This window comes from Lentzea sp. NPDC058436, from assembly GCF_042721515.1.
Lineage (GTDB): Bacteria > Actinomycetota > Actinomycetes > Mycobacteriales > Pseudonocardiaceae > Lentzea.
In genome coordinates this window covers 1-56,861 of record NZ_JBHXLF010000033.1, presented here as the reverse complement: position 1 = coordinate 56,861, position 56,861 = coordinate 1, and the positions used below count along the sequence as shown (strand labels likewise).

The window sequence follows — 56,861 nt, the reverse complement described above, 5'->3', positions numbered from 1 at the left end:
CGACGGGCACGGTGAAGTCGCAGAGCAGCAAGGGCCTGGAGTCGTTGCGGCGCAGGCTGGGTCCGGAGTTCGATCATCTGAGGCTGGAGGTGTGATGGTTCGCGAGGACGACCTGAGGGCGACTTTCTCCGCTCTGCACCAGGAAGAGGCGCCGCCGCGTGCCGTCACGGCGGCCGACCTGATCCACCGCGGCGAGAAGGTGCGGACCCGGCGGCGCACCATCGCGGTCGTCGGCAGCGGGCTGGCGACAGTGGGTGTCGTGGCGGTGGCGCTCGCCGTGCTGCCGGCCGCGGCCCCTGTGGAGCCCGCGACGCCGGTGCCGTCGCCGACCACCACGACGTCGCCGCTGCCGAGCACCACACCGCCCTCGCCTGTCGCCCCGACGCCGCAGACGTCGGCTCCGGCGCACACCACTCCGCAGTCGACCAAGCTCGTGCCACCCGAGACGCCGCCCTCCAGCGAGCCCGTCGCGACGTCCGCGGGCGCCACGAACGCCCCGCTGGCGTCCACGTCACCGCCGGTGTCGCCCTCGACCTCCCGCTGACCGGCACAATCCGGGTCATGAGCGCTCAGATCCGCCTGGTCGAGATCACCGACGCCAACCGCGACGCCGTGGTCGCCCTGCGCGTGCACCCGGCGCAGGAGCGGTTCGTGGCGTCCGTCGAGAAGTCGTTCCGGGACGCTGAGGAGAACCCCGAGGCGCGACCGTGGTTCCGCGCGGTCTACGACGGTGACACCCCGGTCGGGTTCGTCATGCTGTGCTGGGACCTCGTGCCCGGACCGGGTCTGCTCGGGCCGTACTTCCTGTGGCGGCTGCTCGTCGACGCCGGCCACCAGGGGCGCGGGTTCGGCAGGGCGGTTTTGGACGAGGTCGTGGCCCTGCTGCGGGCGGACGGGGCGACCGAGCTGCTCACCAGCTGCGTGCCGGGTGTGGGGTCGCCCGAGCCGTTCTACCGCGGGTACGGGTTCGTGCCGACGGGGGAGACCGACGAGGACGGCGAGATCGTCCTGCGGCTGGAGCTCGGTTCGCGACCGTGAGCGGGGAGGGCCGCTGGCTCGCCAGGATCGCGGCGAGCGCGAGGGCGAAGCCGGTGAGCTGGATGAGGTCCAGCGTCTGACCGAGCACCACGACGCCGAGCAGCGCGGCGACCATCGGTGACAGCAGGCCGAGCATCGACACGGACGCGACCGGCAGCGTCGTGATCGCGCGGAACCACAGGACGTAGGCGAGCAGGCCGCCGACACCGCCGAGCCACAGGTAGCCGAGCAGCGCGGTGACGCCGATGGCGGGCGGCGCGCCCTCGACCAGGAACGTCACGGGGACGAGGAACACCCCGCCCGCCGTGAGCTGCCAGCCCGCGAACGCCGTCGGGCTCGCTCCCGCTGGCCTGCCCCACTTCTTCGTGAGCGTCACGCCGAGCGCCATCGTCGCCGCGCCGCCCAGCCCCGCCAGCACGCCGACGAGGTCGAAGCCCGCCGCCGGTCCGAGCACCACCAGGCCGACGCCCAGCACCCCGACCACGCCCCAGGCGAGCCGCCACGCGGACGGGCTCTCCTTGAGCACCCCGACGGCCAGCAACGCCACCACGAGCGGCTGTGCGGCGCCCAGGGTGGCCGCGACGCCACCCGGCAGGCGTTCGGCGGCGACGAACAAGAACGGGAAGAACAGGCCGATGTTGAGCACGCCCAGCGCGGCCGCCTTCGCCCACCAGGTGCCCTTCGGCAGCGTCCGGGTGAGCGCCAGCGCGATCAGGCCCGCCGGCAGCGCGCGGACCAGTCCCGCGAACAGCGGGTGGCCCACCGGCAGCAGTTCGGTCGTGACCACGTAGGTCGAGCCCCAGACCACCGGGGCGAAGGCCGCGAGCGCGGTGCGGGAGAGGTCGCCGTTTCTCACGTCCTCCAGTGTTCGGCGGCGCGATCGATGAGTCCAACACATGCTTTTCATCCGATCCATCGTGATTCAAGATGGGTGGAGTGGAGCTCCAGCAGATGCGCTACGTGGTCGCGGTCGCCGAGACCGGCAGTTTCACGAAGGCGGCGCGGCAGTGCCTGGTCGTGCAGTCGGCGTTGAGCCACCAGATCGCGCGCCTCGAACGGTCGCTGGGCGCGCGGCTGTTCGACCGCACCAGCCGCAGCGTCCGGCTGACACCCGCCGGAGAGGCGTTCCTGCCGTCCGCGCGGCAGTGCCTCGACTTCGCCGAACGCGCCGCCGCCGAGGTCGCCGCCGCGGTGGGGGAGGTGCGCGGACGGGTCGTGGTCGGCGTGATCCCGACCGTCGCGGCCGTCGACCTGCCTGCGGCGCTGAAGGTGTTCCGCGAACGGTATCCACAGGTCAGGGTCGCGTTGAGGATGCTGTCGAGCCTCGACATGGTGAAGCAGGTGCGCGAAGGCGGGCTCGACCTCGCGTTCCTCGGGCTGCCGCTCGGCGTGAAACCGGAAGGCGTGCGGGGCCGGGAGCTGGCGCACGACGAGCACGTGGCCGTGCTGGCACCGGATCACGCGCTCGCCCGGCGGTCCGAGGTGACGCTGGAGGCGCTGGCGGGGGAGATGTTCGCCGACTTCCCGGCCGGGTCGCCGGGGCGGGTGCAGTCCGACCAGGCCTTCGACAGGGCAGGGCTGCGGCGCGAGGTGGCGTTCGAGGTGAGCACCGCGGAGCTGATGGCCGGGCTGATCGTGGAGGGGCTCGCGGCGGCCGTGCTGCCGTCGCAGTACGCGCCGCGGCTCAGCGGCGTCGTGACCGTGCCGATCGTGGACGGGCCCGCGCGCGTCGAGCACCTGGTGTGGAGCGCGGCCGGGCTGACCCCGGCCGCGGCCGCGTTCCTCGACGTCCTGGGTGTGGAGCCGGACTAGTCCCTGTCCTGCGCTCTCGCCGAACGAACTCGCAGGACAGGGCCTAACCCGCCGTGCCGGTCGACAGCAGGCCGCCGTCCACCCGCACCGTCTCACCCGTGATCCACGAAGCGCCGTCCGAGCAGAGGAACGCCACGAGAGAGGCGACGTCCTCGGGCGTGCCGAGGCGCTTCATCGGGTACTGCTGCGCCGCCTCCTCCTCGCGGCCGACGTACAGGGCCTCCGCGAACTTCGTCTTCACCACGGCCGGCGCGACGGCGTTCACGCGCACCTTCGGGCCGAGCTGCCACGCCAGTTCCTCGGTCAGGCGGATCAACGCCGCCTTGGACGCGCCGTACGCGCCGATCACGCCCGTGGACCGGATGCCGCCGATGGACGCCACGTTCACCACCGCGCCGCCGTGCTCGCCCATCCACGCCTTCCACGCGAGCTGGATGAACCCGAGCGTCGCCACCACGTTGACGTCGAAGATCTTCCGCACGGCGTTCAGGTCCGCGTCCATCAAAAACCCGTACTGCGGGTTGATGCCCGTGTTGTTCACGAGGACGTCGAGGCTGCCGAACTCCTCGACCGTGCGCGCCACGACCTCCTCGCGGGACGCGTCGTCGCCGGCGTTGCCCTGGATCGGGAGCACGCGACCGCCCGTGTCGGCCTCCAACTGCTTCGCCGCCTCGGTGAGCTGGTCGGCCTTGCGGCCCGTGATCGTGACGGACGCGCCGCGGGACAGGAGCTCGCGTGCGATGCCGTAGCCGATGCCGCGCGACGCGCCGGTGACCAGGGCGGCCCTGCCCGAGAAGTCTTCGCTCATGCCGCGCAATCTATGCGTCCGGCCACACCCGGGAAATTCGATGGTCGTGATCCCGTAGAATGGTTCCCGTGATCCTCCTGGAGTAGGCCGACCCGGACGTGCCATCCCTTGTCATGCCCGGCTTTTCGCAGCTACCCGGAGTTTCTCTTGATCACCGCAACCGACATGGAGTTGCGCGCGGGCTCACGCATTCTCGTGAGCGGCGCCAACCTTCGCGTCCAGCCCGGCGACCGCATCGGCCTCGTGGGCCGCAACGGTGCCGGCAAGACCACCTCTCTCCGCGTTCTCGCCGGTGAGGGCGAGCCGTACGCCGGCGCCATCATGCGCAAGGGCGCGCTCGGCTACCTCCCGCAGGACCCGCGCGAGGGCGACCTGTCCGTCATCGCCAAGGACCGCGTGCTGTCCGCGCGCGGCCTCGACCAGCTGCTCCGCGACATGGAGAAGGCCCAGTCGAAGATGGCCGAGCTGGTCGACCCGGACGAGCTCGACGTCGCCGTCACCAAGTACGGCAAGCTGGAGGAGCGCTTCTCCTCGCTGGGTGGCTACGCCGCCGAGTCCGAGGCCGCGCGCATCTGCTCGAACCTCGGCCTGCCGGACCGCGTTCTCGCGCAGCCGCTCAGCACGCTCTCGGGTGGTCAGCGCCGCCGCGTGGAGCTGGCGCGCATCCTGTTCGCCGCCTCGGAGGCCGGTGTCGGCGCGAAGTCGAGCACGATCCTGCTGATCGACGAGCCGACGAACCACCTCGACGCCGACTCGATCACGTGGCTGCGCGGCTTCCTCAAGTCGCACGACGGCGGCCTCGTCGTGATCTCCCACGACGTCGAGCTGCTCGACGACGTCGTGAACAAGGTGTGGTTCCTCGACGCCATTCGCGGCGAGGTCGACATCTACAACCTCGGCTGGAAGAAGTACCTCGAAGCCCGTGCGACGGACGAGAAGCGCCGTCGCCGTGAGCGCGCCAACGCCGAGAAGAAGGCCGGCGCGCTGATGACGCAGGCCGCCAAGATGGGCGCGAAGGCCACGAAGGCCGTTGCGGCGCAGAACATGGCGAAGCGCGCGCAGAAGCTGCTCGATGGGCTCGACGACGTGCGCCAGAGCGACAAGGTCGCGCGGATCAGCTTCCCGGCGCCCGCCTCGTGCGGCAAGACCCCTTTGATGGCAGAGGGTCTGAGCAAGTCCTACGGCTCGCTGGAGATCTTCACCGGCGTGGACCTGGCCATCGACAAGGGTTCCCGCGTCGTCGTGCTCGGTTTCAACGGCGCAGGCAAGACGACGCTGCTGCGGTTGCTGGGCGGCAGCGAGAAGATGGACGCGGGCAAGATCGTGCCCGGTCACGGCCTGAAGATCGGCTACTTCGCGCAGGAGCACGAGACGCTCGACCACAACGCGTCGGTGTGGGAGAACATCCGCCACATGGCGCCGGACGAGCAGGAGCAGCGGCTGCGGTCGTTGCTCGGCACGTTCCTGTTCAGCGGCGAGCAGCTCGACCAGCCCGCGGGCACGTTGTCCGGTGGCGAGAAGACGCGACTGGCGCTGGCCGGACTGGTGTCGTCGGCGGCGAACGTGCTGCTGCTCGACGAGCCGACGAACAACCTCGACCCGGCCTCGCGCGAGCAGGTTCTCGACGCGTTGCGGCGCTACGAGGGCGCTGTCGTCCTCGTGACGCACGACCCCGGAGCGGTCGAGGCGCTGGAGCCCGAGAGGGTCATCCTGCTGCCCGACGGCACCGAGGACCACTGGTCCGAGGACTACCTCGACCTCGTCCAGCTGGCGTGATCTCCACCCCTCAAAGGACTACCGAGCGCGTTCTGTGATCAACTGAGTGTGATCGAATCGACCGTTCGGCGATCTCTTTGCTTGATCACCTGGCGTTCTGCCGGTTCCTGTTCGATCATTGCGACGACAGGGGCCGTGCAACGGCCCACCTGCTCGTACGGAAGGCGGGACAAGGTGGCTGACCTGAAGAAGGGTGCCCGGATCACCGGCGCCACGCGGGACAAGCTGGCCGCTGACCTGAAGAAGAAGTACGAAAAGGGCGCGAGCATCCGGGCTTTGGCCGAGAGCACCGGGCGTTCCTACGGCTTCGTGCACCGGGTTCTGTCGGAATCCGGGGTCACGCTGCGCGGTCGCGGTGGCGCCACCCGGACGAAGAAGAAGTAGCCCGAACCCAGACTGCTACTCTCCGGTAACTAGCTTCTAGTCGCCGGAGGTAACGACCATGCCAGTGCCTTCCATCGACGCTGGCGTGCTCGAGCGCGGTGGCGTTCGGCTCGCGATCTCCGGGCCGCGCGCGACCATCACGCTCGATCGTCCCGACGTGCTCAACGCGCAGACGCCGGCCACGTGGCAGGCGTTGCGGCACATCGGCGAACAGCTGGACCCGGACGTCCGAGTGGTGGTCGTCCGGGGCTCTGGCCGCGCCTTCTCGGCGGGGCTGGACCGGCGCATGTTCACCGGTGAGCCCGTCGACGGCGAGCCCGGCGGTCTCGGTGCGCTCCTGGCACTGCCTCCCGAGGAGGCGGACGCCCGGATCGCGTCGTACCAGGCCGGGTTCACCTGGCTGCGCGACCCGGCACGCGTGACGATCGCCGCGGTGCAAGGGCATGCCATCGGCGCGGGATTCCAGCTGGCACTGGCGTGCGACTTCCGCGTGCTCACCGAGGACGCGCAGTTCTGCATGGCCGAGACCGGGCTGGGACTCGTGCCCGACCTCGGCGGCACGCTGCCGTTGGTGCGTCTCGTGGGGTACTCGCGCGCGGCCGAGATGTGCGTGACCTCCCGCCGGGTCCCGGCGGAGGAGTCGCTGCGGATCGGCCTCGCGAACTCCGTCGTGCCCGCTGCCGGGCTGAACGAGGCCGTCGAGGCGCTGGTGGCCGCCGTTCTGAAGCCGGCGGCCGGTGCCGTCTCGGAGACGCTCGCGCTGATCGCGGCCGCTGCCGAGGCGCCGATGGCGGAGGCCCAGCTCGCGCTGGAGCGCGCCGCCCAGCTGCGCCGGCTGCAGTCGTTCGCGGCCCTGTCCGCTCAAAGCTGAACCCTGCCTGGTTCCTAGCCGCCCGCGACGGAATTGTCAGACCGCTGTGCTGTTCTTATCAGCGTGGACGGATACAGCTCTTGGCGATTCATGATGGGGGTGACCTCGGACGCGCCCGACAAGGTGCGCCGCGGCACCTTCCGGCGCGTGCTGGCGTTCGCCCGGCCCCATCGGGCGAAGCTGCTCGTGTTCCTGCTGCTCACGGTGGTCTCGTCGGTGCTCGCGGTGTCGACGCCGCTGCTCGCCGGCAGGGTGGTCGACGCGATCGTCGGCGGCTCCGTGCCGTCCGTCGTGGTGTGGCTGGCGGTGGCGATCGCCGCGATCGCCGTGCTCGACGCCGGCCTGGGCGTGGTCGAGCGATGGCAGTCGACCCGCATCGGTGAGGGTCTGATCTACGACCTGCGTCGCGCCGTGTTCGGCCACGTGCAGAAGATGCCCGTCGCGTTCTTCACACGCACACGTACCGGAGCGCTCGTCTCGCGCCTGAACAACGACGTGATCGGCGCCCAGCGCGCGTTCACCTCGACGTTGTCCGGCTTCGTCACGAACATCATCCAGCTGGTGCTGTCGCTGGGGGTCATGTTCACCCTGTCGTGGCAGGTCACCGCACTGGCCCTGGTCCTGCTGCCGGTCTTCGTGCTGCCCGCCAAGCGCATGGGCCGCCGCATGGCGGACATGCAGCGCGAGGCCTCGACCCTGAACGCGTCGATGGTCACGCAGTCGACCGAGCGCTTCTCGGCACCGGGCGCGACCCTGGTGAAGCTCTTCGGCCGTCCCGCCCGCGAGGAGCAGGAGTTCTCGGAGAAGGCCGCGAAGGTCCGCGACATCGGCATCCGGACCGCGATGGCCACCCGCTGGTTCATGACGGGCCTGACCCTGGTGTCGGCCCTGGCGCAGGCGCTGGTCTACGGCCTGGGCGGCTACCTGGCGCTGACCGGCCACCTGGCAGCGGGTGCCGTGGTGTCGCTCGCGCTGCTGCTGACCCGCCTCTACGCACCGCTGACGGCTCTCGCCAACGCTCGCGTCGACCTGATGACGGCACTGGTGTCGTTCGAGCGCGTCTTCGAGGTGCTGGACCTCGACCCGATGATCAAGGAGAAGCCGGACGCCGCGCCCGTGCCGTCAGGGCCCGTCTCGGTGGAGTTCTCCGACGTGCGCTTCGCCTACCCGTCCGCGGACAAGGTGTCGCTCGCCTCGCTGGAGTCCGTGGCCACTTTGGACACTCGCGGCGGCGAGGAAGTGCTGCACGGAGTCAGTTTCAAGGCCGAGGCCGGCCAGCTCGTGGCTCTGGTGGGGTCGTCGGGTGCCGGCAAGTCGACGCTCGCCTCGCTCGTGCCCCGGCTCTACGACGTTGACTCAGGAGCCGTGCTTCTGTCCGGTGTGGACGTTCGCGACCTGAGCTTCGATGCACTGCGCGCCTCCGTCGGCGTGGTCACCCAGGACGGGCACCTGTTCCACGACACGATCCGGGCGAACCTGGAGTACGCGGCACCCGGCGCGAGTGACGACGAGCTGTGGGACTCGTTGCGGCGGGCGCGGCTGCTGGATCTGGTGACGTCGCTGCCGGACCAGCTCGACACCGTGGTCGGGGAGCGCGGGTACCGGCTGTCCGGCGGGGAACGGCAGCGGCTCACGATCGCCCGGCTGCTGCTGGCCAAGCCTCGGGTGGTGATCCTGGACGAGGCGACCGCGCACCTGGACTCGGAGTCCGAGGCCGCCGTGCAGGAGGCTCTGACCGAGGCCTTGCAGGGGCGGACCTCGCTGGTGATCGCTCACCGGTTGTCGACGATCCGGGCCGCTGACCAGATTCTGGTGCTGGAGCACGGGGAGATCGTGGAGAGGGGAACGCACACCGAGTTGATGGCTGCTGAGGGCCGGTACGCGGATCTCTACAACACCCAGTTCGCCGAGCCGCCCGTGGTCGGGGTGGTGCGGACACCTCGGTTCAGTTCGCGGGTCGAGGTGCCCCAGACGAATTGAGTCGGCGGGGGTTTGCTGGGGTCGGCCGCCTGGCGAGGTGGCGCCGGCTCCAGCGAAGGGGCGCCTGAATGCTGTGACCTGGGCGCCTCAGCACCCCGCCTTCCCGACACGCCCCGCATCCGGCGCCTATCCCGCCCCTGCGTCGTGCTGCCCTGCCCCGCGCTAGCCGCCCCACCCCGCATCCGGCGCCTGTCCCGCCATCCCGCCCCGCGTCGTGCTGCCCTACCCCGCGCTAGCCGCCCCACCCAGGCTTCGCCCCACTCCTCTCGTCTCGCCGCGACCGCGCGGTGGACCCCACCCAGCCGATCGGTTGGTTCGCGGGTCATCCGGTCGGCCGGGTCATCGGCTGATGTCCCACCGGGTCCGATCCGCGACGGTGGAACCACCAACGCGGAAGGGAACGAGATGAGCAACTCCGGGGGCGGGCGCGTCAGTCGGCGGGCGCTGTTGGCTGGTGCCGGTGCGCTGGCGGGCGGGGCGGTTGTGCAGGGACGGGCCGAGGCCTTAGGGCGTGGGGCCGCAGGGGGTGGGGCGGCGGCTGTGCGGATTCCGCCTGGGGACGTCCGGTACGAGAACCTGGTGCGGGGGAACAACTTCCGGTTCGTCGGGCGGCCCGACGAGATTCGGGTGGCTTCGACGACCGACCAGGTCGTGCGTGCCGTGGATGACGCGGTTCGAGGTGGGCGGCGGGTTGCCGTGCGCAGTGGCGGGCACTGCTTCGAGAACTTCACGGCCGCACCTGAGGTTCGGACGCTGGTCGATCTGTCCGGGTTGGACGAGGTCGGGTTCGACGCGGGCAGGAAGGCCTTCGTGGTGGAGCCCGGGGCGACGCTGGGACAGGTCTACAAGGCTCTTTGTGCCGGGTGGGGGGTCACCGTTCCCGGCGGTGGGTGTCCTGAGGTGGGGGCCGGTGGGCACATCGCCGGGGGTGGCTACGGGCCCCTGTCCCGGCGGTACGGGGCCGTGGTGGATCACCTGTACGGGGTCGAGGTGGTCGTGGTCGGGAAGGACGGCAGGGCTCGGGCCGTGGTCGCCACGCGGGAGGCCGGGGATCCGCACCGCGAGTTGTGGTGGGCGCACACCGGGGGTGGCGGTGGGAACTTCGGGGTGGTGACGAAGTACTGGTTGCGGTCGCCTGGGGACAAGGCGGTGTTGCCGGCGATGCCCCGGAACATGGTGCAGCACGTGGTCTTCTGGGACTGGGGGCAGTTCACCGAGGAGAAGCTCGCCGGGTTGGTGCGCAACTTCGGGGTGTGGCACGAGCGGCACAGTGCGCCGGGGGCTGCGGAGACCGGGCTCTACGGGGTGCTTGAGGTCAAGCACCAGGCCGGTGGGGTGGTGATGTTGTCGGTGCAGGCCGATGCGGACCTGCCGGGCGTCGGCGCGATGGTGGACGCGTTCGTCGCGGCGGTGTCCGAGGGGCTGACGCCCGTGTTCGAGTTGCGCAAGACGGTGCCGTGGTTGCACAAGATGACGTGGCCGGGCACTGGGGAGCCCGGTGATGTGCTGACGCGGCGGTACAAGATCAAGGCCGGGTACCTGCGCCGGGCGTTCACGGTGGAGCAGTGCAAGGCCTTGTGGCGCAACCTCACTGGTCCGAACGGGGCGCAGGGGAGCGTGTTGCTGATCGGGTACGGCGGGCAGGCGAACGCGGTGGCGCCGCACGAGACGGCGATCGCGAACCGGGACGTGGTGATGAAGGCGGTCTACCAGTCGGTGTGGAGTGAGGAGCAGGAGGACGCGGCGAACCTCGCTTGGGTGCGTGAACTTTATCGGGACGTGTATGCCGCAACGGGTGGTGTGCCTGTGCCCAACGAGGTCAACGACGGTTCCTACATCAACTACGCCGACGCCGACCTCGCGGATCCTGCCTGGAACACGTCGGGGGTGTCCGCGCAACGCCTGTACTACAAGGACAACTACCCGCGGCTGCAGCGGATCAAGGCGAAGTACGACCCGCACAACGTGTTCAGGCACGCCCTGTCGATCGAACCTGGTTAGTGGTGTGGATTGCGCCGCCGACGTCGCGTGACACACCACTAGGCTCACGCACGGGGGAGGAACGCTGATGAGCATTCCGGGAGCGCGGTGGCCGTACGTCCTGCTGGCGTTGCTGGCCGCCGCCACATTTCTCGACCGACGACCGGAGCCCGCAGAGCTCGTGCTGTGCGTGTGCACGGCCGCGTGGCTGGCGGTGGGCACCACGACGAAAGCGGTGCGGCCGTGGGTGTCCGCGGTCGGGCTGACCGTGCTCACGGGAGCGTTGGTGGTGCTCAACCCGTTGTTCGGGTTCCTCACCCCGGTGCCGTACTACTACACGTTCCTGGCGATTCCCTTTCCGTGGCAACCGGTCGGGGTGGCGGCGGTCGCGGCGGTGGCGGGTACGGCGCAGTCGTACGCGATCGACAAGTCCACGGTCGGAGGGGTCGCCATCTGGGTCGCGGTGATGGCGGGCAACGCCGTGCCGATGGTCGCGTACGCCTTCGTCGCGCGCCGGGCCGAGCAGCAGGAGGCGGAACGGGAGCAGGCGCTCGCCCAGGCCCGTGAAGCGAACCGGAGGCTCGCGGAGTCGTTGGCGGAGAACGAGGTCCTGCAGGAACAGCTCGTGGTGCGGGCACGGGAGGCCGGTGTGCGCGACGAACGCCAGCGGATGGCTCGCGAGATCCACGACACGCTCGCGCAGGGGCTCACCGGCATCATCAGCCAGCTCCGCGCGGCCGACGAGACGACCTGGCCCCGGCACGTCGCCGCCGCCACCGAGCTCGCCAGGGAGAGTCTCGACGAGACGCGGCGGTCGGTGAAGGCACTGCGTCCCGAACCGTTGCGCACCAAGCGGTTGATCGAGGCGGTGCGGCAGGTCGCGGAGAGGTGGTCGGCGCTGCACGACGTCCAGGTGCGGGTCGTCACCACCGGCGAGGCGCGGCTGATCGCGCCGGAGGCCGAGGTCGCGCTGCTCAGGGCCGCTCAGGAGGCGCTGGCGAACGTCGCGCGGCACGCGCGGGCCAGCCGGGTCGGCGTCACGGTGTCCTATCTGGAGAACGAGGTGGCGCTGGACGTGCGCGACGACGGGTGCGGGTTCGAGACGAGCACGGCGGACGGGTTCGGGCTCGAAGCGATGAGGCAGCGGATCGAGGGACTGGCGGGCACCGTGCAGGTCGAGTCGGAAATCGGTGCGGGCACCGGGGTGTCCGCCCGCGTGCCGGTGGAGGCGAGAGCGTGATCAAGGTCCTGGTCGTCGACGACCACCCGGTGGTCAGGGACGGGCTCACGAGCCTGTTCGCCCAGGACCCCGGTTTCGAGGTGGTCGGGGAGGCGGGTGACGGCGCCGAGGCGGTGCGGCTCGCGAAGGCCCTCAAGCCCGACGTCGTGCTGATGGACCTGCGCATGCCGGGCACGGACGGCCTGGCCGCCACCAGGGAGCTGGCCGGCACCGCGCAGGTGCTCGTGCTGACCACGTACGACAACGACAACGACGTGGTGTCGGCGATCGAGGCGGGCGCCACCGGCTACCTGCTCAAGGACGCTCCGCGCGACGAGCTCGTGCGCGCTGTCAGGGCCACCGCGCGGGGTGAGGCGGTGCTAGCGCCTGCCGCGGCGGCGTTGCTGATGAAACGGGTGCGCACCGAGGCGGCCGCGGTGCTCAGCCCGCGCGAGCTGGAGGTGCTGAGGTTCGTCGCCGGCGGGGCGACGAACCGCGACGTGGCCAAGGGACTGTTCATCACCGAGGCCACCGTCAAGTCACACCTGCTCAACATCTACGCCAAGCTGGAGGTGAGCGACCGGGCGGCCGCCGTCACCGAGGCGTTCCACCGCGGGCTGATCGTGCCGCGCGAGAACCGCTGATCACCGCAGGAACGCGGCCGTCGCGTTCAGCGCGCTGGCCGACGACCCTGCCTTCTCCACGACCACCGCGAACGCCACGTTGCCCTGGTAGCCCACGAACCAGCCGTGCTCGTCGCCGCCACCTGCCTCCGCCGTGCCGGTCTTCCCCGCCAGGCCGGGGATTGCGGCGAGCTGCTTGGCGGTTCCGGAGGTGACGACCTCGCGCATCATGGCCCGCAACGGCGCCAGCACCGCCGCCGGAGGGCCCGCCGCGACGTCGTTCGGTTCGGAGGGCTTGCCGCGCAACAGAGTCGGCGCCGGGGTCTTGCCGGAGACGACGGTGGCGGCGACCAGCGCCATGCCGAACGGGCTGGCCACCACGTTGCCCTGCCCGAAGCTGTTCTCCACCCGCTGGTCCCCGGTGGCGGGCGGCACCTTGCCGGTGTTCGTGTCCGCGCCGGGCACGGTCCAGTCGGCGCCCAGGCCGAAGCGCTTCGCCATGTCCGGCAGGGCGTTCGGGTCGAGCTTGGAGCCCAGGTCGCCGAACGTCGTGTTGCAGGACAGCGCGAACGCCGTGTGGAACGGCACGCTGTCGTGGCCGAAGCCCGCGTTGCTGATCGTGCGGGTGCCGATGGTGGCCTTGGCGGGGCACGCAACGGCGGTGTTCGCCTGCACGAGCCCCGCGTTCATGGCCGCCGCCGCGGTGACGATCTTCATCGTCGAGCCGGGGGCGTACCGGCCGACGAACGGGTTGGTGCCGCTCAACGCCTTGTTCTGCGCCACGGCCAGCACCTCGCTGGTGGACGCCTCGATCGCGACGATCGACGCACCCTGTGGGAGCGCGTCCACCGCCGCCTGGGCCGCAGCCTGACGGGCCGGGTCGATGGTGACGGTGATCTTCTCGCCACCCTCCGCCGCCTTGCCGTCGAGCTTCGTGAACGCGCCGCCCGCGGTGATGCCGACCTCCCAGCCGTCGGTGCCCTTCACGTCGCCGACCACACCGGTGATCGTCTTGTGCAGGCCGTCCGGGATCGTGCCCTGCACCAACGGCTTGCCGTCGCGGCCGAGCAGCGCACCGTCCGCCAGCGCCTTGCGGTAGGTGAGGGAGGCGCCCTCGGTGAGCTGCGGGTGGACGAGCGCGGGGGTCCAGTGGACCTTCCACGAGCCGCCCGCGCGCGTCATCGGCACCTTGATCTCGTACTTCAGCACCGCGGAGCCCGGCATCGTCCACGTGACGGCCGCGGTGAGCTCGGTGGCGGTGGCGTCAGGCGCCGGCGGTTCGGATCTCGCGACGGTGGCCTGGTACGCGGAGGTGCCCATGCCGGTCCTGGTGGCTTCGAGGGCCGCCGACGCCGCTTCCGGCGCGTCGGTGAAGACGGCGGCGCTGGCGGGTCCCGAGAACGCCCTGGTCAGGAACGAGCTCGCGACCTGGGTCGGAGTCTCGGCCGGCTTCGGCGGTTCGTCGGCGACCACCGTGGTCCTGCTGCCCGACCACAGCAGAACGCCCGCCACTGCGACGACGGCCGTCGTGACGAGCGCTCCGCTGACCAAGATCCATCTACGGGTCTTCTGTTCCACTGCAAGTCCCCCCAGACAAGTGCTTCCCCGCTGGGAGACTAACGGTGACCTGCTGAGAAGAACTGAGGATTTCTACTCATCCCAGCTGGGGGATGCGGGTCTGGTAGTGCCTCAGCAGGTCGGCGTTGGCCGCGTCGCCGCCCTCCACGTTCGCGCTGCGCCACAACGGCAGCTGCACGCCGGACTCGGCCGCCTTGTCGTGCAGGCGGACCATCAGCAGGTTCCACAGGAACGTCGTGGCCACCGTGGAGATCGCCGCCGTCACCGGGGCCTCCGCCGGATAGGTCGAGTCGCCGGGCGGCACCAGGTTGTCGAGGACGACCGTGGCGACCTCCGCCAGCGTGACGCCCGCACGGCGCGGAGCCTGCGCGCTCGACGCCACGGACGTCACGGCGACGACGGGGCAGCCCTTGCTCGCGGCCTCCTGGGCCAGCTCGACGGGGTAGTAGTTGACGCCGGAGGTCGAGAACACGAACAGCACGTCGTGCGGCGCGAGGCCGGACTCGCCGAGCACCTCACCCGCGAGGCCGGAGCGGCGTTCGGCGGAGGTGCTGCTGATCGCGCCGTGCATCGGCAGCAGCTCGGGGTGGTAGATCGGGCGCACGCAGGCCAGACCACCCGCGCGGTAGAAGGTCTCGGCGACCGCTGCCAGCGAGTGCCCCGCGCCCGCGGTGAGGAGGATTCCGTCGGCCTGGACGGCGGCCAGCACGAGCTCGGCCACGTCGTCGAGCGCGGACGCGTTGTGCTGCTCGACGCGCGTCAGGTGCGTGCGCACGAGGTTGCCGTAGTCGGATCCGGTCACGGTGTCGGTCGTCATGCCGGTCAGTAGTACCCGATCACGGATGACCCCACCAGTAACCCGGGCACCACAAACCTCGATACGCGCGATGAGGGACTCGTGCGGGCAGGGGGTGGGTTGGATCAGGCGGTACTTCTACTTCTGGGTGGTGCTGGTCGCGGTCTTCACGGCGGCGGCGGCCACGCACATCGCGCTGGCGGTGACCTACTCCGAGCTCTGGCCGGTGTGGGTGGCGCTGGCGCAGCTCGTCGTCGCCGGCGGGTGCGCTCGGGCGGCGGTGCGAACGAGGCCCTGAGGCAGCGGTTCGACGTCATTGGTGGATGCGCTGCTGGCGGCGGTGCGCACCAGGCCTTAGTCCGAGACAGGTCCTAAGCCAGCAGTTCGACGCCCAGCGCCGACGCGGTGTGCAGCACCGAGTTGCGGTGGCGCTGGGCGACGGCGAGGCCCGCGTCGCGCAGCACCGAGGCGTGCGCGCTGGCCGAGGCGGCGGAGATGCCCAGGCGCCTGGCCAGTTCCGTGGTGGTGCAGCCACCGGCGATGACCTCCAGCGCGGCGGCGCGGGTGCGGCCGAGCAACGCCTCCAGCGGCCGTTTGCCCGCGCTCGTCACGTGCAGGTCGCGGGCGATCGGGTAGACCAGCACGGGGGTGCGGCTCTGGTCGCGGAGCATGATCGGCCGTTCCCAGCAGAAGTACGACGGCACGAGCACCAGGCCCTGGCCGCGCAGGTGGACGTCCCGCTGGGGGAAGCGCGACTCGATCGACAGCACGGACGGCGTCCACGTGATCGTCGGGTGCAGCGACGCGAGCATGCCTTCGCAGCCGTTGTCCAGGAACGACCGCGCCCGCACCGCGCGGTCGGCGTCGACGACGGCCCGCACGTCGGACCAGATCGGAGCGAGCGCGCTGCTGTAGTAGGCGCGCAACGCGTCGCCCAAGGAGTCCAACGTGGCCACGTCGCCGCACGCCAGGAGGTGTGTGCGCGGGTCTAGGCGTTGCCGGCAGTCCAGTTGGCCCAGGTCCGCGCGCAACGACTCGACCGGCGTCGACAGCACGGCGTCGATGCCCGCGTCCACCGCGCACGAACCCGCGGTGGGCGTCAGGAAGTCGGGCGAGTAACCGACCGGCGGGGCGAGTTGCATGAGCCAGCGGGCGTCGTCGGGCAACGTCGTCCGCGCCGTCGCACGCCACGTGCCGAACACGGGCGTCGCCGACCGCTGCCGCAGCACGTGCAGGCTCAGCAGGATCTCCCACATCGGGTCGGGACCCGCGGCGACACGCACCCTCGCCAGGTCCTCCGCCGTGAAGTGGACACGCAGCACAGCAAGCAGGCTGGCACAGCGGACCGGGGCCTGTACCGGATTCGAGACAGGTCAGCCGAAAGGTGCATATCACCCACTCTGAGTAGGTGCGTGCGCGGCTTTCAGGGCTCCTGCCTGCGTTTTTAGGTCCTGACCGAATGTGGTGGCGACCGTTCGAGCGCTCCCGCCAAGCTTCTGCCGAGCGCCGGACAGGGGACCGGCGCCACCACTGAGGGGATCAGATCGATGAAGCTCGCGAAGATCACCGGGGCGATCGCGGCCGCCGGTGTCGCCATGACCATCCTGACCGCGCCGGTCGCGCTCGCCTCGCCCGGCGAGACCGTCATCCCGGCCGCCGCCGAGCTCGGCATCCAGGGTGAAGGCGTTCTGCCGCACGAGTTCCAGGTGCAGAAGACCGGCTACTGGTGCTCCGCCGCGGCCGCCCGCATCGCGTTGACGGCGCGGGGCAAGAAGGTCGAGCAGTCCACGCTCGCGTCGTACATGAAGGTCACGACCAACGGCCTGCCCAACATCAAGAACCTCGAGAACGCGCTCGACCACTACACCGGTTCGACCTACTACCAGGTCAAGCAGTGGTCGTCCGACTCGCAGCTGCTCACGAAGCTCAAGGCCGACGTCGTCTACAACGCCAACCGCGGCCACGCCGTCGTCATCAACGTGGTCAAGCTCAACGGCCGCAGCTACTCCGGCGGCCACTACGCCACGATCGTCGGCTACCGGGCGGGCGGCAACGAGTTCGCCGTCGCCGACCCGGCCTACGCGGGTGGCAAGCTCGCGTGGCTGAGCGCGTCCAACGTGTCGTCGGGCATCAAGCTCCGCCGCTACGTGGCCTGATCGCGCTCAGGTCCTCCGGCCGATCGACGTCCGCACCGTCCGCCACGTCAGCGCAGTCGACGTGGCGGACGGTGTTCGCCTTGAGGTAGTCCCGCGCGCCGTGGTCGCCCGCCGCCGACGACATCACGCCAGCGAAGTGGTCCGACCCGATCAGCACGGGATGCCCGATCTCACCGTGGTAGGTGGCTCTGGCCAGCGCTTTCGGTTCGGCGAGGGCCATGAGACGGTGCAGTGCGGCGACCGTGACACCAGGCGTGTCGACGGGGAGGACGAGCACCGCGTCCGCGCTGCCGACCGCGCGCAGTCCGGTCTGCAACGACGACCCCATGCCGGTCTCCCAGCGCGGGTTGTCGACGACCGTCACGCCGTCGAGAACGGCTCGGGAGCGCACTTCCGCGGCCTGCGCGCCGAGCACCACGACGACCGGGGCGCAGCCGGCCGTTCTGAGCAGTTCGGCGGCCGAGTCCACGAAGAGCTTGCCGTCCAACGGGACGAGGGCCTTGGGGGAGCCGAACCGGCGGCCGGCCCCCGCGGCGAGCAGAAGACCGGCCACGCGCATGTGGCCGAATCTAGTGGCTCATCGGGGAAACGGCCCGTGCGGCGGGGAGTCAGCCGATCCGGTAGCCGACTCCCGGTGTGGTCGAGATGATCGGCGGCTCGCCCAGCTTGCGCCGCAGCCGGCCCACCGTCACCGCGACCGTGTTGGTGAACGGGTCGGCGTTCTCGTCCCAGACCCGTTCGAGCAGCGACTCGGCGCTGAGGAAGCCGGGGTGCGCCCGCAGCAGGGCCTCCAGCACGGCGAACTCCTTCACCGAGAGCGCGAGCTGCCGGCCGTCGCGGACGACGGTCCGCCGCACCGGGTCCAGCTCGATTCCCGCCAGGCGCACCACCCTGGGCCTGGCGTCCGGCCTGCGGCGGGCCAGCGCCCGCACGCGCAGGACCAGTTCGGGGAAGTGGAAGGGCTTGGCGAGGTAGTCGTCGGCGCCGAGGGTCAGTCCGCTGACCCGGTCGCCGGGCGCGCTCGCCGCGGTGACCATCAGCACCATCGGCCGGTCCGCCCGTTCGGTGATCATCTGGCACAGCACGTCACCGTGCAGTCCCGGCAGGTCGCGGTCCAGGACCACGACGTCGTACCCGGTGAGGTCGGCCTCGGCAGCGGCGAGCCCGTCGTGCGCGAGGTCGACGGGCATCCCCTGGTCGCGCAGCCCTTCCGCGACGACCTCGGCGAGCGCGCGGTCGTCCTCCACGACGAGGACTCTCATGCCGGCACCGGTGTTTTCACGGCCGCGAGCACGATCGACACGCGCAGGCCACCCTCCGGCCGGGCCAGCAGTCCGAGGCGGCCGCCGTGCGCGGTGGCGACGGCGGCCACGATGGACAGACCCAGGCCGGAGGAGCCGACGCGCTCACCGCCGAGCCGTTCGAAGGGCTGGGCCAGCCGGTCGACCTCCCGCTGGTCGAAGACGGGGCCGCCGGTCTCGACGACGAGCGTCACCTCCTCGCCCGCGGCCGCGCTGATCCCGATCCAGCCGCCGGTCTCGTTGTGCCGCACGGCGTTGTCGACCAGGTTGCCGACGAGTCGCGCCAGCAGCGCCGGACTGCCGTGCGTGTCCGTTCCCGCCGGCACGTCGACCTCCACGGTCAGTTCCTTCGCCGCCATCTCGGCGGACAGCTCGCGCACCGCGACGTCGACGAGGTCGCGCAGGTCGACCGGGGCGGCGTCCGCGATTCCGCCGTGCTGCGCCCTGGCCAGCACGAGGAACCCGTCGAGCAGGTGGTCGACCCGGTCGAGCTGGACGCGCAGGCGGTCCGCGAGCGCCACCGTCGAGGCGGCCTGGCCGGGTTTCGCGGCCGCCACGTCCGCCGACGCGCGCATGGTCGCGAGCGGGGTGCGCAACTCGTGGGAGGCGTTGGCGACGAAACGGCGCTGCGCGACGAACGACACCTCAAGCCGTTCGAGCAACTCGTCGATGGTGTCGGCGAGGCCCTTCACCTCGTCGGCGGGGCCGGTGACGGCGAGCCGCCGGTCCAGGCTCTCGGCGGAGATGCGCCGCGTGGCGCTCGTGATGGTCCGCAACGGCCGCAGCACCCGCCGGGCGAGCAGCCGGCCGACCAGCAGCGAGACGACCGCCATCACGACCAGTGCCACCAACGACCCCGCGAGCAGCTGACGTTGCTGCTGCGCGTGCACCTGCTCCAGCTGGGCCTGGAGCTGGAGGACGAGCTGCTGCTCCGAGCCGAGGCCGGGCGGCGGCGCGACATCGCTCACCCGCCCGCCGGACAGCAGGAAGGTCAGGCCCAGCAGTCCGGCGCCGGACAGGAGGAACACGACGGCGTACAGGACCGTGAACCTCGCCCCGATGGTTCCGCTGCTCATGGCGCCAGCATGCCCGCGACGACCTAACACCGGCATGACAACGTCGCTTCGGCCCGTGTCATCAGCCGATCGGTAGACCCTCACCATGCCGATCACCGAAGTGCTCCGCCGGGAGTGGACGACGTTCCGCACCCCGGTCCGCCTGCTGTCCCTGGCCGCCGCGGCCCTCGCCGTCGTCGTGCCGGGTCTGCTGACCTCCGGCGGCCAGCCGTCCTGCGACGAACAGTGCCCGTCCGCGATCACCGCCCGTGACGGGTCCGTCGTCAGCGACACGTTCTGGTTCCGGCACCAGGACCTCGGCCGCGACGGCAGCATCACGGTCAGGTTGACGTCGATGACCGGGACGATCACCTACCCGCCACCGGACCACGACGAGATCGTGCCGGGGCTCGTGCCGTGGGCGAAGACCGGGATCATCGTGAAGGACGGCGCCCGGCAGGGCTCGCCGTACGCGGCGCTCGCGCTGACCGGCAGCCACGGCGTGCGCTTCCAGCACGACTACCGGCACGACGTCGCCGGGAGCGCGGGCGGCGTCTCGGAGCAGTCCCCGCGCTGGCTGCGGCTTACCCGGTCGGGCGACACCGTCACCGGTTCCGAGTCGTCGGACGGCAGGCAGTGGCACGTCGTCGGGACGGCGGAGCTCACCGGACTGCCGGACACCGTCCAGGTAGGACTCTTCGCCACCTCGCCGGGAGACCTCACGCTCCGCCGGACAGCTCTCGGCGGCACGATCGAGGAGGTCCGCTTCACCCAGGCCGTCGGCGTCTTCGACAACGTCACCGTGAACGGGGGCGGCGGGCCGTGGCGGAGCGGTTCGGTCGGCGAGATGAACCACACCGACTGGGAGAAGTTCCACAACGCGTCCGGCGCTGTGGAGAAGAACGGCGTCGTGACCGTCAGCGGCATCGGTGACATCGGGCCGATCGGGGAGGGCGGTGCCGCGCGTGCCGCGGAGAAGACGTTGTCCGGTCTGGTGATCGCGCTCGTGGTCGTGCTCGTCGTCGTGGCGGGCCACGGCGCCCGCACGGCCTCCCGGCGGACGATCGGTGCCGGGGCGGCCGTCGTCGGGTCGGCCACCTTCGTCACCGGACTGCTCGCCGCCGGGGTCGCCGTCGCGGCCGCGTCCTCGCCGGTACCGGTCTTCGTGCGGGTGGTCGCCGGTGTCGCCGCGGCGCTCGCGCTCTGTTCGGTCCTGGCGTACGGGCTGGGCGCGTGGCTGCGCCGAGGCTGGCCTGCGATCACCGCCGGACTGGCGCTGGTCGCCGTGCCCTACGCCGTCACCTCGGTCCCGCTGCTGCCCGACGCGGTCGCGGAGTGGCTGCTGCGGCTCACCCCGGCCGCCGGGTTCGCCGTCAAGCAGACACTGGTGGAGTTCCCCCAGGTGACGGCGCACTACGCGCCGTCGGCAGGGTTCTACCCGCTGCCGTGGTGGGCGGGCCTCGCGGTGCTCGCCGCGTACACGGCCGCGGCGCTGTGGCTGGCTAGTTCAGGTTCTCGAGGATCAGCGACGACGCCGCTTCCGGGATCTCCTCGGGAATCCAGTGGCTGACGTCCTCGACCATCTCGAACCGGTACGGCCCGGTGCACCACTTCTCGGTCTCGAACGCGGCCACCGACCCGAACGCGACGTCCTCGGTGCTCCACACGTACATGGTCTTGACGCTCACCTTGTCGGCGGCGCCGTGCGGCTTGCCTGCGCGGTACCAGTTCAGGGCGGCGGTCAGCGCGCCCGGTTCGCTGAGGCGCTGGACGTACTCCTCGACGTGCGAGGGCCGGACCCGCCACTCGAACATCTGCTTGAGCGCGTGGGCGTTGTTGTCGAGCATGCGCTTCTCGGTACTGCGCTCACGCCAGTCGAGCATGTACCGCGACCGCATCGACTGCTCCTCGTCGGTCTGCAGCGCCGTCTTCAACGCGCCGGGGTGCGGCGTGGAGAAGACGGTCAGCGTGCGCAGGCGCTCGGGGTGCTCGATCGCCGTCCACCACGCGACGGCGCCGCCCCAGTCGTGCCCGACCAGGTCGAACGTGGCCCAGCCCAGTGCGTCCGCCATCGCGATCACGTCGCCGACGAGGTGCGTGACGGTGTACTCGGACGCCTGTTCCGGCCGCACGCCGGGGGAGTAGCCGCGCTGGTCGGGGGCGACGGCGCGGAAGCCGTTCACGCCGAGCACCGCGACCTGGTGCTCCCATTCGATGGCGGCCTCGGGGAAGCCGTGCAGCAGCAACACCGGGCGGCCGTCCTCGGGGCCGGACGCGATGGCGTCGAAGGAACCTGCCTCGGTCTCGATGCTGATGTGGTCGATCACGGGTGCGAACCCTACTGCGTGAGCTCGGCGGACACGTCCCACAGGCGGCGTGCCACCGCGGTGTCCTTCGCCCTCGCCGAACGGCCGACCAGCTTCGGCGCGCCCCGTCCCTCCATGAAGCCGCCGGGACCGGCGTAGCTGTCGCCGGGCACGTCCCGCACCGCCGCGAACAGCGTCGGCAGGGCGCCGGCGTCGTCGCTCTGCGAGAACGGGGTCACCGCCTTCTCCACGAGACGGGCGAGCGGCCTGCCCTCGGGCCGCATCAGGTTCGTGGCCGCGAGCCCTGGGTGCGCCGCCGTGGCGATCACCGGGGAGCCGGCCCGGGTGAGCCTGCGCTGGAGTTCGGACGTGAACAGCAGGTTGGCGAGCTTGGACTGCGCGTAGGCGGCCATCGGCCGGTACCGCCTGCGCTCCCAGTTGAGGTCGTCGAAGTCGATCTTCCCGGCGCGGTGGCCGGTGGACGAGACGGTGACGACCCGTTCGCGGATCTGGGGCAGGAGCAGGTTCGTCAGCGCGAAGTGGCCCAGGTGGTTGGTGCCGAACTGCAGCTCGAAGCCGTCGGCCGTGCGGGTCAGCGGCGGGACCATCACCCCCGCGTTGTTGATCAGCACGTCGACCGGGCCGGTGAGCTCCTGGGCGAACGCGCGGACCGAGGCGAGGTCGGCGAGGTCGAGTCTGCGGACCTCGACCTCGCCGGTCATGGTCGCGGCGGCCTCCGCGCCCTTGTCCAGGTTGCGCACGGCGAGCACGACGCGGGCGCCCTTGCGGGCGAGCACGCGGGCGGCGGCACGGCCGATCCCGCTGTTCGCGCCGGTGACGACGACGGTGCGGCCGGTCAGGGAGGGGACGTCCGAGGCGCTGAATGTTGTCATGAGCTACAAAGTAGACACCGACAACAATGTAGTCAACGAAAACAACGCCGGTATCATCTGGCCCGTGTCAGACGAACGGCCTTATCACCACGGAAACCTCCGCACCGCGCTGCTCGACGCCGCCGAGCGCGGCCTGCGCGAACGCGGCGCGGACCAGCTCGCCCTGCGCGACCTGGCCAGGGAGATCGGCGTCAGCCACGCCGCACCGCGCCGGCACTTCCCGAACCGCCAGGCGTTGCTCGACGCGCTGGCCGAGGACGGGTTCACCCGGCTCGACACCGTCCTGCGCGCCGCCCTCACGAGCGACGACACGGCGGAGCGGCTGCGGGCCGTCATGACCGCCTACGTCCGGTTCGCCACCGGCAACGCCGCGCTGGTCGAGCTGATGTACACGAGCAAGCACCGGCCGGGGGCCACCAGGATCGTCGAGGCCGCCGAGGGACCGTTCGGGCTGATGCAGGAGCTGGTCCAGCGTGGACGGTCGGAGGGGCTGCTGCAGGCGGACGACCCGGAACGCCTCGGGCTCGTCCTGTTCGCGACGCTGCAGGGCATCGCCCTCGTCATCAACAGCGCCCTCGCGGGGCCGGAGCAGCTCGACGGGCTCGTCGACACGGCGATGGGACAGTTCGTCCGGAAGGTGTGAGCTGGCTCTCAACGGGCGAGCCGAAGGGCGTGGCCTCACGAACATCAAATGTGCACCCGCATGTAGACGTGGCGAAACCGCAGGACGGTACGAATGCCGTCGTGCTCGTGCTGCACGGCGGCCGCGAACACGGCCAGGAACCCGTCAAGCGCCTCAACCTCGCGTATCTGAGGATGGTGCCGCTGGCCCGCGCGCTGCGCGCGCCCGGCGTCGAGGTCTGGAACCTCCGCTACCGGGTGCGCGGCTGGAACGCGCCGAGCCTCGACCCCGTCAAGGACGCGCGGTGGGCGCTCGACAGGATCGCCGAGCTCCATCCCGGCAAACCGGTCGTGCTCGTCGGCCACTCCATGGGCGGGCGGACCGCGTTACGCGTCGCCGGTCACCCCAGTGTGATCGCGGTGTGCGCGCTCGCGCCGTGGCTCGTGCCCGGAGAGCCCTACGAGCAGCTCAGGGGCAAGGCCCTGCTGATCGCGCACGGCGACCAGGAGCGGATGACCGATCCCGCGAAGTCGCTGGCGTTCGCGCGGCAGGCCAAGACCGTGACCGACCGGGTCGCGCGGTTCAGCGTCGTCGGTGACGGGCACGCGATGCTGCGGAGGGCGAAGGACTGGACCCGGATCGTGGTGTCTTTCGTCCACGGTGAGCTCGGGCTCGAACCGGTGGCGCCCGACATCGCGAATGCCATGCAGGAGGTCTCGCCGCGAGGCCTCGACGTGCCGTTGGGAGGCTCGCGTGGCTGAGGTCGCCGTCGTCGGAGCAGGAGTTGCCGGACTCACGGCAGCGTACGTGTTGCAGCGCAAGCACGACGTCACGCTGTTCGAGGCCGACGACCGGCTCGGCGGGCACGCCCACACGCACGACCTCGGCGGCGTGCACGTCGACAGCGGGTTCATCGTCCACAACGAACGGACGTACCCGAACCTGATCAGGCTCTTCCGCGAGCTCGGCGTGTCCACTCAGGACTCCGAGATGTCGATGAGCGTCCGGTGCGACGGCTGCGGCCTGGAGTACGCCGGCGCGAAGAAGCTGCCCGGGCTGTTCGCCCGCCGCCAGAACGCCCTCAACGGCAACTACCTGCGCATGCTCAGCGAGGTCACCCGGTTCTACCGGCACGCCCAGCGCGTCCTCGCCCACGAGGAGGCGCACGACGTCACGCTCGGCGCGTTCCTGGTGATCGGCGGGTACAGCAGGTACTTCGTCGACCACTTCATCATCCCGCTGGTCAGCGCCGTCTGGTCGTCCGGCGCGGCGCTGAGCATGAAGTACCCGGCCTGGTACCTGTTCGAGTTCCTCGCGAACCACGGGATGCTCACGATCGGCGGCACCCCGCAGTGGAAGACCGTCGTCGGCGGCTCGCGCACGTACGTCGACCGCGCCGTGAAGGGTCTCAAGGCCGTCCACGTCGGCACGCCGGTCCGCGCCGTCACGCGCACCGGCGGCGGCGTCGAGATCCGCGACGAGAACAACGTGCTGCACACCGCGGACCACGTCGTGATCGCCACGCACCCGGACCAGGCGCTGGGTCTGCTCGCCGACCCGACGCACGCCGAGAAGGACGTGCTCGGCGCGTTCCAGTACTCGCGCAACGAGACCTGGCTGCACACCGACGCGTCGATCCTGCCCCGCGCGGCCGGCGCGCGGGCGTCGTGGAACCTCTACAAGCGCGCCTGCCGGGAAGCCGACGGCCAGGTGCTCGTCAGCTACCACATGAACCGCCTGATGCGGCTCGACGAGCCGCGCGACTTCGTCGTCACGCTCAACCCGCACGACGTGAGCCCGGACAGCGTGCTCGCGAAGATGGTCTACGAGCACCCGATCTACACGCCGGACTCCGTTGCGGCGCAACGACGTCTGCCCGAGATCAACACCGGCACGACCGCCTACGCCGGCGCGTACCACGGCTGGGGCTTCCACGAGGACGGCTGCGCGTCCGGGGTGAGGGCGGCCAGGCACTTCGGGGTGGACTGGTGATCTACGACGTCCTCATCACCCACTCGCGCCGCGAACTGATCGACAGGGCGTTCAGCCACCGCGCCTACATGTGGCTGGTCGACCTCGACGGGCTGCCGCGCCTCCCGCTGTGGGCGCGGCCGTTCGCGAGGTTCGAGGCCCGCGACCACCTCGGGTCGCCGGACAAGTCGATCAGGGAGAACCTGGACGAGTGGCTGGCCGGGCGCGGTATCGACCTCGGCGGCGGGCAGGTCCTCATGCTCGCCAACGCCCGCGTGCTCGGCTACGTCTTCAACCCGCTGTCCGTGTACTGGTGCCACGACGCTTCCGGAGAGCTCGTGTGCGTCGTCGCGGAGGTGCACAACACCTATGGCGGCCGTCATTGCTATCTGCTGCGCACCGACGACAAGGGGCGCGCGTCGGTCGACAAGGAGTTCTACGTCTCCCCGTTCCTGGAGGTGGACGGCCACTACGTGATGAAGCTGCCGAAGCCGGGAGACCAGCTGTCGGTGACGATCGCGTTGCGGCAGAACGGGAAGACCACTTTCAGCGCCACGATGAAGGGCACGCGCAGCTCGGGGCTGCGCATGCTGTTCAGGCGGCCGCTGATGCCGCAGCGCGTGTCCGCGCTGATCCGCCGTCATGGAATCGCGCTCTACCTGAGGCGCATCCCGATCATCCCCAGGAGTGATGGATGAGCACGTTGTCGTTGCCACGTCCGGGTCAGGGCATTTGGCCGGGACTCTTCAACGCGCCCCGCTCGCCGATGCGCGCCCGCATCGCCGAGTCGTTGTTCCGCAACGCCGTGCGCACGCTGCCGGTGACCGTGCGGCTGCCCGACGGCAGGGAGTGGGGCGCGGGCGGCCCGGTCATGCGCCTCGTCCGTCCCGCGGAGTTCTTCCACCGGCTCGGCGCCGACGCCAAGATCGGCTTCGGCGAGGCCTACATGGTCGGCGACTGGGACGCGGAGGACCTCGCGGGCGTGCTCGCGGCGTTCGCGGCCCGGCTCTCGACCCTGATCCCGCCCGGCCTGCAGCGCATGCGGCGGTGGGCGGAGCGGCGGCAGACCGAGATCAACGACGTCGCCGGGTCGCGCCAGAACATCCACCGGCACTACGACCTGTCGAACGAGCTGTTCGGCGTGTTCCTCGACGAGACGATGACGTACTCGTCGGCGTTGTTCGACGGCCCGGACACCGACCTGTGCACGGCCCAGCTGCGCAAGATCGACGGCGTGCTCGACTACGCGGGCGTGCGCTCGGGCTCACGCGTGCTGGAGATCGGCACCGGCTGGGGCGCGCTCGCCATCCGGGCGGCCCAGCGCGGCGCCACCGTCACGTCGCTGACCATCTCCGCGGAACAGCGGAAGCTGGCGCTGGACCGGGTGAGGGACGCGGGTCTCCACGATCGGGTGACGGTCGAGCTGCGTGACTACCGTGAGGAACGCGGCCAGTACGACGCCGTCGTCAGCGTCGAGATGATCGAGGCGGTCGGTGCCGAGTACTGGCCCGAGTACTTCGCGATGCTCGACCGCGTGCTCGCGCCCGGCGGCCGCGTCGGACTGCAGGCGATCACCATGCCGCACGACCGCATGATCGCGAGCAAGGCCAGCTACACCTGGATCCACAAGTACATCTTCCCCGGCGGGCTCATCCCGTCGGTCCGGTCGATCGAGGAGTCGGTCCGCGACCACACGCGGCTGGAGATCGTCGACTCGCGGTCGTTCGGGCTCGACTACGCCGAGACGCTCCACCGCTGGCGCGACACGTTCCTCACCCGTTGGGACGAGGTGCGGGAGCTGGGCTTCGACGACACGTTCCGCCGGATGTGGGAGTTCTACCTGGCCTACTCGGAGGCCGGTTTCCGCGTCGGCTACCTGGGAGTGCAGCAGTTCGCCATGGCCGAAAGACTGGGCCGTTAGGACCACGTTCTACCCCAAAAGGGTGCTGGTGGTCCCACCCGACTGGACTTCGTGGTCCTCTTGGAAGCAGCCGGTATCAAACGGCACGCTGCGGTCTCTTCTTCAGTGGAACCCCAGTGTCGCTTGAGTGGAGGAGGTCGCCGGGATGGTCATGCCCACAGCCGTGCGGACCGGTGGTGGTGTCGCGGTCCTCGTTCCCTCAGAGGACACGGGGGCCTGGAACTCGCCAACGGTGCCCATGCGCCGTCGGGTGCACCAGGCACCGGTCTCCAACCAGTGGCTCGCCGAAGCCGAGTTCGCCGACCTCGTCGACGCCGCCCTGGCCGGAGACAGACGGGCGGTCGAGCACCTGCTCGGCCGCATCCAGCCGCTGATCGTGCGCTACTGCCGCGCCCGGGTCGGCGGCCGCGAACGCACGCTCGTCTCGGCGGAGGACATCGCGCAGGAGGTCTGCGTGGCGGTGCTCGGCGCGCTGTCGAAGTACCGCTACGAACCGGGCTCGTTCCTGGCGTTCGTCTACGGCATCGCCGCGCACAAGGTCGCCGACGCCCGCCGCCGCGCCGTCCGCAACCGCGCCGAGGTCGTCCCGGAGCTGCCCGACTGCCCCTCGCTGGAGGCAGGTCCGGAACAGCACGCCGTCAACGGCGAGATGATGGCCCAGGTCACGCGCCTGCTGCACAAGCTGCCAGCCCGCCAGCGCGAGATCCTCGTGCTGCGGGTGGCCGTGGGCCTGTCCGCCGAGGAGGTCGCGCTGGCCGTCTCGTCGACGCCGGGGGCCGTGCGGGTGGCGCAGCACCGCGCGCTCACCCGGATGCGCGAGATGATCGCCGAGGAGGGCTGACCCGCTCGATGATCGCCGCGAGGTCTTGCGGGCAGGACAGGAACGGGGAGTGTCCTGCATCAAGGCGTTCGGTCGCGGTCGCTCTCGCCGCCATCGCCTCCTGGGCCGGTGGCGGGATGGCGTTGTCCTTCTCGCTGATCACGTAGGTGCTCGGTGTTCGTCGCGTCGAGGTGACCTGCTCGGTGAAGGCTCTTCTGCTCTGCGGACGCAGCATGCCCGTGGGCGGTTCGTCGACGTCGTTGAAGAAGACGGTCTCCGGGTTCAGCGCGTGGATGACGTCTTCTTCTGTGCGCCACCACGGCGGGGGAGTGCCGCCGACCATCTTGATCAGCGAGTCGCCTGCCTCCGGCAGGAACGCGGCGACGTAGACGATGTGCTCGACCTCGGGGGTCGCCGCCTGCGTGGCGGGGATGCCGCCGTAGGAGTGGGCGACGATCATGGTGGGACCGTTGATCGCGCTGCGGATCGTGTCGGCGTCGTCGTGCATGCCGTGTTCCGCGGCGTTGTGCGGTGCCGCGCTGGGCAGGTCGACGGTGCCGACCCGCCAGCCGTTCGCTTCGAGGTGGGTGCGCAGCGGGGTCCAGCACCAGGAGCCGTGCCAGGCGCCGTGCACCAGCAGTAGGGCGGGGCGTTCGGACATGTCCTCAGTGGACGCTTCCCGCGCCGTCGCTGGGAAGCGATGGCTTCCGGTGGGTGGAAACACTCAGGTTGGTGAAGGCCGCGACCAGCGCCGTGACGAGGATCAACGCGCCGAAGACCAGCAATGCCGCGGCGCCGCCGACCGCTCCCGCCAGGAACCCGCCGAGCGCGGGCGCCAGCGGCGTCAGCACGCGGGCGGCCAGCGTCGATACCGCGTCCAGGCGGCCCATCATGTCCTCGGGGACCAGCTGCGAGTGCAGCGCCGAGACCGAGACGTTGATCAGCGGCGTCACCGTGGCGGTGAGCGCCAGCGGCACGAACGGCCAGAACACGCCGAACGGCAGCGCCATCGCCAGGGTGCAGACCCCGAAGACGGTCAGCACGGCGAGCATCAGCCTGCCGGGCGCGAGAGTGATCTTCGGGGACACCAGCGAGCCGATGACCCCGCCGACCCCGATGCCCGCGACGACCAGGCCGGTGTCGAGACCGCTGCCGCCGCGCTCGGCGACCAGGGCGAACACCGGCAGCATCGAGGCACCCCCGAGCAGGTTCAGCACGAGGAAGATGATCGTCAGGTTGCGCAGGCCGGTCTGCCGCCAGAGCCAGCGACCCGCGTCCTTCACGTCGTGACGCATGGGTTGGCGCGGGCCCTGCGCCGCCCGTGCCGGGATCTTCGCGAACCACGCGCAGACCGCGGCCACGGCGAACGTGACCACGTCGACCACGAACGGGACCGCCCGGCCGGCGGCCATGAGCAGCGCGCCCAGCGGTGGCCCGGCGACCCGTGCCGCGTGGCCGCGCGCCTCCTCCTGGGCGTAAGCGGTCCTGAGCTGGTCCTCGGGCACGACGGCCTGGATCGCGGCGGTGCGGGCCGGGCTCGCGAACGCCGTGCAGACGCCGTCGACGACCGCGAGGACGACGAAGACGGCCACGTGCACGTGACCGGTGACGGTCGTTTCCTTGTCGCAGCGGGTGAATCGATCCGGACTGACCAGCCCCCAGGGGGCTCGCGCGCCCCACTCCGATCGTCCCACCTCGCACCGACAGCCTGGCGTGACGAAGATCGACGTCGGCCCGCTTGTCCACAGGCGCCGAGTTGTCCACAGATCGCCGGAGTGCGCGGCTCAACCTCGGCCGCGCTCGATACGCTGGAAGTGGGGGGATCCCCGCGCCGCCGAACCACAGCAGCTGGAACTGGACATTTTTCCTGAGCGCAACCCCCATGCGCGTCGTTTCTAACGCATGGTTGTCGGGGTCGGGTGGCAAGGTCTACGCATGGCTGATCCCACGGCTGCCCCCGACTACGACGTGCTGCTGACCGGCACCGTCTTCCTCGACATCATCTTCACCGGCCTGCCCCGCCCACCGGAGCCGGGCACCGAGGTGTGGTCGGAAGGCCTCGGGTCGTGCCCCGGCGGGATCGCCAACCTCGCGGTGGCGCTGCGCAGGCTCGAACTGAGGACCGCGCTCGCGGCGGCGTTCGGGGAGGACGCGTACGGCGACTTCTGCTGGGACGTGCTCGCGGACCAGGAGGGCGTCGACCTCTCCTACTGCCGTCGCTTCTACGGGTGGCACTCGCCGGTGACGGTGAGCATGGCGATGGAGCGCGACCGCAGCATGGTCACGCACGGGCACAAGGCCCCCGTCGTCGCCGATGACCTCTTCTCACCGCCGCCGTCCGCACGGGCGTGCTTCGTGCACATCCAGGCCGAGGACGAGCAGTGGGTGCGCACGGCCAAGCAGAACGGCGCGAAGCTCTTCGCCGACATCGGCTGGGACCGCACCGGGGCGTGGTCGCCGGAGCTCCTGCGCCGCCTCGACGGATATGACGTGTTCCTCCCCAACCACGTGGAGGCGCAGGGCTACACGCGCACCGACACCCCGGAGGCCGCCGCGCGCAAGCTCGCCGAGCACGTGCCCGTGGTGGTCGTCACACGAGGGGGCGGGGGAGCGGTCGCGGTCGACAGCGCCACCGGCGAGTGCGTGGACGTGCCGGGACTCAACGTCGCGCAGCTCGACGCGACAGGTGCCGGTGACGTGTTTGGGGCGGGGTTCGTGATGGGCACTCTGGCCGGGTGGCCGCTCGAACACCGGGTGCGGTTCGCGAACCTGTGCGCCGCCTTGTCCGTCCAGCACTTCGGCGGCTCGCTGTCGGCACCGGGCTGGGGAGACATCGCGGTCTGGTGGCGGACGGTGAGCCGGCGCCCGGACGAAGAGCTGTCGCGCTACGGGTTCCTGGACGACCTGCTCCCGAACCACGCGGGCGTCGAGGTGCGCAGGGCTAGTCCGACGATCGGGCTGCGACTACTCCGGTAGGTTGAAAACAGTCGATCAGCGGACGCAACCTCACGGGCCTCCCGCGCGACTTAATACGTAGAGACTTTCTGGGGTTTGTTCGGAAGGAGTTGCGGGTTGTTCGCCGCACGCGCGTCAGGCTTGGTCAAGTTGATGGGGTTGTGCCTGACGGCGGGCGTGCTCCTCGCCGCGATGGTGTTCCCGTTCGTCGGAGGTCTCGGGCTCGCGTCCAACCGCGCGGCCGACACCGTCGACCAGACGTCGGGCGACCTCGCGAAGGGTGAGCTGCCGCTCGTCACCACCATCCAGGACAGGAACGGCGAGCCGATCGCCTACCTGTACGACCAGTACCGCATCCCGTTGGAGTCCAAGGACATCGCGGACACCATGAAGGGCGCGATCCTCGCGATCGAGGACAAGCGCTTCTTCGAGCACCAGGGCGTCGACTGGCAGGGCATCGCCCGTGCCGCCGCCAAGGCCGGTGTGGACGGTGGTGCCACGCAGGGCGCCTCGACGCTCACCCAGCAGTACGTGAAGAACTACATGGCGTTCGTGCTCGGCGCCGACAACGAGCAGGAGGCCTGGGAGAAGGCCACCGAGGCGACGATCGGCCGCAAGATGCGCGAGGCGCGCGTGGCGTTGCAGCTCGAACAGCAGATGAGCAAGGACGAGATCCTCACCGGCTACCTCAACATCGTGCCGCTGGGCAACCAGACCTACGGCGTCGGCGCGGCCGCGAAGGCCTACTTCGGCACCACCGCCGACAAGCTGACCGTGTCGCAGGCCGCGTTGCTCGCCGCGATCGCGAACCGCCCGTCGTCGCTGAACCCCGGCGCCTCCCCGGAGAAGGCGCTGGAGCGCCGCAACATCGTCATCGACAAGATGCGCGAGAACGGCGCGTTCGGGTCCGACGAGACCGAGGCCAAGAAGAAGGCCGAGGAGTACAAGGCCGAGCCGCTGGGCATCGTCGAGGACCTGCAGCTGCTGCCCAAGGGCTGCGTCGGCGCCGGTGACGGCCCGATCTACGGCTTCTTCTGCTCCTACCTGCTCGACTACCTGCGCCAGGCCGGCATCACGAACAAGGAACTGCAGCGCGGCGGCCTCACCATCAAGACCACGCTCGACCAGAAGGCCACGAAGGCGGCCAAGGAGTCGGCCGAGCAGCAGGTGCCTAAGACGCAGAACGGCATCGCGAACGTCATGTCCGTCGTCGAGCCGGGCACCGACAAGCACCGCGTGCGCGCCCTCGTCGCCTCCCGCGACTTCGGCAACAAGGCCGAGCTCGGCCAGGTCGCCCGCCCCGTGCCCGCCGAGGTGCTGCCGTTCGGCCCCGGCTCGGTGAACAAGGTCTTCACCGCCGCCGCGGCCCTGGAGCGCAACCTCACCGGCATCGACAAGTCCATCGACGTGCCCGACGTCTACTACTCGAAGGTCTACCCCAACGGCGGCGCGCCGTGGAAGGTCCAGAACTCGGGCAAGTACGGCGACAAGATGTCGCTCACCCAGGCCCTCGCGACCTCGCCGAACACCGGCTTCGTGATCCTGCAGGAGAAGGCGGGCCTCAACAACGTCGTGGACATGGCCTACCGCCTCGGCATGCGCGAGACGCTGCAGGGCGTCAACCGCGGCGGCGAGCCCATCAACTCCGACAAGTCGAACGGCCCGACCCAGGGCGACTGGACGAAGCAGAACAACGCGGGCTCCTACACCCTCGGCCCCGGCGCCACGAGCGTCCTGGAGCTGGCGAACGTCGCCGCCACCATCGTCTCGAAGGGCACCTGGTGCCCGCCGACCCCGGTGGAGCAGGTCCTCGACCGCTACGGCAAGCCGGTGCCGCTGAAGGAAGCGCCCTGCGAGGAAGCGGTCAACCCGGACCTGGCAGCCTCCCTGGCCCAGGGCATGTCGCACGACACGACGGGCTCCGGCACCGCCGCGACCGCCGCCTCCGCCTCGGGCTGGAACCGCCCGACCATCGGCAAGACGGGAACCACCGAAGAGCACAAGTCGGTCGCGTTCCTGGCCGCGACCCCGCAGTTCGCGGGCGCCGTCATGACCTACGCCGACGGCAACAACCCGCAGGTGATCTGCGCCAGCCCGATCAGGCTCTGCCCTGGCAGCTCGCAGGGCGTCTTCGGTGGCCAGGTGGCGGCACCGACGTGGTTCAACGCCATGAAGGTGATCCACGAGGGTCTGCCGGTGGCACCGCTGCCGCCCGCTGCCGCCCGGTACAAGTAGTCACGCAGCTCGGCCCAGGGGCCGTCGGACGCCAGGAGCGTCCGGCGGCCCTTTGTCGTGGGTGGGGGAGGTGGCGGCGGATGTGGGGCGCGGGGTGAGGGGTGCGGGATGGCGAGGCAAGCGGGGAGATGGGTGGGGAGGCGAAGCAGGGGGAGGCGGCGCAGAGCTGGCGAGGCGGGGCGGAGGGAAGCGAGCGGGAGGGGCGGAGCGGGCGGGGCGGAGCGGGCGAGGGAGCGGGTGAGGCGCAGCGGGGAAGGGGAGCGGGGAAGGAGGAGCAGGGAAGGGGGCGCGGAGCTGGCGAGGCGGGGCAGGGGGAAGCGAGCGGGCTGGGCGGAGCCGGGCGAGGGAGCGGGTGAGGCGCAGCGGAAAGGGGAGCGGGGAGGTGGTGCGGGCGAGATGAGGCGGAGCGGGGGAGGGGGGAGTCGGCGCCGGGGAGGCGTCGCGGGGAGGCGCTGGGGGCGACGGGGCGGGCGAGGCGCGCTGCATGGGAGTGGCGCCGGACATGGCGCGCCACGGGACGTGTTGCGGCACCGCCGCTAACGCAATGGCGAAGCCGAGGCGTCCCTACCTCGTCGGGCTCTGATCAGCGGTAATGGCTCAACCCCGACGGCGATTGGGGCTTGACTTTGGGTGCGAGGCCTTAAACTTGACCACTCGGCCGGGCTTCACAGACCGGCCTTTTCCAGGCCGAGGAAGGCCTCGCAAGGGCCCCGAAGTCAAGCCCCAATCGCGATCGTCGCGAAGCGGCGATGACGCAACCCGGCTCGACAAGGCCCACGCAACCACCCGCCCAAGGGTGACGCGCACGCAAGAGCGCCCGCTGGAACCGCCACCAGCCCACACAAGCCGACCCGCCCCAAACGACTCCGACCACCCCAAGTAGTCGCGCCCACCCACCCATCCCCGCCCTCCCCGCCAGCAAACCTTTCACGATAAAGCGACTGACCAGTGCAAACAGCAACGCGGGGATTGGTTCAAAACGCGTTGACCATGCCCTAAACCACTCGACTACCCAAAGTGACCAGCAGTGGGCCTAATCACCTGAACACCCACTTGGCTTGCCCGCGCCGGTCACGCGAGGTTACGTTCACCGCCGCATGTCACGGTTCGATAACCGCAAGGACACGGAAACGCCCCCGAAGCGGTCCAGTCCGACACCGGGCCCCCGAAGCCCGCAGCCAGGCCCCCCGAAGCCAGGCGAAGCGCGGTCGTCGAACTCCCCCGAGTGCATGGAGGCAGGTTTGGCACGGCATCGTGCGGAGGGCTCGTCGCAGACGAAGTCCCTCCTGCGAGGAGCGAAGGGTCCGCTGGTCGACGTCATCACCAGAGTGGACCTGGACCGCAAGAAGGCCGTAGCGGTTGTCGTCGCCGCAGGCGCACTGGCCGGCGCCGGGTTCGCTCAGGCGGCCACCACGGTCGGGCCCGTCGAGCGGATGATCATGCCGGTCGCGGCCACCAAGAACCTCGCCGCGGCGGCCATGACCGCGCAGCCGCAGTCGCAGGGGCCGCAGACGATCCACTCCGTGGAGACCGGGTCCGAGGCTCGCAAGCTGCTTCAGGCGGAGCAGATCCAGGCGCAGTTCCACGTCGCGCAGGCGCTCAAGTCCGCCGAGGGTGCCTACGTGAAGCGCCAGGAGGCCGCCAAGGTCGAGGCGGCGCGGATCGCGGCCGAGGAGGAGGCGAAGCGCCCCAAGGTCGTGCGGCCCGCTCAGGGCTCGTTCACGTCCGGGTTCGGCGCTCGGTGGGGCACCAGTCACAACGGTGTCGACATCGCCAACGCCATCGGCACGCCGATCGTCGCCGCCATGGAGGGCACGGTCATCGAGGCCGGGCCCGCGTCCGGGTTCGGGCTGTGGGTTCGCGTCCAGCACGAGGACGGCACGATCACCGTCTACGGGCACATGAACACCATCGACGTTCCGCAGGGTGCGAAGGTCAAGGCCGGGCAGCAGATCGCGACGATCGGCAACCGCGGCCAGTCGACCGGGCCGCACCTGCACTTCGAGGTGTGGGTCGGTGGCGGCCAGAAGATCAACCCGGTGGGCTGGTTGGCCGAGCGCGGCGTGACCCTCTGACCTGTTTTTCGGTCACACGATCACGAAAAGTCTCGATAATCTCCGGCTACGCCGCCGTGCACGAGGCGCGGCGGCGTCGAGACCGGAGTCGAGCCTGTGATCTACCGCAGCCCCCTGCCGGCGGTGGCGGTTCCCGAACGCACGGTGCCCGAACACGTTCTGGAACGCGCACGGCACAACGACAAAGTCGCCCTCGTGGACGCCGTCACGGGCGAGTCGCTCACCTACGACGAGTTGGCCCGACTGGTCGAGACCACGGCCAAAGGCTTGGTGCGCAACGGGATCAGGCCCGGTGACACCGTCGCGATCGCGAGCCTGAACCGGCCGGCGTTCGCCGTCGGCCTGCACGCGGTCATGGCCGCGGGCGCGACGGCCGCGTTGATCAACCCGATGCTCACGCCGCCGGAAGTCGCGCGGCTCAAGGAGCTCGCGAACGTCACGGCGACGCTCGACCTCGACGACCTTCCCGCAGGCGAAGGCGATTCGCTCCCACCGGGAAACCCGCGCGGCACCGCGGTCGTCCTCTTCTCCAGCGGCACAACGGGTCTGACCAAGGCGGTGAAGCTCAGCCATCGCGCGCTCGTCGCGAACCTGGAGCAGCACCGGCCCGGCTGGCGCGTCGACGAGACCGACGTGCTCGCGGCGAACCTGCCGTTCTTCCACGTGTACGGCTTCACGATCATCCTCAACTCCGGCCTGCTCGGCGGCGCCACCCTCGTGACCATGCCGAGGAGCGACGCCGGCACCTACCTGAACCGCCTCGCGCGGCACGAGGTCACGCGCGCGTTCCTGGTGCCGCCACTTGCCGCCGCCATCGCCGATCATCCTGGGCCGGTGCCGGAGCTCCGCCTCAAGCTCGTCCTCTGCGGCGCCGCCCCGCTCGACGACGCCGTGCGGCAGGACGCCGAACGCAAGCTCGGCGCTCCTGTCCGGCAGGGCTACGGCCTCACGGAAGCCGGTGGCACGCACCAGACATTCGACGACGACTTGGAATCCGACCCCACGAGCGTCGGTGTGCTGTGTCCCGGAACGGAGGCGCGCGTCGTCGAGCCGGGCACCACAACGGACGCGACGGAGGGCGAGCTGCTGCTGCGCGGTCCTCAGTTGATGGACGGCTACCTGGGTGACGACGAGGCCACCCGAGAAGCCTTCGTGGACGGCTGGTTGCGCACAGGTGACCTCGTGCGGGTCCACAACGGCCGGTTCCACGTCGTGGACCGGATCAAAGAGATGATCAAGTACAAGGGTTATCAGGTCGCGCCCGCCGAACTGGAGGCGGTGCTGCGCCGTCATCCCGCCGTTCGGGACGCCGCGGTGATCGGTGCGGCCGATCGAGCTAACGGGGAGATCCCGAAAGCGTTCGTGGTGACGCAAGGCGATGTGACGGCGGAGGAACTGATGGCCTTCGTGGCGGCGGAGGTGGCGCCGTACAAGAAGGTGCGCCAGGTTGTCTTCGTGCATGAGATTCCGAAGTCCGTGTCCGGCAAGGTCCTCCGTCGCCTGCTGAAGGACGCCTCGAAGTGAGCTTGTTGATCACCGGCAGCCGGTGGGCGTTCGGCGTAATCCTTGGCGTGCAAGGACATCGGCGGGCCTCGGTGTGGGCGAGGTCTCAGTGCGCCGAGCCGTGTTCACCCCGGTGGAGCAGTCCGCCGATCTTTTGGGCCGAATCGTGCGCGGAGAGTTCGATCACCTCTCCGGCGGCTTGAACACGCCTGCGCGCAGCTGAGAAATTTTCCTCGTTTAGTGCGTACATAAGGCCCTTCCTCCCTGACAGCTCAACGGGGATCGTCGCGAGTGGCCCCCAATCCACAGGAGGCGTCATGCCTGTCGGAACATCCCCTGCTGCCCTCGATCTGGGCGCACACCTCGAACCGGCTCAGCTCGAACTCGCCCGCGACCGGATGACCGTCGCACTGCCGGCGGACGTGCTCGACCGCGTGAAGCGCTGCCGGGAGTTCGTGCTGGAGGTCAGCGCGTCCGGTCGCGCCATCTACGGTGTCACAACGGGTTTCGGCCCGCTCGTCGAGTTCGAGGGCCGTGCCGACGGCGCGAGCCAGAGCGACAACACGATCCTCCACCACATCGTCGGGCACGGTGAGCTGCTGCCGCCCGCCGTCGCGAGAGCGGCCGTGCTCGCCCGGCTGTTCTCGTTGGCGCAGGGGCGATCCGGAGTGTCCGAGCAGGTCGTGGCGTCGCTGACTGCCATGCTGGACACCGATTTCGCCCCAGCAGTACCACGTTTGGGGTCAGTCGGCGCGAGTGGTGATCTACAACCGCTCGCGTACGTGGCGCATGCTTTGCGCGGTAACGGGAACGCGTTCTTCCAAGGGCGACTCATGACCGCCGGGGAAGCGCTCACACGATCCGGCCTAACGCGACTCGTCCTGGACGGACGAGACGCCCTCGCGTTGGTCAACGGCATTTCGGTGACCGCCGCAGCACTCGGACTCGCTGTGGCGCAGTCGGTTCGCGCGCGGAGGACGGCGGAGTTGTTGTCCGCCTTGCTGACCGACGTCCTCGGCTGCGGCACCGAGTTCACGTCGGTTGGACTACTGGCCGCGTTCGGGCATCCGGACGTCGCTGAAACGGGTGCGTCCATCAGGTCATGGCTCGAAGGCAGCGCGCCGTCCGGCGAGCGCCCGCTGCAGGAGCCCTACAGCATCCGTTGCACACCACAGCTGATCGGCGCGGCCGGCACGAGCGTGCGGCACGCGGACGAGGTGGTGCGGCGCGACCTCAACGGCGTGAGTGACAACCCGCTGTTCTTCCCGGAGACCGGGGAGATCGTGCACGGCGGCAACTTCTTCGGTCAGCCCAGCGCCTTCGCGGCCGACCAGCTCAACGTCGCGCTGGTGCAGCTGGGCAACCTGGCCGAACGCCAGCTCGATCTTTTGGTGGATCCCCACCGCACCAACGGTTTGCCGCCGATGCTGAGCCCGCTGCCCGGTCAGCACCACGCGCTGCAGGGCGTGCAGATCGGCGCGACCGCGACCGTCGCCGCGATGCGCAGGGCCGCCGCGCCCGCGTCCGTGCAGAGCCTGCCGACCAACCTGCACAACCAGGACGTCGTCCCGTTCGGCACGCAGGCCGCGTTCACCGCGCTCGACCAGGCGAAGCTGCTGCGGTACCTGCACGCGGGCCTCGCGGTCGCGCTGCGCCAGGCCGTGCACGTCGGCGCGCGCCGCCCGCGGGCACCCCGGCTGGCGGCCGTGTTCGACCGGATCGCGGAGCACGTCGCGCCGATCGTGGAGGACCGGCCGCTGGACACGACCCTGGGCAGGGTCGCCGACCTCCTCGACACGGTCGCGTCCGAAGTGGAGGGTCCGCGATGAGCGCTCCCGCCTTCGTGTCCGACTGGGGTCACGCCTGGGTCGACCTGCCCGTCCTGCGGCTGCCGATGCCGGAGACGGACCTGATCCCGTGCGCGGACCGCTGCTTTCAGGCCACGATCGTCATCCGCACCCCGGACGACGCGGTCGAACGTGCCGTGCACCGGTGGTTTCTCGGCCACCACGGGGCATTTCTGGTCTGGAGGTTCCTTTCGGATTCACTCGATCGGCTGATACGCGAGCCTGATTCGCAGCTAGTCCGCCTCACTGCGCTTGGATACGACGCGTACTCGGTGATGCTCGCCTATTCGGGCAGTTGTTCCCGCGAGGTGTACGAGGACGTCATCCGGCCGATGATGGTGACGTTCGACCCGGCGTTCAGCGGCCGGTGGGCACGTGACTACGAACCACTGCCCGCCCTGTTGCGCCGGGCGCGCACCGCGCTGGGGCCCGTGGCGGCCGAACCGATCTCCGTCGCGAGCAAGGCGAACCTGATGGCACACATGGAAGTCATGCGCAGACTCGTGCCCGACGGCCCGTCGCTGCTGCGCGAGGCCGGTCGTGTGCGGGAGGAGACCACCGACGCCGAACGCGACAGGTTCGACGAGTTCTTCCTCGTGAGCCGGGAGAACGTGTGCGTGAGCCGCTATCACGCGCACCGCACCGCCGTCTTGTCCGCGATCGGTCACGACCTCGCGAAACACCCGCTCAGCCCCGCGTGCGGAGAGACACTCAGGACGTTCACCACCCACCTATGAGAGAAGGCCGCGCGTGAACGACTTCAAGACCGTGGTCATGACCCCGCAGATCTACCGCTACGTGCGCGAACAGGCGGGCCAGCCGAGCGCCGTGCAGGAGAAGCTCATCGCCCGCACGGCGGAGCTCGGCGACTCGGCGGAGATGCAGATCCCGCACGAGCAGGCGGTGCTGCTGTCCCTGCTGGTCAAGCTCACCGGCGCGCAGACCGTGGTCGAGGTCGGCACGTACACCGGGTACTCCACGCTGGCGTTCGCGCAGGCGCTCCCCGCGTCCGGCAAGGTCATCACCTGCGACCTCTCGGCCGACTGGACCTCGATCGCCGAGGAGGCGTGGCAGGCGGCGGGCGTGCGCGACAAGATCGACCTGCGGATCGGCGCGGCGGCGCAGACGCTGGCCGAGATGCCGGAGGAACCGGTGATCGACCTGGTGTTCATCGACGCGGACAAGGTCGGGTACGTCCACTACTGGGACCTGCTGGTGCCGCGCGTCCGGCAGGGAGGCCTGCTGCTCGCCGACAACACGCTCTACTACGGCGAGGCGGCCGACGAGCAGCCGGAGGGCAACGCCGCCGCGATCGACGCCTTCAACAGGTTCGTGCGTTCCGACTCGCGCGTGGAGTCGGTGCTGGTGCCGATCGCGGACGGTCTGACGATGGCTCGGAAGAAGTGAGGTTGTGAGCATACCGACCGGTCGGTAGGGTGATGCCTACTTGCTGACCGGGAGGCGTTCATGGCTCGTTGGGGTATCACGCTGCCGTTGATCGGTGTGCCGGTGCTGGAGCACCGCGCGCTGGTGTCCGAGCTCGCCGGGCTCGGCTACACGGACGTGTGGTCGGCCGAGACGACCGGCACCGACGCGTTCACGCCGCTGGCACTGGCCGCGCAGTGGTCCTCCGAGCTGCGCTTCGGCCCGGCGATCGCGCCGGTCTACACGCGCGGACCGGCCACGCTGGCGATGACCGCCGCGACGCTCGCCGAGGTGACCGGCGGGCGGTTCGTGCTGGGCATCGGCTCGTCGTCGCCCGCGATCGTGCAGCGCTGGAACGCCATCCCGTTCGAGGAGCCGTTCAAGCGCACCCGCGACACGCTGCGCTTCCTGAAGGCCGCGCTCGCGGGGGAGAAGGTCAGCGCCGACTACGACACGTTCTCGGTGAAGGGTTTCAAGCTGGAGCGCCCGCCGGCCGCGAAGGTGCCGATCATGCTCGCGGCGCTGCGGCCGAACATGCTGCGCCTGGCCGGACGTGAGGCCGACGGCGCCATCACCAACTGGCTCGCCGCGTCCGACGTGGCGCAGGTGCGCGCCGAACTGGGCGAGGCCGAGCTCGCGGCACGCATCTTCGTGTGCCCGACCGAGGACGCCGACGCCGCACGCGCGCTCGGACGCATGCTGATCAGCACCTACCTGACCGTGCCCGCGTACGCGGCGTTCCACGACTGGCTGGGCCGCGGCGACGTGCTGCGCCCGATGCACGAGGCGTGGGCGGCGGGCGACCGCAAGGCCGCGTCGAAGGCGATCCCGGACGAGGTCGTGGACGCGCTCGTGGTGCACGGGTCGATCGACCAGTGCCGTGCGCGCGTCGCCGAGTACCAGGCCAACGGCGTCGACACGCCGATCATCGCGCTTCTCCCGACCGGCGGTGACCAGGTCGAACAGGTGCGCGCGCTGGCACCTGGGGCCTAGCGGTGCCCAGCGCGACCGAGCAGAAGATCATCGACGCGGCCGTGCGCCTGTTCGCGTCGCAGGGCTACGACGCGACGTCGGTGCAGGAGATCGTCAACGCCGCCGGGATCACCAAGGGCGCGCTGTACCACTACTTCCGCTCGAAGGACGACCTGCTCTTCGAGATCTACCGGCTGCTGATCACGGCCCAGTCCGCCGACATGGACCGGATCATCGGCCTCGGCCTGCCCGCGGGTGAGACCGTGCGCGAGATCCTGGCGTCGCTCGTCTCGTCGACTGCAGAACGGGTCGACGAGACGGCCGTGTTCGTCCGCGAGCTGCACCGGCTCGGCGAGGAGCGGATGACCGACTTCCGCGTCGAGCGCAGGCGGTACCACGAGACGTTCCTCGCGGTGATCGAGAAGGGGCAGGCGGACGGTGAGTTCAGCTCGCAGGTCCCCGCGGACACGGTCGTGCGGATCGCGCTGGGCGTGGTGAACCAGCTGCCGATGTGGTTCCGGCCGGACGGGCCGAAAACGCCTGGTCAGCTCGCGGGGGAGATCGCGGACTTCGTGCTGGCCGGACTGCGGTAACGCCCGGCGGCGTGAGATCGACTTCCTGGACGGGGGGAACCGTGGACAAGAAGCCGATCGAGTTCGGCATCGCGCCGCCGCTGCACGAACCACCGAAGTCGTCGAGGTGGCCGTGGGTGGTGGCGCTGGTCGCCGTGCCGCTGGTCCTGGGCGCGCTCGCCTTCGGCAACCACGTCCAGAACCTGCTGGAACGGACCTACGGCCCCATCGAGCCGCAGGTGATGTCGTCCGAACCGCCGGTGCCGTCCACCCCGGTCGTCGTGTTCGAGGTGACGGGCACCGGGAAGGCGTTCTCCGTGACGGCGACCGCCGGCACGTCCGTCCACACCGAGCAGGACGTGACGCTGCCGTGGACCCGGACCGTCGAGGTGCCGGCCGGCGCCCCGGCGAAGCCCGTGGTGCTCGTGGTCGTGGCGGGCCCGGACGGCGCCGAGGTGCACGGCAAGTACACGATCGACGGCACCACCGTGCGCGAGGGCAAGGCCTCCGGGCCCTACGGCGTGCTGACGATCACCGACTCCTGAGCGCCGCCAGCGCCTTGTCCGCGTGCGCGTTCATGCTGAACTCGCTCTTGATCACCTCGATGATCTCGCGGCCGGTGCCGATGACGAACGTGTGCCGCTTGACCGGCGTGATCCCGAACCGGCGCTTCACCCCGAACTGCTCCGCGACCTCACCGGCCACGTCGGAGAGCAACGGGTAGTCGAAGCCGTTCAGTTCGGCGAACTGCTTCTGCTTCGCCACGTCGTCCATGGAGATCCCGACGCGCTGGGCCCCGGCCTCCTCGAACTCCTTCGCCAGGTCGCGGAAGTGGCAGCTCTGCGCCGTGCACCCGGACGTCATCGCGGCGGGGTAGAAGAAGAGCACGACCGGGCCGTTCTCGAGCAGCGCGGACAGCTTGCGCTCGATGCCGTCCTGGTCGGGCAGGGAGAAGTCGGGGGCGAGGTCGCCGGGCTTCATGGATCTCCAATACGCTCGGGCCGTGACCAGCATGTCCGACGTGGCCAAGGCCGCAGGGGTGTCCGCTGCGACCGTATCGCGTGCCCTGCGTGGCGAACCGGGCGTGTCCGAGGCGACCAGGCAGCACGTGAGCGACGTCGCGCGGCGGATGAAGTACGCGATCGCGCGCGACGCCTCCTCTTTGGCCGGTGGCCGCCGGTACGCCATCGCGGTGCTGACGTCCGCGGTCAGCCCGGTGCTGGCGGGCGCGGAGGGCGCGCTGCGGCAGGCCGGGTACGACGTGCTGCTCTACGTCCTGGGCGACGCGGACGCGCGCGCGAAGTTCTTCGACGAGCTGCCGCTGGGACGTCGTGTGGACGGTGTGCTGCTGCTGTCGCTGACGATGTCAGGTGCCGAGCAGGCCGCCTTGGAGTCGCTGGAAGTCCCGCACGTGACGGTCGACGACACCGACCTCCGCCACGCGCTGCAGACCGCGGTGTCGCACGTGGTGTCCCTGGGCCACCGCGACGTCGCCCTCGTGCTGTCCGACGGCGAGGACGAGTCGTACGACGAGATCCTGATCGCAGCCGGGCTGCAGGTCCGTCCGGAGTGGACGGTGTGGTGCTCGCCGACGGTCGACGGCGGCGAGCAGGTGGTCGACGTGCTGCTCGACGGCGAACGCCTGCCGACCGCGGTGATCAGCTCGAACGGCGCCGCGGCGGTGGGGATCTTCCTGCGCGTGCAACGGGACGGGCGCGCGGTGCCGGACGAGGTGTCGATCGTGTCGCTGGACGGGCAGGAGCTGACGCGCGTGGTCGGGCTGACCGCCGTCGAGGGTGCGGCGAAGGAGCAGGGGGAGCGGGCGGTCGCGGACCTGTTCACGCTGATCAGGGGTGGGGAGATCGAGCCGGCGGAGCACCCGCTGCGGCTGGTCGTGCGCAACTCCAGCGGACCGGTCGCGTCGGCGGATTGAGGGGCTTCTCGCTGAGGTCGGGCACTGTGATCGCCGGAAACGGCACACCCCGTCCGAAGTACTGTGGCGCCATGCCCGTCGAAGAGCGCCTGCCCGACCTTCCCGGCCTGCCGTCCACGCCCGGTTACGCCCACGCCGTGACGGTCACCGGCAGGCTCGCCTTCATCTCCGGTCAGGTCGCGGTGGACGCCAGGGGCTGTGTGGTCGGCGTGGACGACCTCGCGGCGCAGACGCGGCAGGCGCTGAGCAATCTTCATCACATCATTCGAGGATTGGGCGCCGACTGGTCGGATGTCGTGAAGTTCACCTGGTTCGTGCTGGACGCGTCGGAGGTTCAGACCATCCGCGACGTCAGGGACGAGATTCTCCGCCCGGCGCTCGGGAAGGTGCACAACCCGGCCAGCACGCTGGTTCAGGTCGCGGCGTTGTTCGGGCCCGATTTCCTCGTCGAGGTCGAGGCCGTCGTCGCAATTCCCGATGACCCATCGGATGTCTAAGTGAATGCATCTGTGCGTGGGTGTCCCTTCCGGCCTGCACCCTTCGGGTGACCAGGGACCATTTGCTCTGGTAATGCGGCCTCTGCTGTGACATAGCTTGTACTTGTGGAGCAGTTGGCGCGGCTGGCGGACGCTTGGGGCGTCGCCACTCGGTACGAGAATGCGGACCAGCAAGAGGCAGTCGTCGACACCGAGGTCGTAGTCAAGGTGCTCGCCCAGTTCGGAGTCGATGCGTCCACTGAGGACTCGATCGCCCGCGAGCTCGCCGAGGTCGAACGGCGCCGGGCGGAGCGGACGTTGCCGCCGACGATCGTCATCCGCGAGTACGAGACGTACGACCTGCGTGGCCCCGCGACCGTCGAGCTGGAGGACGGCACCTCGTTCGCCGTCGAACGGCACCTGCCCGACTCGGTCCCGCTCGGCTGGCACCGCGTCGTCACCGCGGAGCAGACCGTCACGCTCGCCGTCGCGCCCAGGACGCTGCCGGACGTCCCGCACACCTGGGGCTGGATGCTGCAGCTCTACGCCGCGCGCTCGAAGGACTCGTGGGGGATGGGCGACTTCGCCGACCTCGCCACCATCGCCCGCCGCAGCAGCCTCGAACTCGACGCGGGCGTCGTGCTGGTCAACCCGGTGCAGGCGCCCAGCCTGACCCACCCCGTCGAACGCTCGCCCTACTCGCCGACCAGCCGCCGGTTCGCGAACCCGCTGTACCTGCGCGTCACCGACACCGCCGAGTTCCTGCAGGCCTGCCCGCGCACCCGGCAGCTCATCCGCGACCTGCGGCCGCCGAACCAGGACCTGATCGACTACGACGCGATCTGGGAGGCGAAGAAGCAGGCGCTGGAGCTGCTCTTCCCCGGCGGCGAGGTCGAGATGGACGCCGAGCTGGAGAAGTTCGCGACGTACTGCGCGCTCGCCGAGGTCCACGGGCCCGACTGGCGCGAGTGGCCGGAAGACCGTCAAGAAGCGTCACCCGAACGGGTCGCGTTCCACGCCTGGGTCCAGCACCTCTGCACCCGCCAGCTCCAGGACGTCCGGCTCGCCGCGCACGAGGCCGGCATGGCCGTCGGCGTCATCCACGACCTCCCGGTGGGCGTCGCCCCCGGCGGCGCGGACACGTTCGCCGACCCCGACGCGTTCGCCATCGACGTCACCGTCGGCGCGCCGCCCGACGCGTTCAGCGCGGACGGCCAGGGCTGGGGCCTGCCGCCGTGGAGGCCCGACAAGCTCGCCGAGACCGGCTACCGGCCGTTCCGGCAGGTGCTGCGCAGCGTCCTGCAGCACGCGGACGGCATCCGCATCGACCACGTCGCCGGGCTCTGGCGGCTCTGGTGGATCCCGCCGGGCGAGCCGCCGTCGCGCGGCACGTACGTCTACTACGACGCCGACGCGATGCTCGGCGTGCTCGCGCTGGAGGCGTACCGGGCCGGCGCGGTCGTGGTCGGCGAGGACCTCGGCACGGTCGAGCCCGTCGTCACGAAGACGTTGCAGGAGAACGGCATGCTCACCAGCGCCGTGCTCTACTTCCAGCGCGACTACTACGCGGAGGGCCACCCGCTGATCCCGCCGTCGCAGTGGAACCCCAACCAGATGGCCAGCATCTCGACGCACGACCTGCCCACCGCGGCGACGTTCTTCGCGGGCGAGGACGGCCCCGACTTCGACGAGCTCATGCGGCAGGAGGGCGTCAAGGCGGCGGACAGGGTCGAGGGCGCCCACGAACTGCTCGCGCAGGCACCCTGCGCGTTGGTCCTCACTTCACCTCAGGACGCTCTGCGGGAAACCCGGCAGCCGAACGTGCCGGGCACCATCGACGAGCACCCGAACTGGAGAATTCCCCTACCGGTCGCGCTGGACGAATTTTTCCCACGCGTCCGCGAGATCACCCGGCCGCTCCGCAACCGCGGAAAGTGAAACTTTTGCGTAACAGCAGGTCATAGACCTGTGGAGTAGTGTGAGTCCGTCACCCGACGGCGGAAGACGAACGTTCTTGGAGGTGGCGTTACAAATGAGTTCAGCCTTGAGCACGCGGACATCGACCGGTGTGCTGGAACTGGCGGTCGAGCAGGTCCTCGCCTCGGTGCGACCGACCGCGCTCGGCGACCCGGTGGCCGGGGCGCAGCGCGCGGAGGAGTCACTGCGTGACGCGCTGCGGGACGCGGGTCCCGTGGAGGACAACCCCGCCCTGCAGCACGCGCTGGCGTGCGCGGAGGCCGCTTGTGAGCACCTGAAGTACGTGGAGATCCAGGAGGCGCGCACGTTGCTCATGGCCGCACGTGGGCAGTTGGTGCTGGCGCACGAAGGAGTTTGAGCACATCCGGCCGAGAACTGCCGGACGCGGGTGATTTGCACACGAACGCGAACCCACGAGTGTGATGCCGGACCAGGGTTAGGTGGATAGGGTCAGCGGGTAGTCCGCCGCATGTGACGAGGAGCAACAGCATCGTGCGACCCTGGCCTGGTAGGCCCTACCCGCTTGGCGCCGGATACGACGGTGTGGGCACCAACTTCGCTCTGTTCTCCGAGGTCGCGGAGTACGTCGAGCTCTGCCTCTTCGACGAGGACGGCACGGAGACACGCGTGAGGCTGCCGGAGGTGGACGGCTTCGTCCACCACGGCTACCTGCTGGGCATCGGCCCCGGTCAGCGCTACGGCTACCGCGTGCACGGCCCGCACGACCCGGCCCGAGGCCTGCGGTGCAACCCCAACAAGCTGCTCATCGACCCGTACGCCAAGGCCATCTCCAACGGCCTGGCGTGGGACGAGTCGTTGTACGGGTACAAGTTCGGGTCGCCGGAAGAGCGCAACGACGACGATTCCGCGCCGCACGTGTCGAAGTCCGTGGTGGTGAACCCGTTCTTCGACTGGACGAACGACAGGCTGCCCAGGACGCCGTACAACGAGAGCGTCATCTACGAGGCGCACGTCCGCGGCCTCACGATCGACCACCCGGAGATCCCGCCGCGGCTGCGCGGCACCTACGCGGGCCTCGCGCACCCGGTGATGATCGACCACCTCATCAAGCTGGGTGTCACCGCTGTGGAACTGATGCCGGTGCACCAGTTCATCAGCGATCACACGCTGATGGAGCGGCGCCTCAGCAACTACTGGGGTTACAACACGATCGGGTTCTTCGCGCCGCACGACGCCTACGCCGCGTTGCCGCTCAACCAGGTGCAGGAGTTCAAGGGCATGGTCCGCGCCCTGCACCAGGCGGGCATCGAGGTCATCCTCGACGTCGTCTACAACCACACGGCGGAGGGCAACCACCTCGGCCCGACGTTGTCGATGCGCGGCATCGACAACGAGGCGTACTACCGGCTGGAAGAGGACGACCCGCAGTTCTACACCGACTACACGGGCACCGGTAACTCGCTGAACGTGCGGTCGCCCCACACGCTGCAGCTCATCATGGACTCGCTGCGGTACTGGGTCACCGAGATGCACGTCGACGGGTTCCGGTTCGACCTCGCGGCCACGCTCGCGCGCGAGTTCTACGACGTCGACCGGCTGGCGACGTTCTTCGAGGTCGTGCAGCAGGACCCGGTGGTGTCGCAGGTCAAGCTGATCGCGGAGCCGTGGGACGTCGGTCCCGGTGGCTACCAGGTCGGCAACTTCCCTCCACTGTGGACCGAGTGGAACGGCAAGTACCGCGACACCGTCCGCGACTTCTGGCGCGGTGAGCAGGCGACGCTCGGCGAGTTCGCGTCGCGCATCACCGGCAGCAGCGACCTCTACCAGGACGACGGCCGCCGCCCCTACGCGTCGATCAACTTCGTCACCGCCCACGACGGCTTCACGCTCAACGACCTGGTGTCGTACAACGAGAAGCACAACGAGGCCAACGGCGAGGACAACAACGACGGCGAGAGCCACAACCGGTCCTGGAACTGCGGTGCCGAGGGTCCGACGGACGACGAGGAGATCCTCGCGCTCCGCCGGCGGCAGCGGCGCAACCTGATGGCGACGATGTTGCTGTCGCAGGGCGTGCCGATGATCGTGAACGGCGACGAGTTCGGCCGCACGCAGAACGGCAACAACAACGCGTACTGCCAGGACAACGAGGTCTCCTGGGTCGACTGGTCGCTGCTGGAGGCCAACTCCGAGCTGATGGAGTTCACCTCGGCGGTCGCCGGCTTCCGCAAGGCGCACCCGGTGTTCCGGCGCCGGCGCTTCTTCGCGGGCCGCCCCATCCGCAAGGGCGAGGAGCTGCGCGACATCGCGTGGTTCACGCCGTCGGGTGAGGAGATGACCGAGCAGAACTGGGAGGACGACTTCGGCAAGTGCGTCATCATCTTCCTCAACGGCGAGGGCATTCCCGACCTCGACTCGCGGGGCATGCGGGTGGTCGACGACTCGTTCCTGATGGCGTTCAACGCGCACTACGAGGACATCCAGGTCACGCTGCCCGACTCCGAGTACGGTCCTGAGTGGAGGGTCGTCGTGGACACCGCGACCGGTGAGGTCGGCGGCAACGAGAAGCCGATCGCCGCGTCCGGGCAGCTGAACCTGGTCGCGCGCTCGCTCGTCGTGCTGCAGCGGGTGGGCTGATGGGGGCGCCGTCCTCGACGTACCGCGTCCAGCTCACCCCGTCCTTCACCTTCACCGACGCCGCGGCCGTCGCGGACTACCTGGCACGCCTGGGGATCGGCGCGCTGTACGCGTCGCCGATGCTCGACGCGCGCGAGGGGTCCACGCACGGCTACGACGTCGTGGACCCGACCCGTGCGCGGCCCGAGCTGGGTGGCGAGGCGGGCAGGGAAGAGCTGCAGAAGCGCCTGCGGGAGCTGGACCTCGGCCTGGTCGTCGACATCGTGCCGAACCACATGGTCGTGCCGAACCCGTGGTGGGAGGACGTCCTCGAACACGGGCAGGCCTCGAAGTACGCGCGGTACTTCGACATCGACTGGTCGTCGGGCAAGGTGCTGCTGCCCGTCCTCGGCGAGGACGCCGAGGACGAGGTGCACGAGCACTACCTCAAGGCGAACTGGCGGCGCGGCAACACCGAGCTGAACTACCGCAGGTTCTTCGACATCACCGAGCTCGCGGCGATCCGGGTCGAGGACCCGGAGGTGTTCGAGGCGACGCACCGCGCGGTGTTGTCTTGGGGCGTCACGGGGTTGCGCGTCGACCACCCGGACGGGCTCGCCGACCCCGGCGGGTACTTCCGGCGGCTGCGCGAGCACTTCGACGGCTGGCTGGTCGTGGAGAAGATCCTCGGACCGGACGAGGAGCTGCCGCAGAGCTGGCCGGTCGACGGCACGACGGGCTACGACGCGTTGCGCGAGATCTGCGGTGTCTTCATCGCCCCCACCGACAGGTTCGAGGGCGACTTCCACGAGGTCGAGCACACGTCACGGCAGCAGGTCGCGGACTCGATCCTGGTGGCCGAGGTGCGCAGGATCGCGCGGCTCGTCCAGGGCGTCGAGTTCGAGGACGCCTGCGCGGCCGTCGCCGAGGTGATGGTCAACTTCCCGGTGTACCGGTCGTACCTCCCGGAGGGCCTTGGCCACTGGGAGACCGCCGTCAGGCTGTCGAGGTCGTCCGCCATGCGGGCGCTGGACGAGCAGGTCCGCGCCGACCCGCACGGCGAGCTGGCCACCAGGATCCAGCAGACGTCCGGCATGGTCGTCGCCAAGGGCACCGAGGACACGGCCTTCTACCGGTACACGAACTTCGTGGCGCTCAACGAGGTCGGCGGCTCGCCGGACCGGTTCGGGCTGCCCGTCGGAGAGTTCCACCAGCGGGCGGTCCGGCGCGAGTCCGCCGAGCCGAACGCGATGACGGCGCTGTCGACGCACGACACGAAGCGCTCGGAGGACGTGCGGGCGCGGCTCGCGGTGCTGGCGGAGATCCCGGACGAGTACCTGGCGTTCGAGTCCGCGATGACGGGCAAGCACGGCATCTCCGAGCCGACGCTGAACCGCCTGGCGTGGCAGTCGGTCGTCGGCGCGTGGCCGCTGACCGAGGAACGCCTGGGCGCCTACCTGGAGAAGGCCTCGCGCGAGGCCAAGATCAGGACGTCGTGGGTCGACCGGGACGAGGAATTCGACGCCGAGGTGGCCGCGTGGCCCTCGAAGGCGTTGAACGAGCCCGAGGTCGCCGCCTTCGCCGAACGGATCAAGGCGCCCGGCTGGGTGAACTCGCTGGGGCAGAAGCTGGTCCAGCTCACCGCACCGGGCGTGCCGGACGTGTACCAGGGCACAGAGCTGTGGGACTTCTCGCTCGTCGACCCCGACAACCGCCGCCCGGTCGACTACCGGGTGCGCCGGGACCTGTTGGAGCGCCTCGAATCCGGCTGGCAGCCGGAGGTCGACGACTCGGGCGCGGCGAAGCTCCTCGTGGTGCACAAGGCGTTGCAGGTGCGCAAGCGCGGCCTTCACGGCTATCGGCCGTTGCACGCGGAAGGCCCCGCGGCCGAGCACGTGCTGGCGTTCCAGCGGTCCGGTGTGATCACGGTGGCGACGCGGCTGCCGCTCGGGCTGGAGCAGAAGGGCTGGCAGGACACGGTTCTGCCGTTGCCGGGTGCGAAGTGGACGGACGTCCTCACCGGACGGCCGGCCGCGGAGGACCTGGCGTCCTTGCTCGACACCTATCCGGTAGCGCTGCTGGTGCAGGGGGATCAGTGAGCTTCTCCGTCTGGGCGCCGACGCCCGAGTCGGTGCACGTCCGGGTCGACGGCGTCGACCACGAGATGAAGCGCGACGGCGACTGGTGGCACTCCGCGGCGGAGGGCACCGACTACGCGTTCGTCATCGAGGGCGAGGCGTACCCGGACCCGCGGTCGCTGCGGCAACCGAACGGCGTGCACGAGGCCTCCCGCGTCTACGCGCACGACTTCGAGTGGACCGACGGCGCGTGGACCGGCCGCCCGCTGCAGGGCGGCGTGATCTACGAGCTGCACATCGGCACGTTCACGCCGGAGGGCACGTTCGACGCCGCCATCGGCAAGCTGGACCACCTGGCCGACCTCGGCATCACGTTCGTCGAGGTCATGCCGGTCAACAGCTTCGACGGCGTCGAGGGCTGGGGCTACGACGGCGTCCTGTGGGGCGCCGTGCACGAGCCGTACGGCGGTCCGGACGGGTTCAAGCGGTTCGTGGACGCCTGCCACGCCCGAGGGCTCGCCGTGCTGCTCGACGTGGTCTACAACCACCTCGGGCCGTCCGGCGCCTACCTCGACAGGTTCGGGCCGTACTTCGCGGGGCGCAACGACTGGGGTCCCGGCCTGAACCTCGACGGGCCGGGCTCCGACGAGGTGCGCCGGTACGTCCTCGACAACGCGCTGCAGTGGCTGCGGGACTTCCACGTCGACGGGCTGCGGCTCGACGCCGTGCACGCGCTGGCGGACCAGCGGGCGGTGCACGTCCTGGAGGAGATGGCGGTCGAGGTGGACGCGCTCTCGGCATCTGTCGGCCGTCCGCTCACGCTGATCGCCGAGTCCGACCTGAACGACGCCAAGCTCGTGACGGCACGTGAAGGCGGCGGGTACGGCCTGCAGGCGCAGTGGTCCGACGACCTGCACCACTGCCTGCACGTCGCGCTGACCGGCGAGACCTTCGGCTACTACGAGGACTTCGCCGCGCCGGGAGCGTTGAAGAACACGCTGGAGAAGGTGTTCTTCCACGCCGGCACGTGGTCGTCGTTCCGCGAGAAGCACCACGGCAAGCCGGTCGACACGGCGCTGGTCCCCGGCTACCGGTTCCTCGCGTACAGCCAGAACCACGACCAGATCGGCAACCGCGCCACCGGCGACCGGTTGTCCGCGTCCGTGTCGACGGGGAAGTTGTTGTGCGCGGCGGCGATCGTGCTGTGCTCGCCCTACACGCCCATGATCTTCATGGGGGAGGAGTGGGCGGCGTCCACGCCCTGGCAGTTCTTCGCGTCGTTCCCCGACCCCGGACTGGCCGAGGCCGTCCGGACCGGCAGGCGGCGCGAGTTCTCCCGCCACGGGTGGGGCGAGTCCGACGTGCCGGACCCGATGTCGCCGCAGACGGTCGAGAACTCGCGGCTGCGCTGGGACGAGGCCCATGAGGGCGATCACGCCCTCGTCCTGGACACCTACCGCGCCCTGATCGCGTTGCGCCGCTCCCGCCCGGAGCTCGCCGATCCGCGGTTGGACAGGTTCGTGGTCGAACAGGACGGGGAGTGCCTGGTGCTGCACCGCGGTACGACCCGCGTGGTGGTGAACCTGGGCACGGCCCCCGTCCCGCTGCCTCAGGGAGACGTGGTGCTGACCTCCTCGGCGATCCCGTCGTCGCTCTCACCGGAATCGTTCGCGGTGGTCGCGTCGACGTGATCCCACAGCATCTGGTCGGCCAGATCGACGGGCCGTCCGAGGTGCGCGTGCACGAACGCCGTGACCAGCCGGTCGGCGGCGACGTGCAGCTTGATGTTGTGGTGCTGGGATATGTGCACCAGCAGCTGGAACGCCTGCTGGGGTGTGCAGGGTTTGCGTGCGGCGATCAGGCCTGTGGCCTGCCCGATGACTGTCCGGGACACCAGAGCTTTGCGCAGCCCCGCCACCTCGGTCTCGAGGGCGGTGATTCTCGCGGACGACACCGCCGGCTCCTTTCGCGTCGTCGTGGTCACAGCGGCATGCCGGTGCGACGACGACTGCTCTGGAGCTGCATTGCGAAGGGCGGGCACACCCAGGGCAAGCCGTCACATCGGCTTGCGGCTGGGTTCTCAACCGCGAGTGATCACCTTATCAAGGGTTTCACAGCGTGCTCGCCGGGTAACCGAACAACGTAGCTGTCCGCTAGTGAAGGAGCCTGATCCATGGGTGCCGACGACAAGATCAGCAACAAGGCCGAGGAGCTCAAGGGCCGCGCCAAGGAAGCTGTCGGCGACGCCACGGACAACGAGCAGTGGCAGGCCGAGGGCCGCGCGGAGCGCGCCAAGGGCGCTCTGAAGCAGGCCGGCGAGAAGGTCAAGGATGCCTTCCGCTCGGACAAGTAACCCAGACACCGGCGCCGCCCAGTTCGTCCCCGAGGGGAAGAGCTGGGCGGCGTTGCGTTCCGCCGCTGCCGGCTGCCGCGGATGCGATCTGTTCGAGGACGCGTCACAGACCGTGTTCGGCGAGGGGCCGGTGCCGGCGCGGCTGATGATGGTCGGGGAGTGCCCCGGTGATCGTGAGGACACCGAGGGGCACGTGTTCGTCGGGCCCGCCGGGCGGTTGCTCGACAAGGCGATGGACGCCGCCGGGATCGACCGCGCGAAGACGTACCTGACGAACGCGGTGAAGCACTTCAGGTTCACCGAGCGGGGCAGGCGCCGGATCCACAAGACGCCTCGGCGTGGCGAGGTCGTGGCGTGCTTCCCGTGGCTGCGCGAGGAGATCCGGGTGGTGAAGCCCCGGCTCGTCGTCGTGCTGGGGGCCGTGGCGTCCAAGGCAGTGCTGGGGCCGTCGTTCAAGCTGACCGAGCACCGCGGTGAGGTGCTGGAGCACGACGGGCTGCGGGTCGGGGTGACGGTGCACCCGTCCGCGGTGGTGCGGGCCGAGAACTTCCGCGAGTCGTTCGACGCGTTCGTCGCCGACCTGGTGGCCGTGCGGAAGGCCTGAGAACGGGACAACCCCCGGACGACTCCTGCGCGAGCAGGCCGAGCGGGACCAGCGCTCGAAGTCCGGGGGTCGGGTGGCTGCCTGGGTTTACGACTAGGCGTCACCAAAGGCGGTCCTAGCGGACAGCCACCTCACGAGTCCTGTAGCTATACAACTTTGGACCACCTCCTCTCTTGTGTACTTCGAACCTACGCAGTGATCGCCGGGCCGTGCAACGGACTTTTCTCACGTCACCCGGCGCGTCTGTTTCGCGTAGAATCCGCAGGCATGGTGCGCATCCCCCTGACGTCACTGGAACGGGATCGCGGCAGGAGGCTCGGTCAGTTGCTGCGGGACGCCCGCGGTGACGAGAGCATGGTCGAGATCGCGGCCCGCGCCGGCTTGTCCGCCGAGACCGTGCGCAAGATCGAGACGGGACGCGCCCCCACGCCGTCGTTCTTCACCATCGCCGCGCTCGCCGGCGCTCTCGGGATCTCGCTCGATTCCATCAACGAACTGCTGACGCCGCAGAGTCGATCAGCGTAGTTCCCCGGTGTGGGTGGAGAACTCGCTCGGACGAGTTACCACTAAAGTCGGGAAGTCCCGCGAATACGCGAACGATCCTTGACTTCACTTCGACCCCCGTGCTCCGGTGGAGCCACGAGATTCGCTCTTCTCGATGCAGGGGGAAATTGTGAAATTCATTTCAGGTGTGATCGCTGCGTTCTTCGCGCTCGTTCTCGTGGGGGCGCCAGCGGTGTCCGCGGCACCGGATGCGCAGATCAGCAGGGGTGAGGTGCTGAAGAGGGCAGCGACCTGGCTCACCGCGAACAACGGCAAGCAGGTGCCGTACAGCATGTCGAAGTACTGGAAGGACGGGTACCGGCAGGACTGTTCGGGATTTGTTTCGATGGCCGCCACGTTGGGCAACGGAAATCCCAAGGGCGGACCGAACACCGTTGCTCTCGCGACCAGCAAGTACACGACGCCGATCAAGATCGCCGACCTCAAGCCAGGTGACCTGTTCATCGACCCGGTCGACGAACCCGGTGACGACTTCCGGCACGTCGTGATCTTCGAGAAGTGGACGAAGACCGACAAGTCGCAGTACATGGCCTACGAGCAGCGCGGCAGCCACGGCACCGACCACCGTGCGCTCACGTACGGGCTGAAGGACTCGAAGTACAAGCCCTACCGGCTGAAGAACGTCACCGGCTGACCTGCTTTCCGTTGCGGCGCAGGGCTGATCTGACCAAGGCCACCGCCGCGACACCGGCGACGAGCACGCCCGTGGACAGGATCTGTCCACGGGCCTGTTCGTCGCTCAGCATCAGCACGATGACGGCGAGGATCGTGGCCAGCGCGAGCCAGGACAGGTACGGGTAGCCCCACATCGGGACGGCCGGGTCCGGCGTCTCGCGGCGCAGCCGGATCTGCGAGACCGCGATGAACGCCCAGACGACCAGCAGGGCCGAGCCGACCGCGTTGAGCAGCAGCAGGAACACGGTGTCCGGCCACAGGTAGTTGAGCAGCACGGAGAAGAATCCGAACGCGACCGAGGCGAGCACGGCGTTGCGGGGGACGCCGTTCTTCTTGCGCAGCAACGCCTTCGGCGCCTCGCCGCGCTCGGCGAGCGAGCTGAGCATGCGTGCTGCGCCGTACAGGGTGGCGTTGATGGCGCTGAGCAGGGCCACGAAGATGACGACGTTCATGATCTGCCCGGCCGCGGGGATGCCGAGCCGGTTGAGCACCGCGACGTACGGGCTCGCGCCGACCTCGGAGTCGTTCCACGGCAGCAGGGTCACGACCACGGCCATCGAACCGAGGTAGAACACGAGCAGCCGCGTCATGGACGTGCGGACCGCCTTCTTGACGGCGCGCTTCGGGTCCTCGGCGTCCGCGGCGGCGATCGTGACGACCTCCAGCCCGCCGAACGCGAACACGGTGACCATGAACCCGGCCACCACGCCACCCCACCCGTTGGGCAGGAAGTCCTTCAGGTTCTCGGTGCCGGGCGAGTCGAACCCGAGCCCGACGATCGCCGCGAGACCGAGCGCGAGGAACAGGACGATCGCGGCGACCTTGAGCCCCGCGAACCAGAACTCGAACTCGCCGAAGCTGCGGACGTTCGTCAGGTTCACGGCGGTCAGCGCGGACATGAAGACGAGCACCCACGCCCACTGCGGCACCGCGGGAATCCACCCCGACGCGATCTTCGCCGCCCCGGTCGCCTCCACCGCGAGCACGACACCCACGGCCGCCCAGTAGGTCCAGCCGACCGTGAACCCGGCCCACGGCCCGATCGCCTTCTCCGCGTGCACCGAGAACGCGCCACCGCTCGGGTGCTCGGCCGCCATCTCCCCGAGCATGCGCAGGACGAGCAGCGCCAGAACGCCGGCGAGTCCGAACGAGATCAGCACCGCCGGCCCCGCGAGCGCTATGCCCGCACCCGTTCCGACGAATAGCCCCGCCCCGATCACGCCACCCAGCGCGATCATGGTGACATGCCGTTCCCGCAGGTGAGTCACGCTCTCCAGCCCCGTTCGAGTGTGCCGATGGCGGGCCGATAGTGGTTTCGTGGCGGCGGAGAGTCAAATCGTGTGATCGGAGTTACACCGTACTGAGATGAGTGAGGGTGAGATCGATGAGCTCGCCTAAAGGAGTACTGCCGTCCGGAGTTTCGTCTGGCGTTCTGTCGCCTGGAGTTCTGCCGCAACTCGAAACGTTCTCCGATGCTTTGGAGCGTTACGAGAGTTGGGGATGGTTGGTGCTGCGGTCGGAGAACCGGCTGCTGCTGACGACCGATGGTCTCGTGTCCGCGGTGGAGATGCCCGCTGACATCGGGGCGCAGGTGCACCGGTACCTGTCCGTGCGTCTGCTTGGAGGGCCCGTGGTGGTGATGCCCGGGGGTGGTCGTGGGGAGCGGTGGTTGCTGCTCACCGAGTCCGCGGACGCTGCCTCTCAGGTGAACCTGATTCGGTTGCGGGCTCGGGGGGCTTTGACCCACCGGTTGGGGACTTTGGTGCCGTTGCCGCCGTCTCGGATTGATGGGGGTGGGGTTCGGTGGTCTGGGGACGGGCCTGGGGCTCGGCCTGTTTTGCCGCCGTTTTCGGCTGTGGTGGCTGCGTTGAGGGCGGTTACGGAGACCGCTGGGTTGCGGTGATTGTTGGGGTTGCTTGTCGGTGGTCGCGGCTTCTGCGGGTGGCTGGCGTGCGTGCGGCCTGGTCGCCTTGCGTGCTTCCCCTGGGGGCTCTGCCCCCAGACCCCCGGCAATCTGAAATGGGGGTAGCGCTGGGGGCAGGTTGATGGCACGCCTGTTGCTTAGAGCGGCTGCCTGTTTCGTATGAGGGTTGCGTTGGCGGTGGGGTCCCATCACGAGCCGCACCAAGA

55 protein-coding genes and 1 pseudogene (1 of these 56 running past the window's edge) are annotated in these 56,861 nt (G+C 69.9%); 41 read left to right on the top strand and 15 right to left on the bottom strand.

What is annotated here, in order from left to right:
- From ACFWN2_RS44505 to ACFWN2_RS44495, 3 genes and pseudogenes are all read left to right on the top strand, one after another.
- A protein-coding gene (locus tag ACFWN2_RS44505; RefSeq protein ID WP_382436759.1) for a SigE family RNA polymerase sigma factor crosses the window boundary here: on the top strand, positions 1–95 show its 3' portion. 409 nt of this gene lie to the left of the window's left edge; only the last 95 of its 504 coding nucleotides appear in the window; its start codon lies beyond the left edge, outside the window; the stop codon is at positions 93–95.
- Positions 95–544 carry a hypothetical protein gene (locus ACFWN2_RS44500; protein ID WP_382436751.1) on the top strand — a complete coding sequence of 150 codons (450 nt, stop codon included), beginning with the start codon at positions 95–97 and terminating at the stop codon, positions 542–544. Before ACFWN2_RS44505 ends, ACFWN2_RS44500 begins: the two co-directional genes overlap by 1 nt.
- Positions 545–561: 17 nt before the next feature.
- Positions 562–912, top strand: a pseudogene (locus tag ACFWN2_RS44495) (GNAT family N-acetyltransferase); the annotation flags it as partial.
- On the opposite strand, the gene ACFWN2_RS44490 reads toward ACFWN2_RS44495, so the two are convergent.
- On the bottom strand, positions 911–1,936 hold the full coding sequence (locus ACFWN2_RS44490; RefSeq protein ID WP_382436758.1) for an EamA family transporter: 1,026 nt from the start codon (positions 1,934–1,936) through the stop codon (positions 911–913). The pseudogene ACFWN2_RS44495 and the gene ACFWN2_RS44490 sit on opposite strands and share 2 nt — an antisense overlap.
- Before the next feature lie 38 nt (positions 1,937–1,974).
- Between ACFWN2_RS44490 and ACFWN2_RS44485 the strand changes: the two genes are divergently transcribed.
- Positions 1,975–2,850, top strand: a complete 876-nt coding sequence (locus tag ACFWN2_RS44485) for a LysR substrate-binding domain-containing protein (protein WP_382436757.1) — start codon at positions 1,975–1,977, stop codon at positions 2,848–2,850.
- A gap of 43 nt (positions 2,851–2,893) precedes the next feature.
- Here ACFWN2_RS44485 and ACFWN2_RS44480 read toward each other — a convergent pair whose 3' ends face one another.
- Entirely contained in the window at positions 2,894–3,658 is a 765-nt protein-coding gene (locus ACFWN2_RS44480; protein ID WP_382436750.1) for an SDR family oxidoreductase, read from the bottom strand.
- Between the two features lie 147 nt (positions 3,659–3,805).
- On the opposite strand from ACFWN2_RS44480, the gene ACFWN2_RS44475 reads away from it, so the two are divergent.
- The 7 genes from ACFWN2_RS44475 to ACFWN2_RS44445 all read left to right on the top strand — a co-directional run bounded on the left by ACFWN2_RS44475 (position 3,806) and on the right by ACFWN2_RS44445 (position 12,512).
- Entirely contained in the window at positions 3,806–5,434 is a 1,629-nt protein-coding gene (locus tag ACFWN2_RS44475) for an ABC-F family ATP-binding cassette domain-containing protein (RefSeq protein ID WP_382436749.1), read from the top strand.
- A 174-nt stretch (positions 5,435–5,608) separates the two neighbouring features.
- Positions 5,609–5,818 carry a helix-turn-helix domain-containing protein gene (locus ACFWN2_RS44470; RefSeq protein ID WP_030473247.1) on the top strand — a complete coding sequence of 70 codons (210 nt, stop codon included), beginning with the start codon at positions 5,609–5,611 and terminating at the stop codon, positions 5,816–5,818.
- 58 nt (positions 5,819–5,876) lie between these two features.
- On the top strand, positions 5,877–6,689 hold the full coding sequence (locus tag ACFWN2_RS44465; protein ID WP_382436748.1) for an enoyl-CoA hydratase/isomerase family protein: 813 nt from the start codon (positions 5,877–5,879) through the stop codon (positions 6,687–6,689).
- A gap of 99 nt (positions 6,690–6,788) precedes the next feature.
- Positions 6,789–8,669 carry an ABC transporter ATP-binding protein gene (locus tag ACFWN2_RS44460; protein ID WP_382436747.1) on the top strand — a complete coding sequence of 627 codons (1,881 nt, stop codon included), beginning with the start codon at positions 6,789–6,791 and terminating at the stop codon, positions 8,667–8,669.
- 540 nt (positions 8,670–9,209) lie between these two features.
- Positions 9,210–10,670, top strand: a complete 1,461-nt coding sequence (locus tag ACFWN2_RS44455; RefSeq protein ID WP_382436746.1) for an FAD-binding oxidoreductase — start codon at positions 9,210–9,212, stop codon at positions 10,668–10,670.
- A gap of 67 nt (positions 10,671–10,737) precedes the next feature.
- The gene (locus tag ACFWN2_RS44450; RefSeq protein WP_382436745.1) at positions 10,738–11,889 is read left to right on the top strand and encodes a sensor histidine kinase; all 1,152 of its coding nucleotides are present in this window, start codon (positions 10,738–10,740) and stop codon (positions 11,887–11,889) included.
- On the top strand, positions 11,886–12,512 hold the full coding sequence (locus tag ACFWN2_RS44445) for a response regulator (protein WP_382436744.1): 627 nt from the start codon (positions 11,886–11,888) through the stop codon (positions 12,510–12,512). Before ACFWN2_RS44450 ends, ACFWN2_RS44445 begins: the two co-directional genes overlap by 4 nt.
- On the opposite strand, the gene ACFWN2_RS44440 is transcribed toward ACFWN2_RS44445, so the two are convergent.
- Positions 12,513–14,042, bottom strand: a complete 1,530-nt coding sequence (locus ACFWN2_RS44440) for a penicillin-binding transpeptidase domain-containing protein (protein ID WP_382436743.1) — start codon at positions 14,040–14,042, stop codon at positions 12,513–12,515.
- Between the two features lie 103 nt (positions 14,043–14,145).
- Positions 14,146–14,886, bottom strand: coding sequence for an SIS domain-containing protein (locus ACFWN2_RS44435; protein WP_382436741.1), 741 nt, complete (start codon positions 14,884–14,886; stop codon positions 14,146–14,148).
- Between the two features lie 94 nt (positions 14,887–14,980).
- Between ACFWN2_RS44435 and ACFWN2_RS44430 the strand changes: the two genes are divergently transcribed.
- On the top strand, positions 14,981–15,163 hold the full coding sequence (locus tag ACFWN2_RS44430; RefSeq protein ID WP_382436740.1) for a hypothetical protein: 183 nt from the start codon (positions 14,981–14,983) through the stop codon (positions 15,161–15,163).
- A 73-nt stretch (positions 15,164–15,236) separates the two neighbouring features.
- On the opposite strand, the gene ACFWN2_RS44425 is transcribed toward ACFWN2_RS44430, so the two are convergent.
- A complete protein-coding gene (locus ACFWN2_RS44425; RefSeq protein WP_382436739.1) occupies positions 15,237–16,187 on the bottom strand; it encodes an ArsR family transcriptional regulator in 951 nt (316 codons plus the stop codon).
- A gap of 225 nt (positions 16,188–16,412) precedes the next feature.
- Between ACFWN2_RS44425 and ACFWN2_RS44420 the strand changes: the two genes are divergently transcribed.
- Positions 16,413–17,021, top strand: a complete 609-nt coding sequence (locus tag ACFWN2_RS44420) for a C39 family peptidase (protein ID WP_382436738.1) — start codon at positions 16,413–16,415, stop codon at positions 17,019–17,021.
- Here ACFWN2_RS44420 and ACFWN2_RS44415 read toward each other — a convergent pair.
- From ACFWN2_RS44415 to ACFWN2_RS44405, 3 genes are read right to left on the bottom strand one after another with little or no spacing between them, the layout of a single operon-like run.
- Positions 16,996–17,580: an NTP transferase domain-containing protein gene (locus ACFWN2_RS44415; protein WP_382436737.1), complete on the bottom strand. Its 585-nt coding sequence runs from the start codon at positions 17,578–17,580 to the stop codon at positions 16,996–16,998. The genes ACFWN2_RS44420 and ACFWN2_RS44415 overlap by 26 nt on opposite strands.
- A gap of 49 nt (positions 17,581–17,629) precedes the next feature.
- Entirely contained in the window at positions 17,630–18,283 is a 654-nt protein-coding gene (locus ACFWN2_RS44410) for a response regulator transcription factor (RefSeq protein ID WP_382436736.1), read from the bottom strand.
- Positions 18,280–19,398, bottom strand: a complete 1,119-nt coding sequence (locus ACFWN2_RS44405) for a sensor histidine kinase (RefSeq protein WP_382436735.1) — start codon at positions 19,396–19,398, stop codon at positions 18,280–18,282. The genes ACFWN2_RS44410 and ACFWN2_RS44405 overlap by 4 nt, the downstream gene beginning before the upstream one ends.
- A gap of 85 nt (positions 19,399–19,483) precedes the next feature.
- On the opposite strand from ACFWN2_RS44405, the gene ACFWN2_RS44400 reads away from it, so the two are divergent.
- A complete protein-coding gene (locus ACFWN2_RS44400) occupies positions 19,484–20,947 on the top strand; it encodes a hypothetical protein (RefSeq protein WP_382436734.1) in 1,464 nt (487 codons plus the stop codon).
- Here the strand turns inward: ACFWN2_RS44400 and ACFWN2_RS44395 are convergent.
- Together ACFWN2_RS44395 and ACFWN2_RS44390 are read right to left on the bottom strand one after the other, a co-directional pair.
- Positions 20,880–21,704 (bottom strand): alpha/beta fold hydrolase, encoded by an 825-nt coding sequence (locus tag ACFWN2_RS44395; protein WP_382436733.1) that lies wholly within the window; start codon positions 21,702–21,704, stop codon positions 20,880–20,882. The genes ACFWN2_RS44400 and ACFWN2_RS44395 overlap by 68 nt on opposite strands.
- A gap of 11 nt (positions 21,705–21,715) precedes the next feature.
- Positions 21,716–22,576: an oxidoreductase gene (locus tag ACFWN2_RS44390; protein WP_382436732.1), complete on the bottom strand. Its 861-nt coding sequence runs from the start codon at positions 22,574–22,576 to the stop codon at positions 21,716–21,718.
- A 64-nt stretch (positions 22,577–22,640) separates the two neighbouring features.
- Between ACFWN2_RS44390 and ACFWN2_RS44385 the strand changes: the two genes are divergently transcribed.
- The 6 genes from ACFWN2_RS44385 to shbA all read left to right on the top strand — a co-directional run bounded on the left by ACFWN2_RS44385 (position 22,641) and on the right by shbA (position 27,931).
- Entirely contained in the window at positions 22,641–23,219 is a 579-nt protein-coding gene (locus tag ACFWN2_RS44385; RefSeq protein ID WP_382436731.1) for a TetR/AcrR family transcriptional regulator, read from the top strand.
- Positions 23,220–23,287: 68 nt separating this feature from the next.
- Positions 23,288–23,959, top strand: a complete 672-nt coding sequence (locus ACFWN2_RS44380; protein WP_382436730.1) for an alpha/beta hydrolase — start codon at positions 23,288–23,290, stop codon at positions 23,957–23,959.
- Entirely contained in the window at positions 23,952–25,190 is a 1,239-nt protein-coding gene (locus ACFWN2_RS44375) for an NAD(P)/FAD-dependent oxidoreductase (protein ID WP_382436729.1), read from the top strand. The genes ACFWN2_RS44380 and ACFWN2_RS44375 overlap by 8 nt, the downstream gene beginning before the upstream one ends.
- The gene (locus tag ACFWN2_RS44370; protein ID WP_382436727.1) at positions 25,187–25,867 is read left to right on the top strand and encodes a DUF1365 domain-containing protein; all 681 of its coding nucleotides are present in this window, start codon (positions 25,187–25,189) and stop codon (positions 25,865–25,867) included. Before ACFWN2_RS44375 ends, ACFWN2_RS44370 begins: the two co-directional genes overlap by 4 nt.
- Positions 25,864–27,090 carry a class I SAM-dependent methyltransferase gene (locus ACFWN2_RS44365; RefSeq protein WP_382436726.1) on the top strand — a complete coding sequence of 409 codons (1,227 nt, stop codon included), beginning with the start codon at positions 25,864–25,866 and terminating at the stop codon, positions 27,088–27,090. The genes ACFWN2_RS44370 and ACFWN2_RS44365 overlap by 4 nt, the downstream gene beginning before the upstream one ends.
- A 127-nt stretch (positions 27,091–27,217) precedes the next feature.
- Entirely contained in the window at positions 27,218–27,931 is a 714-nt protein-coding gene (gene shbA / locus ACFWN2_RS44360; RefSeq protein WP_382436725.1) for an RNA polymerase sigma factor ShbA, read from the top strand.
- Here shbA and ACFWN2_RS44355 read toward each other — a convergent pair.
- Both ACFWN2_RS44355 and ACFWN2_RS44350 read right to left on the bottom strand, forming a co-directional pair.
- Entirely contained in the window at positions 27,894–28,571 is a 678-nt protein-coding gene (locus tag ACFWN2_RS44355; RefSeq protein WP_382436724.1) for an alpha/beta fold hydrolase, read from the bottom strand. The two genes, shbA and ACFWN2_RS44355, sit on opposite strands and share 38 nt — an antisense overlap.
- Before the next feature lie 4 nt (positions 28,572–28,575).
- A complete protein-coding gene (locus tag ACFWN2_RS44350) occupies positions 28,576–29,604 on the bottom strand; it encodes an MFS transporter (protein WP_382436723.1) in 1,029 nt (342 codons plus the stop codon).
- Positions 29,605–29,845: 241 nt separating this feature from the next.
- Here ACFWN2_RS44350 and ACFWN2_RS44345 point away from each other — a divergent pair, with 241 nt between their 5' ends.
- The 10 genes from ACFWN2_RS44345 (at position 29,846) to ACFWN2_RS44300 (ending at position 42,039) form a co-directional block, all read left to right on the top strand.
- Positions 29,846–30,886 carry a carbohydrate kinase family protein gene (locus ACFWN2_RS44345; protein WP_382436722.1) on the top strand — a complete coding sequence of 347 codons (1,041 nt, stop codon included), beginning with the start codon at positions 29,846–29,848 and terminating at the stop codon, positions 30,884–30,886.
- Between the two features lie 96 nt (positions 30,887–30,982).
- Positions 30,983–33,100 (top strand): transglycosylase domain-containing protein, encoded by a 2,118-nt coding sequence (locus ACFWN2_RS44340; protein ID WP_382436721.1) that lies wholly within the window; start codon positions 30,983–30,985, stop codon positions 33,098–33,100.
- A 1,241-nt stretch (positions 33,101–34,341) separates the two neighbouring features.
- Positions 34,342–35,175 carry a M23 family metallopeptidase gene (locus tag ACFWN2_RS44335; protein ID WP_382436719.1) on the top strand — a complete coding sequence of 278 codons (834 nt, stop codon included), beginning with the start codon at positions 34,342–34,344 and terminating at the stop codon, positions 35,173–35,175.
- A 96-nt stretch (positions 35,176–35,271) separates the two neighbouring features.
- Positions 35,272–36,699 (top strand): AMP-binding protein, encoded by a 1,428-nt coding sequence (locus ACFWN2_RS44330; RefSeq protein ID WP_382436718.1) that lies wholly within the window; start codon positions 35,272–35,274, stop codon positions 36,697–36,699.
- 296 nt (positions 36,700–36,995) lie between these two features.
- On the top strand, positions 36,996–38,507 hold the full coding sequence (gene hutH / locus ACFWN2_RS44325; RefSeq protein ID WP_382436716.1) for a histidine ammonia-lyase: 1,512 nt from the start codon (positions 36,996–36,998) through the stop codon (positions 38,505–38,507).
- Positions 38,504–39,262, top strand: a complete 759-nt coding sequence (locus tag ACFWN2_RS44320) for an L-tyrosine 3-hydroxylase (RefSeq protein ID WP_382436715.1) — start codon at positions 38,504–38,506, stop codon at positions 39,260–39,262. Before hutH ends, ACFWN2_RS44320 begins: the two co-directional genes overlap by 4 nt.
- 13 nt (positions 39,263–39,275) lie before the next feature.
- On the top strand, positions 39,276–39,932 hold the full coding sequence (locus tag ACFWN2_RS44315) for an O-methyltransferase (protein ID WP_382436713.1): 657 nt from the start codon (positions 39,276–39,278) through the stop codon (positions 39,930–39,932).
- 60 nt (positions 39,933–39,992) lie between these two features.
- Positions 39,993–40,943, top strand: coding sequence for an LLM class F420-dependent oxidoreductase (locus ACFWN2_RS44310; protein WP_382436711.1), 951 nt, complete (start codon positions 39,993–39,995; stop codon positions 40,941–40,943).
- A gap of 2 nt (positions 40,944–40,945) precedes the next feature.
- Positions 40,946–41,515 (top strand): TetR/AcrR family transcriptional regulator, encoded by a 570-nt coding sequence (locus ACFWN2_RS44305; protein WP_382436710.1) that lies wholly within the window; start codon positions 40,946–40,948, stop codon positions 41,513–41,515.
- Between the two features lie 41 nt (positions 41,516–41,556).
- A complete protein-coding gene (locus ACFWN2_RS44300; RefSeq protein ID WP_382436709.1) occupies positions 41,557–42,039 on the top strand; it encodes a hypothetical protein in 483 nt (160 codons plus the stop codon).
- On the opposite strand, the gene ACFWN2_RS44295 is transcribed toward ACFWN2_RS44300, so the two are convergent.
- On the bottom strand, positions 42,026–42,475 hold the full coding sequence (locus ACFWN2_RS44295) for a peroxiredoxin (RefSeq protein ID WP_382436708.1): 450 nt from the start codon (positions 42,473–42,475) through the stop codon (positions 42,026–42,028). The two genes, ACFWN2_RS44300 and ACFWN2_RS44295, sit on opposite strands and share 14 nt — an antisense overlap.
- Positions 42,476–42,506: 31 nt before the next feature.
- Here ACFWN2_RS44295 and ACFWN2_RS44290 point away from each other — a divergent pair, with 31 nt between their 5' ends.
- From ACFWN2_RS44290 to treZ, 7 genes are all read left to right on the top strand, one after another.
- The gene (locus tag ACFWN2_RS44290; protein WP_382436756.1) at positions 42,507–43,427 is read left to right on the top strand and encodes a LacI family DNA-binding transcriptional regulator; all 921 of its coding nucleotides are present in this window, start codon (positions 42,507–42,509) and stop codon (positions 43,425–43,427) included.
- Between the two features lie 71 nt (positions 43,428–43,498).
- Positions 43,499–43,924 (top strand): RidA family protein, encoded by a 426-nt coding sequence (locus ACFWN2_RS44285; RefSeq protein WP_382436707.1) that lies wholly within the window; start codon positions 43,499–43,501, stop codon positions 43,922–43,924.
- 105 nt (positions 43,925–44,029) lie between these two features.
- Positions 44,030–45,841, top strand: coding sequence for a 4-alpha-glucanotransferase (locus tag ACFWN2_RS44280; RefSeq protein WP_382436705.1), 1,812 nt, complete (start codon positions 44,030–44,032; stop codon positions 45,839–45,841).
- A gap of 94 nt (positions 45,842–45,935) precedes the next feature.
- Positions 45,936–46,238, top strand: coding sequence for a hypothetical protein (locus ACFWN2_RS44275; protein WP_382436704.1), 303 nt, complete (start codon positions 45,936–45,938; stop codon positions 46,236–46,238).
- A 134-nt stretch (positions 46,239–46,372) separates the two neighbouring features.
- On the top strand, positions 46,373–48,478 hold the full coding sequence (gene glgX / locus ACFWN2_RS44270; RefSeq protein WP_382436702.1) for a glycogen debranching protein GlgX: 2,106 nt from the start codon (positions 46,373–46,375) through the stop codon (positions 48,476–48,478).
- Positions 48,478–50,556 carry a malto-oligosyltrehalose synthase gene (gene treY / locus ACFWN2_RS44265; RefSeq protein ID WP_382436701.1) on the top strand — a complete coding sequence of 693 codons (2,079 nt, stop codon included), beginning with the start codon at positions 48,478–48,480 and terminating at the stop codon, positions 50,554–50,556. Before glgX ends, treY begins: the two co-directional genes overlap by 1 nt.
- Positions 50,553–52,226 (top strand): malto-oligosyltrehalose trehalohydrolase, encoded by a 1,674-nt coding sequence (gene treZ, locus ACFWN2_RS44260; protein ID WP_382436700.1) that lies wholly within the window; start codon positions 50,553–50,555, stop codon positions 52,224–52,226. Before treY ends, treZ begins: the two co-directional genes overlap by 4 nt.
- On the opposite strand, the gene ACFWN2_RS44255 is transcribed toward treZ, so the two are convergent.
- Complete coding sequence (locus tag ACFWN2_RS44255) at positions 52,145–52,489, bottom strand: ANTAR domain-containing protein (protein WP_382436698.1); 345 nt, start codon at positions 52,487–52,489, stop codon at positions 52,145–52,147. The genes treZ and ACFWN2_RS44255 overlap by 82 nt on opposite strands.
- A 219-nt stretch (positions 52,490–52,708) precedes the next feature.
- On the opposite strand from ACFWN2_RS44255, the gene ACFWN2_RS44250 reads away from it, so the two are divergent.
- From ACFWN2_RS44250 to ACFWN2_RS44235, 4 genes are all read left to right on the top strand, one after another.
- Positions 52,709–52,888: a CsbD family protein gene (locus tag ACFWN2_RS44250; protein ID WP_382436697.1), complete on the top strand. Its 180-nt coding sequence runs from the start codon at positions 52,709–52,711 to the stop codon at positions 52,886–52,888.
- Positions 52,866–53,492 (top strand): UdgX family uracil-DNA binding protein, encoded by a 627-nt coding sequence (locus ACFWN2_RS44245; protein WP_382436695.1) that lies wholly within the window; start codon positions 52,866–52,868, stop codon positions 53,490–53,492. Before ACFWN2_RS44250 ends, ACFWN2_RS44245 begins: the two co-directional genes overlap by 23 nt.
- A 267-nt stretch (positions 53,493–53,759) precedes the next feature.
- On the top strand, positions 53,760–54,017 hold the full coding sequence (locus ACFWN2_RS44240; protein WP_191296337.1) for a helix-turn-helix domain-containing protein: 258 nt from the start codon (positions 53,760–53,762) through the stop codon (positions 54,015–54,017).
- A 166-nt stretch (positions 54,018–54,183) separates the two neighbouring features.
- A complete protein-coding gene (locus ACFWN2_RS44235) occupies positions 54,184–54,690 on the top strand; it encodes a hypothetical protein (protein ID WP_382436694.1) in 507 nt (168 codons plus the stop codon).
- On the opposite strand, the gene ACFWN2_RS44230 is transcribed toward ACFWN2_RS44235, so the two are convergent.
- On the bottom strand, positions 54,680–55,999 hold the full coding sequence (locus ACFWN2_RS44230; RefSeq protein WP_382436693.1) for an amino acid permease: 1,320 nt from the start codon (positions 55,997–55,999) through the stop codon (positions 54,680–54,682). The genes ACFWN2_RS44235 and ACFWN2_RS44230 overlap by 11 nt on opposite strands.
- Between the last annotated feature and the right edge of the window lie 862 nt (positions 56,000–56,861).

Excerpts from the sequence above, each read along its gene's own strand:
- ACFWN2_RS44500 (WP_382436751.1), top strand. The coding sequence starts at position 95 with ATGGTTCGCGAGGACGACCTGAGGGCGACTTTCTCCGCTCTGCACCAG.
- ACFWN2_RS44490 (WP_382436758.1), bottom strand. The coding sequence starts at position 1,936 with ATGTGTTGGACTCATCGATCGCGCCGCCGAACACTGGAGGACGTGAGA.
- ACFWN2_RS44480 (WP_382436750.1), bottom strand. The coding sequence starts at position 3,658 with ATGAGCGAAGACTTCTCGGGCAGGGCCGCCCTGGTCACCGGCGCGTCG.
- ACFWN2_RS44465 (WP_382436748.1), top strand. The coding sequence starts at position 5,877 with ATGCCAGTGCCTTCCATCGACGCTGGCGTGCTCGAGCGCGGTGGCGTT.
- ACFWN2_RS44450 (WP_382436745.1), top strand. The coding sequence starts at position 10,738 with ATGAGCATTCCGGGAGCGCGGTGGCCGTACGTCCTGCTGGCGTTGCTG.
- ACFWN2_RS44435 (WP_382436741.1), bottom strand. The coding sequence starts at position 14,886 with ATGACGACCGACACCGTGACCGGATCCGACTACGGCAACCTCGTGCGC.
- ACFWN2_RS44420 (WP_382436738.1), top strand. The coding sequence starts at position 16,413 with ATGAAGCTCGCGAAGATCACCGGGGCGATCGCGGCCGCCGGTGTCGCC.
- ACFWN2_RS44415 (WP_382436737.1), bottom strand. The coding sequence starts at position 17,580 with ATGCGCGTGGCCGGTCTTCTGCTCGCCGCGGGGGCCGGCCGCCGGTTC.
- ACFWN2_RS44410 (WP_382436736.1), bottom strand. The coding sequence starts at position 18,283 with ATGAGAGTCCTCGTCGTGGAGGACGACCGCGCGCTCGCCGAGGTCGTC.
- ACFWN2_RS44405 (WP_382436735.1), bottom strand. The coding sequence starts at position 19,398 with ATGAGCAGCGGAACCATCGGGGCGAGGTTCACGGTCCTGTACGCCGTC.
- ACFWN2_RS44400 (WP_382436734.1), top strand. The coding sequence starts at position 19,484 with ATGCCGATCACCGAAGTGCTCCGCCGGGAGTGGACGACGTTCCGCACC.
- ACFWN2_RS44390 (WP_382436732.1), bottom strand. The coding sequence starts at position 22,576 with ATGACAACATTCAGCGCCTCGGACGTCCCCTCCCTGACCGGCCGCACC.
- ACFWN2_RS44365 (WP_382436726.1), top strand. The coding sequence starts at position 25,864 with ATGAGCACGTTGTCGTTGCCACGTCCGGGTCAGGGCATTTGGCCGGGA.
- ACFWN2_RS44355 (WP_382436724.1), bottom strand. The coding sequence starts at position 28,571 with ATGTCCGAACGCCCCGCCCTACTGCTGGTGCACGGCGCCTGGCACGGC.
- ACFWN2_RS44345 (WP_382436722.1), top strand. The coding sequence starts at position 29,846 with ATGGCTGATCCCACGGCTGCCCCCGACTACGACGTGCTGCTGACCGGC.
- hutH (WP_382436716.1), top strand. The coding sequence starts at position 36,996 with ATGCCTGTCGGAACATCCCCTGCTGCCCTCGATCTGGGCGCACACCTC.
- ACFWN2_RS44320 (WP_382436715.1), top strand. The coding sequence starts at position 38,504 with ATGAGCGCTCCCGCCTTCGTGTCCGACTGGGGTCACGCCTGGGTCGAC.
- ACFWN2_RS44310 (WP_382436711.1), top strand. The coding sequence starts at position 39,993 with ATGGCTCGTTGGGGTATCACGCTGCCGTTGATCGGTGTGCCGGTGCTG.
- ACFWN2_RS44295 (WP_382436708.1), bottom strand. The coding sequence starts at position 42,475 with ATGAAGCCCGGCGACCTCGCCCCCGACTTCTCCCTGCCCGACCAGGAC.
- ACFWN2_RS44290 (WP_382436756.1), top strand. The coding sequence starts at position 42,507 with ATGTCCGACGTGGCCAAGGCCGCAGGGGTGTCCGCTGCGACCGTATCG.
- ACFWN2_RS44285 (WP_382436707.1), top strand. The coding sequence starts at position 43,499 with ATGCCCGTCGAAGAGCGCCTGCCCGACCTTCCCGGCCTGCCGTCCACG.
- ACFWN2_RS44275 (WP_382436704.1), top strand. The coding sequence starts at position 45,936 with ATGAGTTCAGCCTTGAGCACGCGGACATCGACCGGTGTGCTGGAACTG.
- treY (WP_382436701.1), top strand. The coding sequence starts at position 48,478 with ATGGGGGCGCCGTCCTCGACGTACCGCGTCCAGCTCACCCCGTCCTTC.
- ACFWN2_RS44250 (WP_382436697.1), top strand. The coding sequence starts at position 52,709 with ATGGGTGCCGACGACAAGATCAGCAACAAGGCCGAGGAGCTCAAGGGC.
- ACFWN2_RS44245 (WP_382436695.1), top strand. The coding sequence starts at position 52,866 with ATGCCTTCCGCTCGGACAAGTAACCCAGACACCGGCGCCGCCCAGTTC.
- ACFWN2_RS44240 (WP_191296337.1), top strand. The coding sequence starts at position 53,760 with ATGGTGCGCATCCCCCTGACGTCACTGGAACGGGATCGCGGCAGGAGG.